This is a genomic window from Paenibacillus radicis (ex Xue et al. 2023), from assembly GCF_024722015.1.
Lineage (GTDB): Bacteria > Bacillota > Bacilli > Paenibacillales > NBRC-103111 > Paenibacillus_S.
The window spans coordinates 115343-173013 of record NZ_JANQBD010000003.1 but is presented as its reverse complement, the minus strand read 5'-3'; the positions used below and the strand labels follow the sequence as shown (position 1 = coordinate 173013).

Annotated in this window: 49 protein-coding genes and 1 pseudogene (2 of these 50 running past the window's edge); 43 read left to right on the top strand and 7 right to left on the bottom strand. The window is 43.7% G+C overall.

Annotated elements, in window-relative coordinates; all coding sequences use genetic code 11:
• The 22 genes from NV381_RS05585 to NV381_RS05480 all read left to right on the top strand — a co-directional run.
• Positions 1 to 578 carry the end of a response regulator transcription factor gene (locus tag NV381_RS05585; protein WP_258212283.1) on the top strand. Its footprint begins 973 nt before the window's first position, so only the last 578 of its 1551 coding nucleotides appear in the window; the start codon falls outside the window, past its left edge; it ends in the stop codon at positions 576 to 578.
• A 96-nt stretch (positions 579 to 674) separates the two neighbouring features.
• On the top strand, positions 675 to 2048 hold the full coding sequence (locus tag NV381_RS05580; protein WP_258212282.1) for an extracellular solute-binding protein: 1374 nt from the start codon (positions 675 to 677) through the stop codon (positions 2046 to 2048).
• Positions 2049 to 2146: 98 nt separating this feature from the next.
• Positions 2147 to 3013 carry a carbohydrate ABC transporter permease gene (locus NV381_RS05575; RefSeq protein WP_258212491.1) on the top strand — a complete coding sequence of 289 codons (867 nt, stop codon included), beginning with the start codon at positions 2147 to 2149 and terminating at the stop codon, positions 3011 to 3013.
• Entirely contained in the window at positions 3010 to 3843 is an 834-nt protein-coding gene (locus NV381_RS05570; RefSeq protein WP_258212281.1) for a carbohydrate ABC transporter permease, read from the top strand. The genes NV381_RS05575 and NV381_RS05570 overlap by 4 nt, the downstream gene beginning before the upstream one ends.
• Positions 3844 to 4031: 188 nt before the next feature.
• Positions 4032 to 4670 (top strand): adenylyl-sulfate kinase, encoded by a 639-nt coding sequence (gene cysC, locus NV381_RS05565; RefSeq protein WP_258212280.1) that lies wholly within the window; start codon positions 4032 to 4034, stop codon positions 4668 to 4670.
• The gene (locus tag NV381_RS05560; RefSeq protein WP_258212279.1) at positions 4670 to 6115 is read left to right on the top strand and encodes a sulfatase; all 1446 of its coding nucleotides are present in this window, start codon (positions 4670 to 4672) and stop codon (positions 6113 to 6115) included. The genes cysC and NV381_RS05560 overlap by 1 nt, the downstream gene beginning before the upstream one ends.
• 137 nt (positions 6116 to 6252) lie before the next feature.
• On the top strand, positions 6253 to 7356 hold the full coding sequence (locus NV381_RS05555) for a Gfo/Idh/MocA family protein (protein WP_258212278.1): 1104 nt from the start codon (positions 6253 to 6255) through the stop codon (positions 7354 to 7356).
• A 231-nt stretch (positions 7357 to 7587) separates the two neighbouring features.
• Positions 7588 to 8394 carry a sugar phosphate isomerase/epimerase family protein gene (locus tag NV381_RS05550; protein WP_258212277.1) on the top strand — a complete coding sequence of 269 codons (807 nt, stop codon included), beginning with the start codon at positions 7588 to 7590 and terminating at the stop codon, positions 8392 to 8394.
• A 56-nt stretch (positions 8395 to 8450) separates the two neighbouring features.
• The gene (locus NV381_RS05545) at positions 8451 to 9842 is read left to right on the top strand and encodes a sulfatase (protein WP_258212276.1); all 1392 of its coding nucleotides are present in this window, start codon (positions 8451 to 8453) and stop codon (positions 9840 to 9842) included.
• Between the two features lie 86 nt (positions 9843 to 9928).
• On the top strand, positions 9929 to 10933 hold the full coding sequence (locus tag NV381_RS05540) for a Gfo/Idh/MocA family protein (RefSeq protein WP_258212275.1): 1005 nt from the start codon (positions 9929 to 9931) through the stop codon (positions 10931 to 10933).
• Between the two features lie 92 nt (positions 10934 to 11025).
• The gene (locus NV381_RS05535; protein WP_258212274.1) at positions 11026 to 12417 is read left to right on the top strand and encodes a sulfatase-like hydrolase/transferase; all 1392 of its coding nucleotides are present in this window, start codon (positions 11026 to 11028) and stop codon (positions 12415 to 12417) included.
• Between the two features lie 644 nt (positions 12418 to 13061).
• On the top strand, positions 13062 to 14624 hold the full coding sequence (locus NV381_RS05530; protein WP_258212490.1) for an FAD-dependent oxidoreductase: 1563 nt from the start codon (positions 13062 to 13064) through the stop codon (positions 14622 to 14624).
• A 188-nt stretch (positions 14625 to 14812) separates the two neighbouring features.
• Positions 14813 to 15964, top strand: a complete 1152-nt coding sequence (locus tag NV381_RS05525) for a type III polyketide synthase (RefSeq protein ID WP_258212273.1) — start codon at positions 14813 to 14815, stop codon at positions 15962 to 15964.
• Entirely contained in the window at positions 15957 to 16670 is a 714-nt protein-coding gene (locus NV381_RS05520) for a methyltransferase domain-containing protein (protein ID WP_258212489.1), read from the top strand. The genes NV381_RS05525 and NV381_RS05520 overlap by 8 nt, the downstream gene beginning before the upstream one ends.
• Positions 16671 to 16693: 23 nt before the next feature.
• On the top strand, positions 16694 to 17839 hold the full coding sequence (locus tag NV381_RS05515) for an NAD(P)/FAD-dependent oxidoreductase (RefSeq protein WP_258212272.1): 1146 nt from the start codon (positions 16694 to 16696) through the stop codon (positions 17837 to 17839).
• A gap of 37 nt (positions 17840 to 17876) precedes the next feature.
• Positions 17877 to 20021: an MMPL family transporter gene (locus NV381_RS05510; protein ID WP_258212271.1), complete on the top strand. Its 2145-nt coding sequence runs from the start codon at positions 17877 to 17879 to the stop codon at positions 20019 to 20021.
• 248 nt (positions 20022 to 20269) lie between these two features.
• Positions 20270 to 20470, top strand: coding sequence for a cold-shock protein (locus NV381_RS05505; protein WP_171651489.1), 201 nt, complete (start codon positions 20270 to 20272; stop codon positions 20468 to 20470).
• 344 nt (positions 20471 to 20814) lie between these two features.
• Positions 20815 to 21318, top strand: a complete 504-nt coding sequence (locus NV381_RS05500) for a DUF6933 domain-containing protein (protein WP_258212270.1) — start codon at positions 20815 to 20817, stop codon at positions 21316 to 21318.
• Positions 21319 to 21340: 22 nt separating this feature from the next.
• Positions 21341 to 21799 (top strand): NUDIX domain-containing protein, encoded by a 459-nt coding sequence (locus NV381_RS05495; protein ID WP_258212269.1) that lies wholly within the window; start codon positions 21341 to 21343, stop codon positions 21797 to 21799.
• Between the two features lie 51 nt (positions 21800 to 21850).
• Positions 21851 to 22351 (top strand): NUDIX domain-containing protein, encoded by a 501-nt coding sequence (locus tag NV381_RS05490; RefSeq protein WP_258212268.1) that lies wholly within the window; start codon positions 21851 to 21853, stop codon positions 22349 to 22351.
• A 45-nt stretch (positions 22352 to 22396) separates the two neighbouring features.
• A complete protein-coding gene (locus NV381_RS05485; RefSeq protein WP_258212267.1) occupies positions 22397 to 23203 on the top strand; it encodes a VanW family protein in 807 nt (268 codons plus the stop codon).
• A gap of 158 nt (positions 23204 to 23361) precedes the next feature.
• A complete protein-coding gene (locus NV381_RS05480) occupies positions 23362 to 24276 on the top strand; it encodes a tyrosine-type recombinase/integrase (RefSeq protein WP_258212266.1) in 915 nt (304 codons plus the stop codon).
• Positions 24277 to 24489: 213 nt separating this feature from the next.
• On the opposite strand, the gene cydC is transcribed toward NV381_RS05480, so the two are convergent.
• The 5 genes from cydC to NV381_RS05455 all read right to left on the bottom strand — a co-directional run bounded on the left by cydC (position 24490) and on the right by NV381_RS05455 (position 31666).
• Positions 24490 to 26325 (bottom strand): thiol reductant ABC exporter subunit CydC, encoded by a 1836-nt coding sequence (gene cydC / locus NV381_RS05475; RefSeq protein WP_258212265.1) that lies wholly within the window; start codon positions 26323 to 26325, stop codon positions 24490 to 24492.
• Positions 26322 to 28061 (bottom strand): thiol reductant ABC exporter subunit CydD, encoded by a 1740-nt coding sequence (gene cydD / locus NV381_RS05470; RefSeq protein ID WP_258212264.1) that lies wholly within the window; start codon positions 28059 to 28061, stop codon positions 26322 to 26324. Before cydD ends, cydC begins: the two co-directional genes overlap by 4 nt.
• Entirely contained in the window at positions 28061 to 29077 is a 1017-nt protein-coding gene (gene cydB / locus NV381_RS05465; RefSeq protein WP_258212263.1) for a cytochrome d ubiquinol oxidase subunit II, read from the bottom strand. The genes cydD and cydB overlap by 1 nt, the downstream gene beginning before the upstream one ends.
• Positions 29064 to 30467, bottom strand: coding sequence for a cytochrome ubiquinol oxidase subunit I (locus tag NV381_RS05460; RefSeq protein WP_258212262.1), 1404 nt, complete (start codon positions 30465 to 30467; stop codon positions 29064 to 29066). Before NV381_RS05460 ends, cydB begins: the two co-directional genes overlap by 14 nt.
• Positions 30468 to 30847: 380 nt before the next feature.
• Positions 30848 to 31666: a class I SAM-dependent methyltransferase gene (locus tag NV381_RS05455; protein WP_258212261.1), complete on the bottom strand. Its 819-nt coding sequence runs from the start codon at positions 31664 to 31666 to the stop codon at positions 30848 to 30850.
• 168 nt (positions 31667 to 31834) lie between these two features.
• On the opposite strand from NV381_RS05455, the gene NV381_RS05450 reads away from it, so the two are divergent.
• From NV381_RS05450 to NV381_RS05425, 6 genes are all read left to right on the top strand, one after another.
• The gene (locus tag NV381_RS05450; RefSeq protein WP_258212260.1) at positions 31835 to 32455 is read left to right on the top strand and encodes an NUDIX hydrolase; all 621 of its coding nucleotides are present in this window, start codon (positions 31835 to 31837) and stop codon (positions 32453 to 32455) included.
• Between the two features lie 377 nt (positions 32456 to 32832).
• Positions 32833 to 35157: an AraC family transcriptional regulator gene (locus tag NV381_RS05445; protein ID WP_258212259.1), complete on the top strand. Its 2325-nt coding sequence runs from the start codon at positions 32833 to 32835 to the stop codon at positions 35155 to 35157.
• A gap of 145 nt (positions 35158 to 35302) precedes the next feature.
• Complete coding sequence (locus tag NV381_RS05440; protein WP_258212258.1) at positions 35303 to 36955, top strand: extracellular solute-binding protein; 1653 nt, start codon at positions 35303 to 35305, stop codon at positions 36953 to 36955.
• Between the two features lie 66 nt (positions 36956 to 37021).
• Positions 37022 to 37933 (top strand): ABC transporter permease, encoded by a 912-nt coding sequence (locus NV381_RS05435; RefSeq protein WP_258212257.1) that lies wholly within the window; start codon positions 37022 to 37024, stop codon positions 37931 to 37933.
• A 15-nt stretch (positions 37934 to 37948) separates the two neighbouring features.
• Positions 37949 to 38827: a carbohydrate ABC transporter permease gene (locus NV381_RS05430; RefSeq protein WP_258212256.1), complete on the top strand. Its 879-nt coding sequence runs from the start codon at positions 37949 to 37951 to the stop codon at positions 38825 to 38827.
• Positions 38828 to 38837: 10 nt separating this feature from the next.
• On the top strand, positions 38838 to 39545 hold the full coding sequence (locus tag NV381_RS05425) for a tyrosine-protein phosphatase (protein ID WP_258212255.1): 708 nt from the start codon (positions 38838 to 38840) through the stop codon (positions 39543 to 39545).
• Between the two features lie 447 nt (positions 39546 to 39992).
• On the opposite strand, the gene NV381_RS05420 is transcribed toward NV381_RS05425, so the two are convergent.
• Positions 39993 to 40298, bottom strand: a complete 306-nt coding sequence (locus NV381_RS05420) for a type II toxin-antitoxin system RelE/ParE family toxin (protein ID WP_258212254.1) — start codon at positions 40296 to 40298, stop codon at positions 39993 to 39995.
• On the bottom strand, positions 40282 to 40557 hold the full coding sequence (locus tag NV381_RS05415) for a type II toxin-antitoxin system Phd/YefM family antitoxin (protein WP_258212253.1): 276 nt from the start codon (positions 40555 to 40557) through the stop codon (positions 40282 to 40284). Before NV381_RS05415 ends, NV381_RS05420 begins: the two co-directional genes overlap by 17 nt.
• Before the next feature lie 317 nt (positions 40558 to 40874).
• Between NV381_RS05415 and NV381_RS05410 the strand changes: the two genes are divergently transcribed.
• The 15 genes and pseudogenes from NV381_RS05410 to NV381_RS05345 all read left to right on the top strand — a co-directional run.
• Positions 40875 to 41648 carry a DUF3891 family protein gene (locus NV381_RS05410; protein WP_258212252.1) on the top strand — a complete coding sequence of 258 codons (774 nt, stop codon included), beginning with the start codon at positions 40875 to 40877 and terminating at the stop codon, positions 41646 to 41648.
• Positions 41649 to 41842: 194 nt separating this feature from the next.
• Positions 41843 to 42271: a hypothetical protein gene (locus NV381_RS05405; protein WP_258212251.1), complete on the top strand. Its 429-nt coding sequence runs from the start codon at positions 41843 to 41845 to the stop codon at positions 42269 to 42271.
• Positions 42156 to 42443, top strand: a pseudogene (locus NV381_RS05400) (histidine phosphatase family protein); the annotation flags it as partial. The gene NV381_RS05405 and the pseudogene NV381_RS05400, both read left to right, overlap by 116 nt.
• A gap of 1707 nt (positions 42444 to 44150) precedes the next feature.
• Positions 44151 to 44756 carry an ADP-ribosylglycohydrolase family protein gene (locus tag NV381_RS05395; RefSeq protein WP_258212250.1) on the top strand — a complete coding sequence of 202 codons (606 nt, stop codon included), beginning with the start codon at positions 44151 to 44153 and terminating at the stop codon, positions 44754 to 44756.
• Positions 44731 to 44952, top strand: coding sequence for an ADP-ribosylglycohydrolase family protein (locus NV381_RS38395; RefSeq protein WP_419182248.1), 222 nt, complete (start codon positions 44731 to 44733; stop codon positions 44950 to 44952). The genes NV381_RS05395 and NV381_RS38395 overlap by 26 nt, the downstream gene beginning before the upstream one ends.
• A gap of 219 nt (positions 44953 to 45171) precedes the next feature.
• The gene (locus tag NV381_RS05390) at positions 45172 to 45858 is read left to right on the top strand and encodes a GntR family transcriptional regulator (RefSeq protein ID WP_258212249.1); all 687 of its coding nucleotides are present in this window, start codon (positions 45172 to 45174) and stop codon (positions 45856 to 45858) included.
• A gap of 168 nt (positions 45859 to 46026) precedes the next feature.
• A complete protein-coding gene (dapA, locus tag NV381_RS05385; RefSeq protein WP_258212248.1) occupies positions 46027 to 46956 on the top strand; it encodes a 4-hydroxy-tetrahydrodipicolinate synthase in 930 nt (309 codons plus the stop codon).
• A 28-nt stretch (positions 46957 to 46984) separates the two neighbouring features.
• A complete protein-coding gene (locus NV381_RS05380) occupies positions 46985 to 48136 on the top strand; it encodes a sialidase family protein (protein ID WP_258212488.1) in 1152 nt (383 codons plus the stop codon).
• Positions 48137 to 48229: 93 nt separating this feature from the next.
• Entirely contained in the window at positions 48230 to 49825 is a 1596-nt protein-coding gene (locus NV381_RS05375) for an extracellular solute-binding protein (RefSeq protein ID WP_258212247.1), read from the top strand.
• Positions 49826 to 49892: 67 nt separating this feature from the next.
• Positions 49893 to 50846, top strand: a complete 954-nt coding sequence (locus NV381_RS05370; RefSeq protein ID WP_258212246.1) for an ABC transporter permease — start codon at positions 49893 to 49895, stop codon at positions 50844 to 50846.
• A gap of 12 nt (positions 50847 to 50858) precedes the next feature.
• A complete protein-coding gene (locus tag NV381_RS05365) occupies positions 50859 to 51734 on the top strand; it encodes a carbohydrate ABC transporter permease (RefSeq protein WP_258212245.1) in 876 nt (291 codons plus the stop codon).
• Positions 51735 to 51796: 62 nt separating this feature from the next.
• Entirely contained in the window at positions 51797 to 52879 is a 1083-nt protein-coding gene (locus NV381_RS05360; RefSeq protein WP_258212244.1) for a sialidase family protein, read from the top strand.
• Between the two features lie 61 nt (positions 52880 to 52940).
• The gene (locus NV381_RS05355) at positions 52941 to 55112 is read left to right on the top strand and encodes an MGH1-like glycoside hydrolase domain-containing protein (protein WP_258212243.1); all 2172 of its coding nucleotides are present in this window, start codon (positions 52941 to 52943) and stop codon (positions 55110 to 55112) included.
• Positions 55113 to 55170: 58 nt separating this feature from the next.
• A complete protein-coding gene (locus NV381_RS05350) occupies positions 55171 to 56682 on the top strand; it encodes an extracellular solute-binding protein (protein WP_258212242.1) in 1512 nt (503 codons plus the stop codon).
• A gap of 29 nt (positions 56683 to 56711) precedes the next feature.
• A protein-coding gene (locus NV381_RS05345; protein ID WP_258212241.1) for a sialidase family protein crosses the window boundary here: on the top strand, positions 56712 to 57671 show its 5' portion. The gene runs 99 nt beyond the window's last position; only the first 960 of its 1059 coding nucleotides appear in the window; the start codon lies at positions 56712 to 56714; the stop codon falls past the right edge of the window.

The window sequence follows — 57671 nt, the reverse complement described above, 5'->3', positions numbered from 1 at the left end:
AGCAAATAACCAAGCGGCAGCTCAGGCTTTTCGTCCACGATATGCTATTTTCCTTGAAATACAATTTACTTGCTTCTGGGAAGGGGCCGGCAAGCATCAACGATTTGCAGGAAGACAACCGAATACTCAATCGCTTTGGTGATTACAATGAATTGTTCGAATGGCTCAACAAAACCATCGTAAGCCTCTATTGTGGATTGGCCGCGAAAGACCTTAGTCCGAAAGGACTTATTCCCGTGCTGCTCGAGTATATACATAAAAGCTATCAGGATAGCATTTCTTTACAGCAATTTGCAGCGGATCATCATGTCAGTCTCGGTTATTTGTCCCGCTTATTTAAAAGTCAGACAGGAACGACATTCTCTGATTATATGGCCGGTTACCGGATCCGAAAGGCTAAGGAGCTGCTGACTTCAGGAGTCGAGCGGCTGCAGGAGGTAAGCGAGCTTGTCGGTTATGAGGACTCCAAACATTTCAGTGCTTTGTTCAAGAAAATAGTCGGAGTAGCTCCGATCACCTATGCCAAGCGGCATGCAGTAAAACCAATCAGCAAAAATAGGAAAAATCCCCCCCGTTAACAAGTACAAATCGCAAGTGTTCAAAAAACAGGGCGGCACGTACAATTTATTTAAATCACGAGATTATGCTGTGAAAAATTTTAGGGGGATACCACTATGAATCGAGCCAGGTTCTTAACTGTATGTTCTTACGCAGCCCTGATATCAACCGTATTCACGGGATGCAGCACCTCATCCCAGCCGGCCGCAGGCACTGCTCCAGCACCTGCTGCAAGTTCTACGCCCGCAGCTCCAGCCGCGCCTGCACCTGCGCCAAGCAAGCCTGCAGAACCAGTGACGCTAACATTGCTGATTGGTTCTACAGGTACTCCTTACCCTGCTACACAAGCTGTGGCGGCGGAGGCTGAGAAAAAGCTGAATATCAAAATCAAGTTCGATATTAAACCGGACGGGACAGAGGGCGACAACTTGGTTAAAACTCGTTTGGCTACAGGTGAAATGGCAGATATTCTCTATTACAATTCAGGCTCACTACTAAAGGCGCTAAATCCTGAAGAGAACTTCGTTGATCTGACGAACGAACCGTTCATGGCTAATCCTTTGGATTCGTACAAAGAGACCGTAACATCCAATGGAAAGGTATTCGGAGTTCCCGGTGGTTCATCGAATGTCGGCGGGATTCTGTACAACAAGAAGGTGTATGCTGAGCTTGGTCTGACTGTACCGAAAACATGGGCAGAATTCATTGCCAACAGCGATAAAATTAAAGCCTCAGGCAAAACAGCGATCATTGGATCGTATAAGACAACATGGACCTCTCAGCTCTTCGTGCTAGGCAACCATTATAACGTTCAGGCTCAAGTACCGAACTTTGTTCAGGATTATACCGCGAATAAAGCTAAATATGCCACTACACCAGCAGCGATGCGCGGTTTTGAAATGATGAGTGAGGTGTTTAAAAAGAATTATTATAATAAAGATTTTCTCGCTACAACCTATGATACCGCTCTGAAGATGCTTGCTGAAGGAACTGGAGTTCAATACCCGATGCTGACTAGTGCGATCGATGCTTTGGCGCAGAACTATCCGGATAAAGTAAAAGATATAGGTGTATTCCCCACGCCTAGCGATAATGCTTCTATTAACGGATTTACGGTATGGATGCCTAACTCTTATTACATCAATAAGAAGAGTAAGAATATAGATGCTGCCAAGAAATTTATTGACTTCTTGCTGTCCCCGGAAGGCCAGAAGGCCTATATGTCCAAGAGCAAAGCTAACGGACCCTATGTAGTCAAAGGGATTAAGGTTCCTGATGATGCCTATGAGGGAGTTAAAGATATGCAGCCTTACTTCGATAATGGCAAAACAGCCCCTGCCCTTGAATTTGTTTCTCCTGTAAAGGGGCCGAACCTGGAGAGCATTTTAATTGAGGTAGGAACGGGTCAGAAATCTCCTGCGGATGGTGCCGCAGATTACGACAAGGACGTTAGGAAGCAGGCACAGCAGCTTAATCTGCCGGGTTGGTAAGCTTTTTTACTTATGAATATAATCACAGGCCCTGCAAGAACCTTGCAGGGCTGATTTTTTAAATTGAACAGGATCAGTTTGAACCGGAGGAGATCATGATGAGAGTAGCGCAAAAGCGAATGTACACGTATTTATTTTTGCTGCCCGCCGGCATTATTTATTTCGTATTTTATTTGCTTCCGACCATTATGTCGTTCTTTTTCAGTATGACCAGATGGACGCTTACGAAATGGCAATACATCGGATTTGACAACTACAGGATGTTTTTTGAGGAATCATCGTTAAAAATCGGTTTCAAAAATACAATTATATTTGCTGTGGTAACCTGCGCATTGAAGGTAGTCCTTGCACTTCTGATCGCCACACTCCTTACTTCTAAAATTTGGTTCAAGGATTATTTCCGTTCTATGGTGTTTTTTCCAACCTTATTGAGCACGATTGCCGTTGGGATTGCGTTCAGCACCATGATGCATCCTACTCAAGGTGTCATCAATACGGCCCTTGCTGCAATTGGCATTGAAGGACCGGATTGGCTCGGAAATACAAAATTGGCTTTGTTTTCTGTAGCCTTTGTTGATGTCTGGAAAGGAGTTGGAATCGCTACGGTCATCTATATTGCGGGAATCTTATCGATTCCCCAGCATTATTACGAAGCGTTGAAAATCGATGGAGGAAATGCGTTCAGGGCTTTTTGGCATATTACGCTTCCTCTCAGCAGGCCCGCTATGAACTCCGTCATTATTCTAGCATTCATTGGCGGTCTAAGAACCTTTGACCTGATTTGGGCTATGACCAGAGGGGGGCCAGGCTTCTCCACCGACCTCATCGCTTCGATAATCTATAAACAGTACCAAGCCGGTTTCTATGGTCTTGCCACAGCAGGTAATGTCATTTTATTCATTGCCATCTCGTTATTGGCATTTCCTTTATATATGTTTTTGAACAGAAGAGAGGTTGACCTATGAACAATAAGGTACAAAAATCAATAATCAGCTTGATTATGATCCTTTTTTCAACATTGATTTTCTGGGTGCCATTTTATTTTGTTATTGTGAATTCCTTCAAATCGAGTACAAAAGCGGCTGACATGAACATGTACTGGCCGGATACATTCCATATTATTGAAAATTATAAAACGGTACTGCTTGCTACGGACAATATGCTGATACGCGCCTTTTATAACAGTACATTGCTAACTGTGCTGTCGGTTACTGGATTGGTTATTGTGAGCTCTTTGGCTGGCTTTGTGCTGCAGCGAAGAGAGAGGGGAAGGGCCGCTTCGACACTCAATTTTCTGGTGCTTGCAGGCTTGATGATTCCTCCAGCTGTTGTACCGACTATATGGGTGCTCAATTCAGTAGGCTTGTTCAAAACTTTGACAGGGCTTACGTTGGTTGAAATTGCACTGCATTTCCCATTTTGCGCCATCCTGTACAAGGCTTTTACAGCAACTATTCCGCGTGATATCGATGAAAGCGCCTTTATGGATGGATGTGGAGGGTTTAAGCTGTATACCCATATAATTTTTCCGTTACTTAAACCTGTATCCTCGACTATCATCATCATTCAGGCAGTTAATATATTCAATGACTTTGTGAATCCGCTCTATTTCTTGCCAGGTTCTGAGAATGCCACGGTTCAGTTGACTCTGTATAATTTCATGAGCATGTATCTCACTTCATGGAATTTATTATTTGCTGATGTCGTGTTGATTTCGCTCCCGCCACTTATCCTGTTTATTTTCTTCAATAAGAAGATTGTAGCTGGAATGACGGCAGGCTCAGTGAAAGGATAGCGCAACCAAGCAATGAAGGCCGCATCGACCATATGAATGGCTGAATGGACAATGATAATCTGGCTGTTCGGCACTAATATAGAGATAAGAGGTGTTAAGCCATGGCAACCTTCAAAAGGGTCATTGCGAAACTCAGCTTATGAGTGTGAAGAAAGCTTTCTATTTGAAAGCTTATAGGGGGAAAGTACATGGAAAGCTCAAGCGGTAATGTACTTTGGTTTACCGGCCTCTCAGGTTCTGGTAAGACAACAACAGCTCAGCATATTTACAAGCAGCTGACAGAAGCAGGTCAACAGGTAGAATTGCTGGATGGGGATGAAATCCGCTCGGCTATTTGTAAAGGTCTTGGCTTCAGCCGAGAGGATCGTCTCGAAAATATTCGCCGAATTGCCTATGTTGCGAATTTGCTGTCCAAGCACGGCGTCCTTGTTCTAGTATCCGCCATTACACCTTACCGGGAGATGCGGGAGTATCTTCGGAATCACATTCTGGGGTATGTGGAAATTTATGTGAAATGTCCGCTTGATGTGTGCGAAGCGAGGGATGTAAAAGGATTATACGCCAAAGCGCGGCGTCAGGAAATCACTATGTTCACCGGAATTTCGGATGCTTATGAGGAACCGGAGCAAGCGGACATTGTGATTGATACGGATCGGCAATCCGTTCATGCTAATGCGCTTCAAATTGTGCAATGGATTACCCGGTATACTCATCACGTGGATGTTGGATCTGTGCAAAGCTGTGTGGCAGCAAGTCAGGAAATGGAGCGGGTAGCTGATCTAGCTGGTTTAACCAGTAAGAGAGGGCTATTGGAGGGAGATGGCTGATGAAAATCATCATGATTTCGCTCGATACGCTTCGGGCGGACCGGCTCGGCTGCTATGGCTATGGAAAACCGACGAGTCCGTATATCGACCGGATCGCCTCCGAAGGTGTGCTCATGGAACGCGCCTATGCGGCTGATATTCCAACAGAAGTTGCTCATTCGGCTATTTTTACCGGAAATATCGGTCTGACGACAGGGATTGTATCGCATGGCTCGGATCTAACCTACCTTGCCAAGTCGGTGGAATGGCTCCCGTCCATGTTTAAGGCTGCGGGCTTCACAACCGGTGCAGTTGACAACCTGTATAACATGAAGGAATGGTTTGCCCGAGGGTATCGCTATTATATGAACAGTTCCGGGAAGAAGCGGTGGATTGACGGCAGAACGGTTAATGATCTCGCACTGCCTTGGATTCGGGAGCATAAGGATGAAGACTTTTTCTTGTTTCTTCATTATTGGGATGCCCACACTCCCTACCTGCCGCCTGCCTCATATATTCCCCCATTTTATGGAGAAGGGAAAGATCCTTTTATTCCGGAAAATACAAGTATGAATCGGGCGTATGGACACCCGGCTTACCCTTTTTTTAAACATCACCACTATAATCAGCTAGGTCCTGTCACTGATGCGAATTATGTAAGCGCGCTTTATGATGCCGAAATTCGATATTTGGATGATTTAATTCATGAGCTTGATGATTATTTGACGAATATTGGCATTAAAGAGGAAACACTTTTAATCCTGTTTGGCGATCATGGAGAAAGCTTAACCGAGCATGATATTTATTGGGATCATTGCGGATTGTATGAGCAAACGGTACATGTTCCTGTAATAATGCGATGGCCTGGGCATATTCCGGCAGCAAAGAGAGTTAAAGGCTTCGTACAGCATGCGGACTTGATGCCTACTATTCTGGAAGCGGTTGCGGCGGAAGCACGAGATGGGATTGACCTGTCAGCGCTTAGGATACCGGACATACTGGATGGACAAAGCCTATGGCCTTGCATAAGTGGAGAAGCCGGAGGAACTCTGGACGAAGTGTTCTTGAGCGAATGTGCATGGCAGGCGGCAAGGGCCATCCGGACGGAGCGATACAAGCTTATAAGAAATTATGATTTAGGACCTTTTCAACGACCTGACCTAGAGCTGTATGATCTGCATCAGGATCCTGAGGAGCTAATCAATTTGGCGAAAAAGCTGCCTCAAATTGCTGAGGAATTGGAAGGAAAGCTTAATGCTTTCGTTTCCAGCAAATTGAATGGACGGCCGGATCCAATGATGATTCAAATCAATGAAGCACAGCTGCCGTTTCGTCGGCGCATCGAAATGATTCTGGGTAAGGTTGGCTTAACCTGGAAGTCATGGATTGCCGATCCGCAGCGTGAGAGGTATGACGCATTGGAAGGAGCGGGAGAGTACTCACAGCATGGGAAGTCGGTGCGTTGACCAGAGTGTCTGGAATGACAGCCTATCATTGTAAGCAGGTAAGCTGACCGAGAATGTTTCAGGGTAAAACAATAATGAAAGGTGGTGGAGTCCCGGCTTGTACTATTTTCTTAGGAAGCAAGCTAGAGGACGTGGAGATGGCATTGAAAATAGGGATTGTAGGTATGAATGGAATAGGCATGCGCCATGCAGAATGTTATTCACAGGATCCGCTCGCACAAGTTCTGGCAGTTTGTGATGTAGTGAAGGAAAGGGCGGATAAAGCAGCGGATAAATACGGAGTAAGAGCCTATTATAGCTTGAAGGATATGCTGCAGCATGAGCCAGATCTGGAAATCATAGATGTCACTACGGGCGGTATCGATAATGGGAGCTGGCACTTCGAGCCGGCGATGCAGGCGATTGAAGCTGGCAAGCATGTGTTAATCGAAAAACCATTGGCTAACGATATTCGGGAAGGTCGTGAGCTGGTTAGGTTCGCGGCTGAGAAAAATGTATATCTGGGCTGCAACCTGAATCATTATTTTACAGCTCCCGCAGAAAAAGCCAGACAGTACATGGATTCCGGCGATATCGGTGAAACCGTGTATTGTCTACATAAAATGGGCTTTAATGGCGGTGAAGATATGTACAATGCTCCGAAGTCACCCAAGGATAAAGGTCAGCCTTATTTCCACATGAAAGCATTTTTGACTCATCCATTCAGCGTTATGCGGTATTTCTGCGGGGATATAACCCACATTCAAACTTTCTCTAATCAGGCAGGCTTCCGAAAAAGCGCCAGTGACATTATGGTCTCCATAAATAGTATTCATGTTAAGTTCGCGAGTGGTGCTGCAGGCTATTTGCTGAGTCAACGCGGTGATGCTACCTATGGGTTAGGCGGCTGGTGGAGTATGGAGGTTGGAGGCACGAAAGGAACCTTTTGCATAGAGAATTGTGTGGAAAAGGTTTCGTATTGGAGAGCGCAAAAGGGGGTTCCTGTCATAGGAGCGCATCCACAACCGGAAGTAACGGAATCTGGGGTTACAGAATTTAATACGACATTTAACAATAGGCTGCATGCTTTCCTGGAGGATATTACAAATGGGGTTCCGAGAGAGCATATCCGGGCTTCCGGCAGGGATGCACTTGCTGTGCTGGAGTATACATTTGCGGTTATCGAATCGTACGAGCAAGGTGGAATTGTAGTCAGACCTCATCCGCTTCCAGCCTTCCACGGTGATCCATTGTCCATGTAATCGGAAGATGGATTTTTACAACGAGTTTTTGACAGGGAAGACTTGATTCATTGAGGATTTGAGATTAATTAATGAGATTAAATAAAATCTGAATAATGCCTGTGTGTGATTTGTTATATATTTAATGAGGTTAATTAAATTAGAGGACTTAGAGATTGTTAATGATATAAAATAAATGTCGGCATTAACATTAATTAATAGCTGACGTCCATAGGGAGAGTGTGTTTCATTATGATAAAACTCGGTGTCAATTCAGTTCTTTATAAGGAATTTGATTTCGCAACAGCCGTTCGTCACATTGCACTTAGTGGTTATGATGGGGTGGAAATTTCTGCGATTCAAGGCATGTGCGAGCATTTGGATCTTACCCGGTGGAAGGAGCAGGCTGCTGAGCTAAGGCATGTTGTTCAAGAGAATGGATTAAGCTTCCTCTCTATGGAATTCGGCAGCGTAAAAGACGAGCAGCGATTATTGAACGCTTTGGAGGCAGCTGCGGAGATTGGTATTCCCATTATCAACATTGGTCCGGGAGGCAAAACCGGTATTGAAGAGGATGTTAAGCAATCCATTGACCAGCTCCAAAGATTGTCGGAAAAAGCGGCAGCATTAGGGGTGATGCTATGTGTGAAAGCTCATATCGGGCAAGCGATTCATGATACACCGACAACCTTGCGTGCTATTTCAGAGGTTTCCTCAAGCGCTTTCGGCATCGATATGGATCCAAGTCACATATACCGCGCCAATGAGAATCCAGAGGTAGCGCTGCCAGCAGTCATAAGTCGCGTCAAGCATATCCACATTCGCGATTGCAAAGGACGGGAGCAGGGGCCTGGTGCCATAGAGATGCAAGCATGCGGGCGCGGTGACATCAATCTGTTTGCCTACTGCAAGGCGATGGTGGACAACAACTATGATGGGCCTGTAGTGCTCGAAGTCATAGGAGCGAAGCCGGAGCACACGCTTGCCCAAATCTCGATTATAGCCGCTGAAACATATGGTTATTTGAACGCTTGCTTGAAACAGCTTGGTGCTCGATAGTTGCGGTAGATGCATCGATTTTAATACATCATACTTACAAAAGGAGAATGAATGGAATGCCCTCAACATCCAAAAGAAAGCCAAATCTGATTCTCTTCGGGATTGATAGCTTGCGCCGGGATCGCATGAGTTCTTATGGATACGGCAAATTAACGACCCCACATCTGGATAAGCTGGCTGGCGAAGGCGTGTTATTCGAACAACACTTCAGTCCAAGTATTCCGACTACTCCGGCCTATGCAAGCATGCTTACGGGTAAAGATTGCTTCAGTACGGATGTGGTTGCGCTGCGGCATAAAGGTGCAGTTGGAGCCCAGACGCTAGCGGAGGTACTGAGCGACATTGGATATAACACGACATGCGTAGGATTCACTGGAAATCCGTCCTCGCGAGGTTTTGACAACTACTTAGAGTATGAAGCTTGGATGCCCAATGAACAAGGCAAATGTCCCAAAGCGGAAAACTTGAACGATGTAACCATACCCGAGCTTCACAGGCTGGCTGATGATGACAAACCCTTCTTCCTGTTCCTGCGGCATATGGATCCGCATTCGCCTTACTTACCGCCAAAGCCGTATGAGCGCATCTTCTATGGAGGGGATGAGCATGATTCCGCCAACCATTCCATGGATCCAGTCTACAACTTCAAGCCTTTTGCCGATTTTCTGAAATCGTGGATTCCCGAAGGTGTAACCGATCAAGAGTATGTGAGTGCTCAATATGATGGTGCAGTCGCCTATATGGACTCATGTATTCAAAATCTGCTGCAAACCGTCCATACTTTGGGACTAGCTGAGGATACATTAATTATAGTGACATCGGACCACGGAGAAACACTTTATGAGCATGATTGCTATTTTGATCATCACGGTCTTTATGATTGTACGCTTGTCGTGCCGTTAATTATAAAGTTTCCTGGTAAAGTCCCTGCCGGAAAACGGATCTCAGATGTGACAGTTATTAGCGATATTATGCCGACAATTTTGGAATTGATGGAGCTCGATGTGCAGCTAGACGCGGATGGTCAAAGCCTTGTTCCGATGATTAATGATAACCCGGAACGTCGGGTTAGCGAATTCTATATCACTGAATGCACCTGGATGCGCAAGCATGGCTGGCGAACCCCACATTGGAAGCTGATCCGTTCCCTGGAGCCTGACTTCCATTTCAAACCTGAGGTGGAGCTTTATAATCTGATCGAGGATCCGCAAGAAAATAACAATGTGGCAGAAATAGAGACCGAGATTGTAGAGCTGCTTACTTCGAGGATGGATGCGTATATACGTAAACGGGAGGAGCAAACCGGGCGAACCAATCCCATGTATACGAATCTTGGTTGGCATGGTAAAGGCGATGAGCCGTTTACTTCATCCCAACAAGCTTACGATACCTTGCATATCGGCAGCTCACTCACTGCAAGGTCCCTACAGGCTAAACAGCTTAAATAATAAAAAACGGATGCAATTGCGCCGCACCTGCTTAATGTGGTGCGGTTAGATTTTGTGTAGATTTAATTGTTCGAGGAGGGATTTGAATGATTCGGGTAGCCGTTGTCGGAGTCAATAACATAGGCAAAATTCATTGCCGCTATTACAGCCAGCATCCAGACACTGAATTAGTAGCCGTCTGCGATTTGATGGAGGAACGTGTCAGGGAAGCTTCCCTGATCTATGGGGTAAAGGCTTATACGGATCTCAGAAGTTTATTGGATCAAGAGGAAATAGATATGGTTTGTGTTGCTACTGGAGGAGTAGAAAAAGGCAGTCACCACTATGAGCCGGTCATGCTCGCCATCGAAGCCGGTAAGGATGTGCTTGTGGAGAAGCCGATTTCTAACAGCATCGAAGAAGCCAGAATAATGGTGAAAGCTGCAAAGGCAAAAGGTGTACGTTTTGGTTGTAATTTGAACCACCGATTTACCCCGGCCGCAGAGAAGGGCAAAGAATGGATCAATCGGAATTTACTGGGCAAGCCGTTGTTTATCAATATGAGACTTACGATAGATAACAAAGCTGATTTCACCGAGTGGTTTCATATGAGAGCGCTTCATCCTCATTCGATCGATGTGATGCGTTATTTTTTTGGTGATGTGGCGCGGGTGCAGGCCTTTATGAATAAAGCTCCTGGTCGCAAGACATGGTCTACAGCCAGTGTTAATTTGGAATTTGCCAATGGAGCCGTCGGACATCTGACAGGCAGTTATGACATGTCCATGCTGCATCCGATCGAGTGGTGCGAGGCAGCTGGTACGGAAGGACGTTTCGTGATAGAGAACGTGTATGAAGGCATCACCTTATATCCTCATAAAAGCAGCGAAACGATGGTTATGCGCAACTCAATAATGCGAGGCATGCAGGGCTTCAACGATACGTTTCGCAATCGGATCGAACGGTTCATTGAGCAGCTCAAGCAGAATGTCCCTCCCTCAGAGATTGAAGGCTCAGGGGCGGAGGCATTAGCTGCGCAGGAAGTAATCGAAGCTGCTATACGATCCCATCAGTCCGGTGGGAATGTGGTTGATGTGCATGGTGACAGTTAATTGTGACAACAATTGTGGCATCGAGGCTTCCCGAGTCTTGGGTTTGCACGATTTGTATTTTGCGACAGCGTTGAAGGAAAAGAGGGGTTAGGTTGAATAAACCAAACATTTTGTTTATCATGCTTGATCAACTCCGTTATGATTGTGTTGGTGCGGGGAAGCAATATCCTGTATACACACCCAATATTGATCGTTTAGCCTCGGAGGGTGTTTGGTTTTCGAATGCTTATACTCCAATCCCGATTTGTTGTCCTTCCAGGCAGGCATTGATAAATGGACGGCGCCCTGAAGCCTTTGGAGCCCTATGGAATTATACCAGTGGGTTGAGCATTCCAGCTTTGGAGCCTACGGAATATGCTTGGCCAAGGGATTTGAATAATCACTCCTATAGAAAGGTTTTCCTCGGTAAATGGGATGTACATCCAACGCTGCCTCCTACAGAGTACGGATATGATACCTATATTGGATATGATGGATATAAGGAACTGATAGCGCGATCCTATCCTAATGTCCGATACGATGCGGGTTACTTCGGTGAACGTGATCCCATTCCAGTAGAGCATTCCAAAACCCGTTGGCTCGCTGATCAGGCAAGTGCTTCTATTCGGGAGTTGGTTAAATCTGAAGATCCCTGGTATGTGCAGCTTCATTTTACCGAGCCCCATCTTCCCTGCAGACCCTCAGGGAAATTCGCAGACATGTACAGTCCTGAGGATATCCCGCAATGGGGAGGATTTAACGAAACCTTCAACAATAAACCATATATCCAGCGGCAGCAGCTGTATAATTGGCAAATTCAAGATTTTACTTGGGAGGATTGGGCTCCGATTGTTGCCCGGTACTATAGTATGATCAGTCAAGTAGACGATGCAATAGGAAAGGTGCTGCAAGCTCTTGAACAAACTAAAGCATTGGAGAATACAATAGTCATCCTCACTTCCGATCATGGCGATATGTGCGGTTCACACCGGATGTTGGATAAACATTATATTTTATATGATGATGTAGTAAAAGTTCCGCTTATTATTAAATACCCGGGAGTAGCAAAGAGGGGACATCGATGCGACCAGTTCGTCTATAATATGTTGGATATCCCGCCAACCTTATTGGAAGTTCTGGAACTGCCGGCGCCGTCATTCTTTCATGGCAGATCATTGCTTCCTCTCCTCAAGGAAGATGAGTCCGTTGCTGATTGGAGGACGGAAGTGGTTTCGACCTATAACGGTCAACAATTTGGCTTGTTCACCCAAAGAATGCTGCGTACGGAGAAGTGGAAATATATTTGGAACACAACGGATGTCGATGAATTATACAATTTGATCCAAGATCCATACGAACTTACCAACCTTATTTATGATGAAAGTTGTACGGAATTAATTAAGGAGTACAGGGGATTGCTGTTTCATCAGCTTTACAAGGAAGGCGATGGATTGGTGCGTAATGAATGGATAAGGAACCAGCTGCTGCAAAGTAATAAGTTGTAAGATTTGAGTTAGGCAGCCAAATCCGATGCATATAATCTTCCTTCTACAACTGGGAAAAGTGGGAAGTGCGAGTTTTGTAGGGAATCCTGTTCGGGGAGGATCGAATCTCGCAATTATGTTAACATAAATAATGTTATGTAAACTAATTAAGCAAGTCTTAGGAGATGAAGTTTTTTACCATTTTATGTAAGGTGAATCTTGTGGAGAAAAATTCATTTTACATAAAATGGGAGTGAGAATTGGCGAGCCTCACCACACTTACTTGCCAAGAGCCCAAGATCATAGATCTTCAAGAGACTGCATGATCTTGTGGGGATTTTATACGGACAGCGGCGAAGCTAATAGGCCCAGATGGATTTGAACGGAACAAAATTTCCGTTATTTCGTCTTCCACCTCCAAATTGGGGTGATAGCGGAAGCAGGAATTCCGTTATGTTGATCCAATAGGAGCATTATGCACAAAAACAGAGAGATAACGGAAAAGCTGGTTCCGTTATTTCTCTGTTTTTTGAGCTTTTCAGGTAGTAGAGGAACAAACACTTCCGCTATCCTTCACTTCCGGGATACAGCAGTTATGGCTGTGGTCGGTCTGCTATGCATCCATTCGTATATAAAAAACAAGGAATGGATATATTATGAAAAAAATGGCAGAAGGGGATCATACTACGATGGCTGAACAATCCATACCTCAACTAAACCTTCCACAGTTTCCAGAATCTTATTGGCTCGCTTCTACTAATGTCCCAAACTTCCCTAAGCTTACACAGGATATCAAAGTGGATGTTGCGATTGTTGGTGCGGGAATTTCCGGTATTACAACTGCTTACCTTCTTTCCAAACAGGGACTCAAAGTGGCGTTAATTGAAGCGGGACAACTGCTTACAGGAACCACGGGGCATACTACGGCCAAAATCACTGCACAGCATGATCTGATCTATGATGAATTCATCTCTCACTTCGGCAAGGAACAAACCAAACATTATTACGAAGCCAATGCAGAGGCCTTGCAATTTATTAAGAAGACCATACAAGAGCATCAAATCTCATGTGATTTTACAGAGGAAGATGCTTATGTTTACACAAATTCAGATGAACAGGTGAACAAAATAACCGCTGAATTCGAAGCTTACGAGGCATTGGGAATACCTGGTTCTTACGTAGATCAAACGCCGCTTCCTTTTCAAACCAAAGCCGCCGTTGTCATGCCCAATCAAGCCAGATTTAACCCGGTTGCCTATTTAACTTTTTTAGTCAATCAAATTATCAAACAAGGCGGACAAATTTATGAATATACAGAAGCCATTAATGTTGAGAAAGGGAACCTGGCAGCTGTCATAACAAGCAATGGATACAAAATCACATGCGGTCATGTCGTTTCATGCTCCCATTTTCCTTTTATAGATGGATGGAGTTTCTACTTTGCCAGGATGTATGCTGAGAGATCGTATGTACTAGGGGTTAGAACAAACAAAGACTATCCTGGAGGCATGTATATAAGTGCGGAAGATCCCAAACGATCCCTCAGATCTGCAACGGTCAATGGAGAACAATTCATATTAATAGGAGGCGAGAATCATAAAACGGGGCAAGGAATCTGCACGATTAAGCATTATGAAGCTTTGAAACTTTTTGGAGAAGAGCATTTTGGTTTAAAAGAAATTGCTTACCGGTGGTCAGCTCAAGATTTGACTACATTGGACAAGCTGCCGTACATAGGGCGAACCTCAGCAGATACTCCTAATATTCTGGTTGCCACGGGATATAAGAAATGGGGAATGACTACAGGTACAGCGGCGGCTTTATTAATAGAAAAAATGGTTACACGAAAAGAAAGTCCCTACGAAGAACTGTTCGACCCAGGCAGATTTCATGCAGATCCAAGTATAAAAACGTTCATCGTGCAAAATGCAGATGTAGCCAAACATTTCATAACCGGGAAGCTTGAAATGATTCACAAATTGCCTGAGGACTTAGGAAACGATGAAGGGTCCGTGGTTAAAGTAAATGGAAACAGAGCGGGGGCTTACCGGGATCAGCAAGGTCAATTACATATGGTGGACACCACATGCACTCATATGGGATGCGAAGTTGAGTGGAATCATGGAGAACGTACATGGGATTGCCCATGCCATGGTTCAAGATTTTCATACAAGGGTGAAGTGCTGGAAGGACCAGCTAAAAGGCCTTTAAAAATAATTGAAGCTTAGAGGTTTATTTGTATTCAATCATAGGGCAGTTCCATACAATGGGGCTGCCTTTTGATATTTATTTCTTATAAATAACGACTAACGTCTTAACGTCATATTGAAAAGAATAAACGAATATATATGTTTAATAACATGTCCGACTGTTAATTGGATAGTAGGAAATTGTGCGAGGGGATGGATACAACCAAATGGAGCATTCTGATCCAATCATTGCGCTGCTGGGAATGGGTACGGCTGTACCGGCTAATCGGATCGATCAAGCTGATACAGCACAAAGACTGGCGGAAGCCTTAAAGGAAACGCCTGATTCTGCACGCTGGGCGAAGAGAATATTCAAGCAGTGCGGTGTGGAGACACGCTACACTTGTGAACCTAACTTACTTCAATCGGCCTCAGATTGCCGTTATTTTCCGCGTAACTCACTAGATGACGTTCCTACAACCGCAGATCGAATGGAAATCTATAAAAGAGAGTCTGTACCGTTGGGGTTGGAGGCTGCGAAAAAAGCTTTATTGGATGGAGATGTCGACGTTTCTGCAATTACTCATTTGATTACGGTCAGCTGCACCGGGCAATTTCTTCCTGGTATGGATACAGTCTTGGTCACACAGTTAGGACTAGCCGCTACAGTGAACAGGCTTCCGCTTAACTTTATCGGCTGTGCTGCCGGGCTGAAGGCCATTTGCCTGTCGAAGCAGATTGTGTCGGGGAATTCATCCGCCAAAGTTTTAATTGTTTGTGTAGAGTTATGCACACTTCACATTCAACCCTCCAGTGTACGGGAATCCTTGTTCGCGACTTCGTTCTTTGGTGATGGTGCTTCAGCTTGTATTGTAGGCACCCCGGGACCTAATCATAAAGCCATTTTTCAATTAGGCAGAGAACATACCGTTCTTCTGCCGGATTCTGCCAATGAAATGATATGGGAATTAGGTGATTACGGCTTTGATCTTTATTTGTCCCCGAGCATTCCTAAACTGATAGGCAAGATGATTCCCGTCGAAGTGGAACGAATGTTCGGTGAAGAGGGAAATCCAGACCTATGGGCTATTCATCCGGGAGGCAGAGGGATTGTGGATATACTGCAGGAAAGGTTTGAGCTCACGGATGAGCAAGTCCGACCGAGCCTTAACGTTCTTCGCAATTACGGAAATGTATCCTCTGCCACCATTCTGTTCGTGCTTCATGAGATAAGACAAGAGCTGACACGAGTCGGATCCAGACCGACGAGTGGAATAGCTCTGGCATTTGGACCTGGGCTTACGGCAGAGATGATCAAGATTAATTATCTTCCTTCCGCCATCATTCACAAGGAGCTTCTAAGTGGCGCAATTGTTTAGATGGCTGCGACACCGGGCGATTGAATTGGAATTGATGGATGACTTTTCAATAGGAGGGCCGGAGCTTCGGGAAGCGTTGCAGCATCTTCGACGGCTTAATCGAATCTTCGGTGCTGCCAAGCCAACATTGTATGGTGTCCGGCAATTATGGGCGGAGGCAGGCAAGCCATCACGATTATCCATTCTGGATATCGGATCAGGGTCCGGGGATGTAAATCGTTATCTCTTGCAGTGGGCCGATGTGAATCGGATTGATTTAAAGATTACATTAGTCGACATAACTGAGGAGGCTTGTGAAGAGGCTAAGCAGCTCTTTCTTAACGAACCTCGGATTCACGTGATGCAGCATGATTTGTTTGCTCTGCCGGATGCTTATGCGGATGTGATAACGGGAACGCAGTTTGTTCATCATTTTGCAGCCGAGGAGCTTCCGGCAGTAGTAGATAAAATGTTAAAGACGTCTCAACTCGGTGTTGTAATCAATGACATTCATCGCCATTGGATTGCTTGGGCAGCGGTGTGGATTACTGCACGCTTGATTTCGAATAACCGGTATATTTTACATGATGGACCTCTGTCTGTGGCCAAAGGATTTCGATCGGCAGACTGGAAGCGGCTCGGGAAAGCATTGGGCCTGACGCGAATGTGTTATGCCTGGAGACCGTTATTTCGATATGTAGTCATCATTCGGAAAAATAAGGAATAATTCAATTAATGGAGTTGAAAAGGATGAGTCGCATCCCGGATGTAGCGGTTCTTGGCGCAGGTATCGCCGGCAGCAGCTTGGCCAAAGCTTTAGCAGACAGGGGATGGGATACTGTATTAATCGATCGTCAGCGATTCCCCCGCCACAAGGTTTGTGGAGAATTTCTTTCCCCAGAATCCCAAAAAACATTGAATACTCTTGGTTTGCTGGAATCTGTTGAATCACTGAATCCAAGTTATATCAATCGGATACGATTAATTTTTAGCCACGGAGATGTTGTAGAAATTCCTTTAACCGGATTGGCTTTGGGCGTGAGCCGATACTCACTTGACCCAGCTCTTCACAAAGCAGCGCTAAGCTCAGGCGTGCATATACAGACGTCAACAACGGTCACCGCCGTGTATCCCAAAGACAATGGCTACATGATTGAGACCAAACAAGAGGGGACCCTAAATAAAGTTAAAGTAAGGGCTGTTATTGCAGCATGGGGCTCCAACCATCGTACAGGACTTCCAGGGTATAGGCCTGTTGGTGCGGCGAAAAATACATATATGGGAGTCAAATCCCATTATATGGGCATTGAAATGGAGCCGGTTGTAGAGCTCTATTTTTTTTCCGGAGGTTATATGGGCATTTCCCCGATAGAAGGCGGTCTCGTCAATGTTGCCGCACTACTGACACAGAATGCTTTTCGAGACAGTGAAAAAACGATTTTGGGGCTGATTGACGCTGCCGCTCGAAGGAACTCCAAGCTTTATCAAAAGCTGGGGCAAGCCACTCCGATCGATGGCACTCAGGCAGCCGTTGCTCCTGTTGGGCTAAGCCGCAAGCCTAATCCATGGGATATGATCCCCCTAATAGGGGATGCAGCACTTATGATACCGCCGCTTTGCGGAGATGGAATGTCGATGGCGCTGCGATCCGCCCGCCTAAGCCTACCTCTAGCGGATAGCTATTTGCGCGGGGAGCTGTCCCTTGCCATGTGGCAGCATCGATACGCTTTGTCTATTCAACGAGAGTTCAAAAGTCCCTTACGGTGGGGACGTTTTCTTCAATGGCTGCTAGGTTTACCCGTTATGCCCCGATTTCTTCCGGGATTAGCGAATCTCGTTCCGGGCTTGGCCTCAGGCATGGTTCAAGCGACCAGGATCAAAGAAATTGAGTATTAGATTGACGGCAAATCTGTTATTAGAGGAGCTCTTACTCATGGGATATCATAAGCTTGCAAGCCTCTCCCTTCGATATCCGAAATCAATCATCCTCATTTGGGTTTTGTTCTTCACTTTTTTCGGAGCCTATGCCTCTAAGCTGCCTGATGTCCTAAAGGATCATGGTTTAACACCGGACGGGGCCTTTATCAAAGTTCAACATATGTTGTCTTCAGACTTTCATATTCTAGAAAATCCTATTATTCTAGTGTTTGAAAACAAAGGACATCTGTCTTCCGAGCCATTCCATCAGTTCATTCAGCAAAGCTTGCTTCAGCTGCAAGGGATGGAAGGGTTAAGCAAAGTAACTTCTCCGATGGAAAATAAGGGGATGTTCAGCGGGGACTTGGCCTATGCCGTTCTTGAATTTGAACATAAGCCCTATGAAATGAAGCCAGTGCTTGAAGAAGTTCGCAGGCGATTGCCAGAAAATAAAGATTTTGTGGTGAAAATGACTGGAAAACCTGTGATTCAGGCGGATGTTAACCAGGCTAGCCAGAATGATTTGAAAAAAGCCGAAATGATAGGAATACCGGCGGCCTTCGTCATTCTCTGGTTTGCATTTGGAGGCATTGTTTCCGCTATGCTTCCCATTATTATTGGAGTGACCGGTGTTATTGGCACCATGGGAATGATGTATTGGATGGGTGCCGTAGTCGACCTATCTAACTTTGTGTTAAATGTTATTCCTATGGTAGGGCTGGCTCTTAGCATCGACTTTGCGTTAATGATAGTCAGTCGGTTTCGTGAGGAATTAGAGAAAAATGCTGCTGATCAAGCATTAATCATAACCATGAAGACCGCTGGCAGGGCTGTCTTAGTTTCAGCGGTTACTCTGTTTCTAGGCTTGCTTGGTCTCCTGCTTATTCCACTTCCTATGTTTACTACAGTTGCTATGGGGGCTATGACAGTACTATTCGTGTCGGTATTGTTAACCCTTACTTTGCTCCCAGCGCTATTATTTATATTGTGGCCAGCTATTCAAGCGGAAAGTAAGTCTGTGCCGAATTTTCGTAAAACAAATATTTGGTATTCTATAGCACTGTTTGTAATGAAAAGACCTGTTCGAATGTGCCTCTTGGCTTCATTATTGTTGATTAGCTGCTTGCTGCCGTTAAACAAGATGAAATTAGCTATTCCGGATGCTTCATCCTTGCCACTTGGCTACGATTCCCGAATGGCTGCTGAAAGCTATCAAACCCATTTTGTAACTCCTTCAACTTCACAGGTTTATATGGTAATTCAAGGGAAGGCGATCAGCTTCACTAAAGATGACTGGTTAAAAGCCTACGCTATCATAAGAAAATTAGAAAGCGATTCGAGTGTTCAGCGGATAGATTCGGTTTTTTCCAGCATGAAGATGTTGCCTGAGCAGGGATATGCACTTTCCCAAAATCCAATTATGAAAAAGAAATATGAACCCGCGCTGCAACCATTTATAAAAGGAAACCGAATGCTCGTGCATGTGACTTTGCAGGGTACGTCTACATCCAAGGATACGATGGATTGGGTCCGGCATTGGGAACGGGAAGGGGAATCTTCAGACATTAAATTCCTGTTGGGTGGAGAAGTAAAGTACCAACAAGAAGTATTTGATGAAATATTTATCAACCTTAAGTATGTGTGCCTCTTTATTTTAGTTTCCAATTTTATCGTATTGTTTGCAGCTTTTAGATCCGTTCTTATTGCATTTAAAACTATTTTTATGAATCTTCTTAGTCTGGGTGCATCGTTCGGTTTTCTGGTGTGGGTTTTTGTGGAAGGCAACTTGGGAATGGAGCCGGTTAGTATCGCAATAATGATTCCCGTATTTATTTTCGGATTAGCGTTTGGCGTCAGCATGGATTATGGTGTGTTTCTTGTGTCAAGAATCTACGAGGTATACAGGCAGACAGGAGATAATGACCGTGCGGTGCTTGTAGGAGTGATTTCAACCAGCAGAATCATAACCTCAGCAGCTGCAATTATGGTTGCTGTTACTGGACCTTTTGCTTTCGGAGAAGTTATTGGAGTGCAACAGCTGGGGGTTGGCATAGCAGCAGCGATCTTGATTGATGCTACAGTGATCCGAATGGTTTTGGTTCCATCTTTAATGAGATTAATGGGCAGATGGAATTGGTGGGCGCCGAGATGGTTACAATAAAATAATATTCATAATATATATAGCTCAAATTCTGTATCTTTGTGGGTTTTCAGCCAGAGTAGAAAAATTTTTCGAAATAAGGTTGCATTGGGTTTGTCCTTATGATATGATGTCCATACAAACAAAGTTAAACCTTAAATTCACATATTGAAAAAGGTTATCATTTGTCTAATGGTACTTTTTCCAATGTGTGATTTTTGTTTGTTTAGAAAAATACATGTTAAATAAAATTTTGGAGGTCATTTAAAATGGAAACAGGAACAGTGAAATGGTTTAATGCAGAAAAAGGATTTGGCTTTATCGAAGTAGAAGGTGGAAATGACGTATTCGTACATTTCTCCGCAATTCAAGGCGACGGCTTCAAATCACTTGACGAAGGTCAACGTGTAGAATTCAACGTAGTTCAAGGCCAACGCGGACCGCAAGCTGAGAACGTTGTAAAATTGTAATTAAACCGAAACCTGCCCTTAGCGGCAGGTTTTTTATTTATTCTAAGGCATAGTATAAGAAAAGCTTCTGATCGAAGTTCTTTCGAGGAAGAGACATTCGTGTCTAAGCTGTATCTTTTCTTGCAATATCAAACTTCTTCAGCTCCGCTGAAAACTTATAAAGTATGATATTATAATAAAAGTCCGCGCCCAGCGCGGATTTTTTTTAGTTATATAGTAACTATTGTCCCAGTAAGTCCTGACAAATGAGCTCGTGCTTCATAATACCTGTATATGGTACAATGAGTGATGTGCTGATTTGATAGCTAGTCATTACAAAGAATTGAAATGAGGTAACAAGTTACATGATTATAAGACCTACCAAAGCATTGATGAAAGAAATGAACACTAATGTAGATGCCTTGCCAAATATTGAACAGGATGAAATGTACAGCTGGCATGCCAATAATTTTATTATGAATAGAAAAAAATACATTATATTTGTGAACGATAAGTCTCGGTTAAGTGTTACCATATCGAAAATTAGAGGTAATCAGGGCAAAGATATAAAAAATATATTTTCAAGTGCACTTAAGGACTATTTGCTCGTTGAAGGCTTTAAGGAAAAATGGATGGATTCGTATATTGGAGAGATATCGGATATAAAAATATCTAATACGAATAATCGTAGTGTACTCGGGACTATGGTCGAGGCGGTTAAGTTAATGGACAGCATATACTCGCGAGGGGCTATCCCTGACTTTCATGAACTAAACAAGGAAAACAATAGAATCATATATAAACCGATAGACTATTTGAAACCCATAGATGTATTTAATGAATTAATAAAGGAATATCATGGTTCTTAATAGCTGAGAGGACTATTCAAAAATGCGAACTTTAGTTACAGGTGGAGCCATCATCCGGGATAAGCAGGGCAGAATTTTACTTCAAAAAAGATCGGACTATGGCAACTGGGGACTTCCTGGAGGGGCAATGGAGGCTGGTGAATCCATTGAAGAGACTATGAGACGTGAGGTGCTCGAAGAAACTGGTTTAGTGGTAAGTGAACATGAACTTTATACGGTTTATAGTGGATCGAGGATGAAATATCGCTATCCGGATGGCAATGAAGTTGTTTTTGTTATGTTTATTTTTAATGCCAAGGCTGATTTAGAAGGTAGAGTGGCCGAAGACGATATAACGTTAATATTTAATGATACTAATAAAGAATCGCTAAAATTACAATTTATGAACATAGAAGAAGTTGAAATTGACAATATAAGCATAGTACAAAGACCAGTATTTGAAGATTTAAAAAAGAATATTACAACACTTTTAAGGACCTAATTTCGTAATCTACATACTGCAAATAATTAAGAGAAGCAGAGGAAGATAGTTATGGAAGTAAGACAGATGGCTACCGCATTTTTAAGTAATCAAAGCAAAGTATTGATGATGAAAAAAGCTAGAAGCAAGCTGTTTCATTTTGAATTTTGGGGCGGTATTGGGGGACATCTTGACTATGAAGAGCTAAATTCTCCGATGAAGGCCAGCTTTAGAGAAATTGAAGAAGAAACAGGATTTATACAGAGTGATATTGAGAATTTTAGACTTAAATATATACTGATAGAGAGTAACAGTGGAGAAATTAGACAGCAGTATGTATATTTTGGGGATACCAAGCATATGAACTATATTGCTTCTGACGAAGGAGAATTATTCTGGATAGATAAGAATGATCTATTAAGCTTACATACGTCCAAGATTATTAAATTTACTATCGAACATTATTTAGAGAATCCGCAAACAGATGATATTTTTGTTGGAACTGTGACTGTTGATAGTGACTTAAATCCGCAAATACAATGGGCTGCCATAAAAGAAACTGTGACTTTCTAGCAGAACGAAGAGTTTGGAAGGATGTTAATTTAGGGGGGAGATCCTTTGAAGCCTATAAAAAGATCAAAGCTAAGACTAACCTTAGGCACAATCTATTATAGCTGTAAGAGATATCTGGAATGGTATTTTGGGAAAATTCATTTCGCAAAAGGGTTTCAGGCAAATCCCTTACCCTTCACGATAATGAAGCATCAGACCCCATTACTCAGACAGTTGAAAGAAGTAGATATGTGGCTTCAGCATAATAAGATCATAAACCTCAAAATAGCTGCACAAAAAATCAATGGAATAGTTATTAATCCAGGTGAAACTTTCTCCTATTGGAAACTAATTGGTCGTCCAACGAGTAAAAAGGGATATGTGAACGGAATGGTCCTATTTTACGGTGGGTTTAAGCATGGAGTGGGAGGGGGATTATGTCAATTATCTAATCTGATCTATTGGATGACTTTGCATACGCCCTTGGAAATTTCAGAAAGACATCGTCATAGTTATGATGCTTTCCCCGATTCCAATAGAAGTCAGCCATTCGGCAGCGGAGCAACCTGTGCCTATAATTATTTGGATTTAAGAATATATAATTCTACCCAACAGCCCTATCAATTACAAATTTATTTAACAGAGGATCAATTAGTGGGTGAATGGAAGACGGTTGCTCAGCCGCGGAATAGTTATGAGATCTACGAAAGAGATCATAAAATTACACAAGAATATTGGGGCGGTTATATGAGACATAATCTTATTTATCGACGAGTGTTTAATGAAAATAAGGAATTGGTTGACGATCAATATATTACCGAAAATCACGCTCTAATGATGTATCAACCATTTTTAGAAGCGGGAGTTAAATAACGAGAAAAATAAGGGCTTATAGCAAGAAATTAATCATTTTTTTTCGAATAAAAATTACGCTAAACCATTGTTTCACGTAATTTCGTTTTATATCTATTTTTTAAAGTATAAATGACCACTAAGTTTACTTAATTGCAAAGAAAAGGTGACCCAAAATTATGGATCAAGACTACTTGGATGATGAACTGATACAATTTTTCGATATATGGATGAAGGATCAGGGATTTACGTCTCAAACGCAAAAAGCCTATCTGGGGGATACGCGGCAGTTTTTAGAAGCAATTGCCCCCAAATCGATAACAGAGATAGAATCCATCGACATTATGCGCTTCCTTACCCAAGTAAGACAAAGGGGGGCAGGAGACTCTACAAGAAATCGTTATTTATCATCTGTTCGCACCTTTTTTAATGCGTTGGTTGAGCACAAGTATGTTTCAATCAATCCCTCATTACTTATAAAAAAATCAAAGGTTGAAAAACAACAGATCCCGTCCTATTTAGAGGAAACGCAGTTATCTAATTTCATTGAATCCATTGTTGGAAAATACCAGATACGAAATGTAGCTATGTTTCTTCTAATGAGCTATGCCGGGCTGCGCGTCAGTGAGCTGAGCAAATTGAACCTGACCGATTTCAATCAATCGACCCATGATTTGAAGGTCAATGGCAAAGGGAGGAAATGGAGGACAATCCCACTTCCGGAGCAATTGGTTTATATACTAAATTTGGCGTTGGATGAACGTATTCAACCGAAAAAGGATACGGAGCAAGCCTTTTTCATCTCTCAGTTTGGTCGGCGCATTACAATTCGAATGATACAGAAGATTGCTGAAACGAACTTTTCAGAGTTTAAAAAGAAATATAGAGAAGTTCAAGGCAAATCACTTAGCAGTCATAAGCTGAGACATACTTTTGCAACTCTACAAGTGATCGCGGGGACAGATATAAGAACGCTGCAAGAATTGCTGGGGCATTCAAGTATACAAACAACTCAAATCTACACCCATGTCGGTGATAAGCAGAAACAAGAGGCTATGAGTCGAGTTGTCCCCTATGTACCCCAATTTCGTTGATTATTTGGAATCCAAAAGGAAGAGATAAGCTTTAGTCCACCTGAGAAGGTGGGCTTTCCTAATGGCGAAAAAAATTCAAGTAACGGTGTGGAATGAATTTTGGCATGAACAGTTACCGAAAATGAGATAAAAGAGTTTTTGAAAGGAAAATATTTGTATTCCTGAATGAATGAGAAAGAGGGCAGATCGAATGGATGCATTCGACTTGCCCTCTTATTTTAGTGTATGAATTTGATTATGCGGGTCAATGAATGCGGGCTCAGCCTTAGCTTGTGACGAGCTCCGACTCAGTTTCAGATTTTCAAGAAATGGTTTATCGAGAGCATAGAGCTTTCTGTATCTGGAGCTTTGCTCATAAAGCTGCTGATGGGTGCCGCGCATCACAACTTCCCCATCATCTATAAAAATAATTTCGTCCATACGTTCAATCCCTACCAGATGATGTGTTACCCAAATAAGTGACTTGCCCTCTAACGTTTGAAATACGGTGGACAGCAGCTTCCTTTCAGTTACAGGATCAAGCCCCAGAGTCGGCTCATCCAGCAATACTACAGGACATTGTTGCAATAATATGCGTGCCAGTGCTACACGCTGACGCTCGCCTCCGGAAAAGCGGCTGCCTGCTTCATGCATCATTGTCTGTTCGCCAAGAGGCAGTTCTTGTAGAAGGCGGGTAAGCCTGGCCTGTGCAATTGCTTCTTGCAGCTCGTGTTCATCAGTGGATTTGTTACTGAGTCGAATATTATTGGCTACGGTTGTATCGAATAAATAGGGCTTTTGATTGAGAACGGCGATATGCCGCCCCAGCAACTGGTGCAAACTGTTTATTTCTTGACCGTTGATGGTTAAGCTTCCTTTACTTGGCAGTAATGCCCCGCACAGGAGCTTGAACAAGGTCGATTTGCCTGCTCCGCTGCGTCCGATTATAGCTATTTTTTTACCTTGTGGAATGTCAAGGCTCAGATTTTTCACAACCCATGAATCGGTCTGATCATATTTGAAAAACACGTTGTTCAATTGGATATGAATGCTTTCCAAATTAACCTGAGATGGATCATCTAGCGGCGCTGCGCCATGATCTTCTTCAGAAGAGGGAGCCCTCAATCGATCGATAGCTTGAAGACGGGAAAGCGAGCGTTTATATTGAGGTAACTTATCCGCTGCTGAAAGTACAGACAGGAAAATATCCGTAACAGGAAATACAACCAGCACCAAAGCAGCCAGCCATGTGACGGGAACTAGTTGGCCTTTAACCTGGCTGTATGCCCAAAAGAGGACGGATAGCAGGGTAAGTCCAGCGATACATTGTCCTATAAAAGCTCTCCATCGCTCCCACCGCTTAATGGCTTGTTCATTTTCTTCAATGATTTGTTGATCCGCTTCATAGCTTTTAACAAAATCCAATTGTCTGCCGCTTCCTGTCCAATCGGCCATTCCAAGAATGGCATCCGTTAATTTGTGATACAGCAATCCTCGGAAATGCTGGATTTTGTTCTGTCGTTGTCTCATGATCAGCAGCGATACTCCGGGCAGTATAAATACAATAAGCCCTAAATAGATAGCTATTAGCAAGGCAAAGCTTACATCCATCGTACCAAGTGCAGCAATGATTGCCCCATATAGAATGAGCGCTGCCGCACTTGGGAACAAAGTGCGCAGGTACAGATGCTGAAGCTGCTCTATATCATCGGCTAATATTCCGAGAAGATCCCCGGTGCGGAATTTGGAGAAGAAATTCAATGCATGCGGCTCAAGTATCCGAAACAGCCTTACCCGCATTAATGATAAGATGCGCAATACGGCAGAATGGCCTGCCAATCGCTCGACATAGTGTAGCACAGCTTTACTGATGCCGAAGGTGCGGACAGCAACAATTGGGACATAAACCATTAATATATTTTCAGGACGGAGAGCCGCTTTCGATATAAGATAACCTGAAGTAAAGGTTAGAGCAGCCGACGCTGCCAGCGTTACTACGCCTAATCCGATAATGATTAGAAATGAGCCCAAATAGGAGCGTAAGTAGGGGAGAAGCCATCGTTCTTTCATAGTACCTCCTCAAGCTGCGAGAGCATCATTCGATAGTACAAGCCCTGCCGGGCAAGCAATTGTTCGTGAGTACCAGCTTCTGCAAGCTTTCCATGTTCCAGGACGTAGATTTGATCCATATCGGGCATCCAGTGCAGCCTATGGGTAGCGAGCAGCACGAGCTTGTTTTCAAATATAGGGAGCATCGCTTCTTTAAGCTCATACTCCGTTTCTATGTCCAGATGTGCAGTCGGTTCATCCAATAATAGGACGGGTCTTTGACTTAGAATAGCTCTGGCGAGCGCGATGCGATGCGCTTGCCCGCCGCTTAACGGCCTACCCCCTCCACCAATCAGCTCTTCCAAGCCATTTGGGAGGCTATCGATGCATCCAGTCAAGCCTGTTTTGAACACGGCCTGCTTTACTTCTTCCACCGTAGCTTCGGGTCGGTAAAATCTAATATTGTCCAATAGAGTGCCGCTGAACAAATAAGGATGCTGCGGCATATAGACGGTTTCCTTTCGCCAAGCCTCATTCCTGAACTTATCGGTTAACTTGCAGCCATCCCATGTTAATTGTCCTGATGAAGGCTCCAATAAACCGCCAATTACTTCAAGCAAGGTTGATTTACCCGCACCGGTCTCGCCGATTATGGCAATTTTTCCATAGCCGCTTAATTTCAGGGTAATCGCATCGAGAGAATAGGGCGCTGCCTCATCATGCTTCACTCCAACTGACGATAGTGTCAGATGACTGGCTTCATTCCATGTGCCATAGGAGGCCTCCTTTTTTCCATCGATGGGAGGCAAAGGCTGAGATGGCAGTTGAAGGATCGCCATCATGGCAGCTCCTTTTTCTTTGCCATCCAGTGTAGCATGATAGTCTGAGCCCAGCATGCGAATAGGAAGAAAGTATTCGGGTGCAAGTATTAGTACCGTTAGGGCAGGGGCTAACCATATAGTCCCATTCACGAGTCGCAACCCAAGGCTTACCGCTACCGATGCTACAGAGAGCATCGCAATGAAGTCAAGGGCGAAGGAGGACAAGAAAGCCGTTTTGAGCGTCCGCATTGTTGCCGATTTAAACCGGTCACTAACTTTCTCAATAGTTGCGGCATGATTGCGGGTTTGTCCGAGAAATTTCAATGTCTCGATTCCCCGAAGGGAATCTACGAAATGGTTAGACAGCTGCCGGTAGGAGTCATGCTGCTTTTCCACCTGACTTTTCGCTGCAAGCCCGATCAAGATCATAAATACGATCAAGATAGGCATTGTTATAGTAAGAATCAAGCCAACAAGAGTGTCCTGCAAACATATATAAATAAGAAGCACGGCAGGAACAACCGCTGTTCCGATCATTCGTGGAATGACTAGCTCCACATAGCTGCGAAATTGGGTTACGCCTTCAAGCACAAGTGTTGTGAGGCTTCCTGTACCTTGAGCACCTGTGAATCTTGGTCCGAGCTGAAACAGCTTATCCATCAGACGGCGTCTCATAGTTTCGCTTGTTATCGCTGCAAATCGATGCGAAGTCCGCTGCTGAAGCAGCGTCATCGTATGGCGGACTACAAACGCCAAGGCGAATAAGAGCAGCTTGCTTGTCTGGGTTTCAATAGCAGCTCCAGCGAAGCATTCAGAGATAATGTCGGCCAAAGCTTGGGCAGCTACTATCATGCTGCAGCATTGAATCAGTGTGAATACCGTTACGATGCTCAAGACAGCCCTTATTCCCTTGAACATCAGGAGTGTACGATCCATCAGTATTCCAGATGATCCTTTTCATGGACGCGCTTATGGAACACGAAGTAACTCCATATTTGATAGCCTAGTACAAAGGGCAGAAGGGACAAGGAAACAATGGCCATAATTTTGAGTGAATAAGCTCCAGATGCGGCATTATATATCGTTAAGCTGAACATGCTGTCGATGGAGCTAATCATGACTCGCGGGAAAAGACCGATAAAAACGGATGCGACTGATAAGCCTATTACAGCACCAGTCATGCCGAATGCCCATCCATCCTTCTTGCGGTTTATAAAAAAGCTGGCAAGTAGATAGGCTACTGAGGCTAGCGCAGCAGTTAAAGTTAACAATGCACTATGCTGCTCAAAGAGATCGGTCATCCAGTAAGTCATAAATGCAAACATAATGAGCAAGAAGGCGGTTGGGAGCAGCAGTCTTTTTGCCAGCATACGTGACCGTATTTGCAGCTCATCCGTAGTGCGCAGGGTAATGAACATAAGCCCGTGCAACAGACAAAGAGCAACGACACAAATCCCGCCAAGCAGAGTGTAGCCATTCACAATATCCAAAAAACCTGCATTCATTTCCATATCGCTGCCGATGGGCAGCCCCTTTATCATACCGGAAAAGGCAACGCCAAGGAGCAGGGGAGGCAGAAGGCTGCCGAGAAAAATGACGACATCCCAAGTTTTCCTCCACTGGGTATTTTCCAGCTTATTTCTGAATTCGAATGCAACTCCACGTCCAATTAAGGCGAGAAGCACCAGAACCAGAGGTGTATAATAGCCACTGAACATCGTGGCATACCAGTGAGGAAAAGCGGCGAACATCGCTCCACCTGCAGTAATCAGCCATACCTCATTGCCGTCCCAAAAAGGCCCGATAGAGTTAATAAGCACTCGGCGTTCACCGTCGGTGCGGGCAAGCAAGGAGGTGGACATGCCGACTCCGAAGTCAAACCCTTCCAGGAAAAAGAAGCCTATGAATAATACGGCAACCAGAACAAACCAAAGTTCGTTAAGAGATAGCATGATACCCCTCCTTATCGTATGGATCGCTTGATTCATGAGTTGACTTGGTCGACTCGTAAGGTCCCTTTTTAATGATACGAATAAATAACATCACCATTATAACGGCAAGCACTGAGTATATGGCTGTAAACGATAGCAGGGAAAAGAGCACCTGACCAGCGGATACGCTTGGCGAGATCCCGTCTTCCGTCCGCATGAGTCCAAAGACCGTCCATGGTTGACGTCCGATCTCGGTCATAATCCACCCAGCGGTATTGGCAATGAACGGCAGTGATATGCTAGCGACCATTATTCGCATGAACCAGTTAGCAGGCTTCGTCATTTTGTGGCGTACCCACAAATAGATGGCATACATCCCCACTAGTATCATAATCGACCCTGCAGCCACCATAATTCGGAAGCTCCAAAATGTTGTGCGGACAGGTGGAATATAGTTGCCTGGCCCATATTGTTCGGTGTATTGGGCCTGCAGCTCAAGCATTCCTTTTACCTCACCGGAAAATTGGCTATGTGACAAATAGCTCAGCAAATAAGGGATTTTGATTTCACCGCTGTTTTTCTGCTTGATTGGATCAATGCTTGCTATTACGGTCCAAGGAGCGGGATCACCGCTTTTTCCCCATAAGCCTTCGCTAGCTGCCATTTTCATCGGTTGGGTTTTGACTAAATATTGAGCTTGCTGATGACCGAACAAGGCAACACCAACGGAAGCGATCAACCCTACAAGTGCAGCGATCTGAAAAGATTTGCGGAAGAAGGACATCTCTTGGCCTTTTAGCAGCTTCCACGCGCTGATTCCTGTGACAAGGAAGGCGCCGGTTGCAAAAGCTCCAAGCAAGGTGTGAGGAAACTCGACCCACAGCTGTCCGTTCCCTAATAGTGCAAAAATGTCATTCATCTCGGCACGTCCATTGGCTATCGTAAAGCCGACCGGGCGCTGCATAAATGAATTGGCAGCCAGAATCCAGAATGCTGACATGGAAGTGCCGAGCGTAACCAACCAGATACAAAGTAAATGAAGCTTAGGCGAGAGGCGCTCCCAGCCAAAAATCCATAGTCCTATGAAGGTGGACTCCATAAAGAAGGCAAGCAGCGCTTCAATTGCGAGTGGAGCTCCAAATACATCACCCACAAAGCGGGAATAATTGGACCAGTTCATACCGAATTGGAATTCTTGCAAAATGCCAGTGACAATCCCGATGGCAAAGTTGATCAGAAAAAGCTTTCCCCAGAATTGTGCCATTTGCTTGTATTCTTCCCGTCCTTTGACCACATAGATCGTTTCCATGATAGCAATCAGGAGGGCGAGGCCAATTGAAACTGGGACAAAGAAAAAATGAAAAATGGTCGTTGAAGCGAATTGCGTGCGTGCAAGCATAATTAAATCCATAATGATAGATCCTCACTTTCTTCAAATGATTGGGGGACAACGAGCTTCGTTCTCATGCTCTTATCTTGGCAGATTAAGCTAAGAGATTATGTGATTTTAATCACATAGTGAGCTATGAATAGCGTTGAAAATACGACCATTTTGTGAAGGCAGAATAAGTAAAGCCAATAGTCTTATAACAACAACGGCAGCCTAGAACATAAACTAATGTTCAAGACTGCCGTTGGTTTATCTTTTGGGAAGATATAACTGATAGGATAGCGTACTGATTCATATACTTTGAAGCCGGTTTGTGGGAGGCTTCCTTTCAGAATTCTCCTTCACAGTCTGTGGATTAGTTCTTTTCTAAATCCGCTCTCGGTGGCTGCCCGTTACGTAAGTTACACTATGCCTAGACGCATTCTGTAGCCAAATAAAATGGGCCTTTCTTCTCCGGCAAATACTTGAGCCACCAGTTCACGAAATGCAGCGACTTCCGCATGCAGTTCGTCTGCGCCAAGCTTCAATGCAGTTTGCAGTCCACCTTGGCTTAATGCGATATTCACATAACGCGCTGCATTGCACATTTCCCATTGATGAAAGACGATTTCTCTGGTATATCGGAATAAGCCAGAGCTGCGAATGTTCTGGAGATGTTCATCCTTGTTCCATTTGAATGCCCGCTGCTCATCTTGTGCCAGCTCCGCCGCACGTGCATCACCCAATTCATTGATTCTCCGGTAATTCTCTTCAATTGTCCAGTCGAGCGCTGGCGGCCAGTCACAATCGTAAGCTGCGAATACACCGCCTGGACGAAGGACACGGGCAAACTCGCGAAGCGTACTTTGAGGCTCCATCCAATGAAACGATTGAGAGCAGGTGACGATGTCCACAGTTGCTGACGGTACTTCCAATTGATGAGAAAGGCCTTTGACAAATTGCAGCTTGTCCGGCTTATTCATCGCCTCCCATTTGGCTAAGGCAACCGAACGCATATCGTCGCTCGGCTCAACGCCTATGATGCTCTCCGCTTCATCCAACCATAGAAAGGAAGAAAGGCCGGTGCCGCAGCCCACATCAACTACCGTTTGCGGCTTGCGATTCAAGTATGTCGTTAATAGCTTGACCACCTCTTGTGGGGCAGTAGGCCGATTTTCATCGTAAAGCGCCCCGAATCCGGCAAAACGCTGGACATTGTTCATGCGAATGTGTTCAATCATAGTTTCCAATCACTCCTTATTCAGCATGTTCGAACGGCGATCGCCGCCACACTGACGACGTACTTGTCCGTGAAAGCGGCGGACCCTGTATCTAACTATATATTTATTATAGTGTATATTCAATGAGCTGATTAAAATGAGGCTACTCTTAAAAGGTGGAAGGCAAGTGTGCCGTTTTTATCCTTTTTAATTTCCAATATTTACAATGGTTGTTATAATAGAAATAAAGAACTGCATTTTCACAAGCGATCCTGGGTCGGTAAGAAAACTGAAATGATGTGCGAAGAGGGGATTGATCCTATGTTTTTTGTTAACTCTAGAGCGATAATTGAAAGAGATTTTAATAATGAAAGACAAATCGTAATTCAAACAAGAAATAAACCCAATGAACCATTAAAGATTGAATTGCCTGGAGGAAGAATCGAACCATTTGAATCGTTAGTACAAGCGTTAAGAAGAGAGGTAAAAGAGGAGACCGGATTGGAAGTAACTGAAGTTGAAGGAGAAGACACAAGAATTGATACAACCGGAATAAATCCGGAATTTGAAGTTGAATGCATTAAACCATTTGGCGCATATCAAACATTAAAGGGACCCATTGATTCAGTAGGGTATTATTTTAGATGCAGAGCTGAAGGTGAGATTCTGAAGTTCGGAGACGAAACAACGGATATTAAATGGGTTAACATAAAGGAACTATCAGAATTAATTAGCAGCAATCCTTTACAATTTTCAAACGTTGATCGAGCGGGGATCCTTTATTATTTAAAGCAACTGGAAAAAGAGTAGATGGGCAGCCAAGAAAGCCGCATGACATCAGCTAGCAGCGTATGCGCACTATGGCCTAACGACCTTGTTCTATCAAAGGTATTCTTGGTAATTATTGCGAGAAAAGTGTAATCGTTTACATGAAATTGTGCAACTATACGGAAAGGATATTTTTAAAAGTTTTTCAATGTAATCCTTTAACTCTGCATCAAATTCGAGTATGTTATAGTCACGGTAGGTTAATCATTCGAGTTGTAAGTCCTTGTCAAGGCTTCACAGTTGTTTGGAATTGTATCAATTTTTAAAAAATTTGCAGGTAAAAATGTAAACGTTTTCCGATCGTAATTCTATGCTATTTCGTGCGCATCCGTCTATACAAGAAGAGGGGGTTCGGAAGTATGCCAGTGATAAAAAATAAATTGTTCCGAAAAATTCTCATGTACTTCCTCTCTTTGTTAATCCCCATAATAATCATCGGTCTGATCTCTTATCTGAATGAGGAACAGATCGTCAAGAAAGACGTGTCCCAAAAGCTTGGCACCAATTTGAAGTCTTCCTCCCGAACTGTTGACATTTATTTGGAGATGGCTCAATCCACGAACAATAATTTATTTCTGAGCGATATCATTGAACAGTATTTAAAGCCTTACCCTCAACTGACCGATCAGGAGAAAGTCAACTTGCCGATGATTATCAAAGCCATTGTTCAAAATCGTAACACAATCAGTTCGTTCATCGATAAAATTTTCCTATACATCGATACAAAACGTGTGTACTCCACCGAAGGGCTCTTCAGCTTTGAAACGTTTTTTGAACAATTTTATCATTTAGACGACTATGATCAGGAGTTTTGGAAAAAAAAGCTCGAGACAAGCAGCTTATTCGAGCTGCTTCCCCCGACCCGAGTGGGGCCGTCCAACGGTCCGCATACTCAGGAGGTTATACCGAGCGTCTCCACACAATATGTAAATGGCAAACTGGCGACATTAGTGACCAGCCTGTCTGTTCCTGCGATCGCTTCTTCACTCAACAACAATTCGCTCTACTCCTCAACGACATATCTGATTCTGAACAGCGGCGGACAGGTGATTCTAAACAGCGGTAATTGGGATGGGGATACGGTTCGGCAAATTGATGCGCAGTTCCCTGAGAATAAGGACTTCCTTTTTACGAAGTTGAACGGTTCCGAAGTCTTGATTGCACATTCGCCTTCTGGCTCTTTCGGCTGGAACTATTACTCCATAACCCCAGTATCATCATTTGGCAGCGAATCATCCGGCATTTTGAACGTCGTATTCTGGATTTGCGTTAGTCTCGTAATCATTGGCATCCTTTTTTCATTTGTGTTCAGTGTCAATCTTTATAATCCTATCAAAAATATTAAGGAAATTCTGATCCGCGAGGAGAAGGAAATCGAGGTTCACAATGAACTCCGAAGCAGTGACGAATTAAAAATGATCCGAAGCCGGATTCATCAATTGGTCGAACAGAATCGAAATGCGGCTCTCACATTGAATCAATATTCGAGCGAGCTGCATGACCAATTTTTCATCAATTTGATCAAGGGGCAAGCCTGGGTGCAGCAGGAAATTCCGACCCGGATTTTAAATAAGCTTGGTTTTGAAGGCTCCTATTACTCGTGCTGCTGTTTTATGTTTGATTACAAGGGTCGATTTTATCACGAGCTTCTGGAAACCGACCGGCTGCTAATTCAGGAAAAGATGAAAAATCTATTATGGGGACTCATGCAGCGTCATGTTAATTGCTATGTGCTGGAATTAGATCCAAACCTGTATGTATGCATCATGAATTTGAAGCGAGAAGAAGACCGGCTTTTGCTTGATCTGGCATTGGAAAATATGAAGAGCACCTTCGAATACGATATGATCTATTGCGAGCTGACAATCGGATTGGGAAAAATCTACTCCAAGGTAGGAGATATTGCCAAATCCTACAGCGATGCTATCACGGCAATCGTTCATGGAAAAGGGCATTCTGAAGTCACGATCGCTGATGCCGCTAATTTCACAATTGAACAAACACATTTTTATTCCTTTCTGGACGAAAGTAAAATTGCGAACGGTTTCAAATCAGGCAATATCGAAACCTTGCGTACGGAAGTGGAAGGTCTGGTCCAGTCAAATATGAACCGCGGCGTTTCTTATGCTTATCTTGGCACGCTGCTTGCTGAACTGTTGAATACCGGCATCCGATATATTCATGAGCGACAGCTTAATCTTCACTTGCTGCTTACGGAAGATGAGTACGCCATTCTGGCGGGCAGGAATATGTCGCCAAATGAGTTCGATGAACGTATTGAACGGCTATTGGATTTCTACGGGCGCATTATCGCCGAAACAACTGTCAAGGGCGAGCCGAAAGCAGGGACGGTTATTACGCTCATTACGAGCTACATAGAAAACAATTACCGTAATAACATTTATTTGGAAAATATAGCTGACGAAATCGGCTTGTCCCCCAAATATGTGTCCCGACTGTTCAAAGAAACGACAGGGACTAGCATTACGGATTATATAAGCTTGGTTCGGATGGCCAAAGCCAAGGAGCTGCTTGCTCAGACGGATCTGAAAATCAGTGAAGTGTCTGAACAAATCGGCATTTTGAGTCGCACTACATTTTTGCGAATATTCAAGAAGCACGAAGGGATTACTCCAGTAGATTACCGTAACGCCATCTGTCGAAAGCAGGATGAAGCCAAGTAGACTTTTTAGTTCATGGTGGAAATGTGAATCATCGGTTTCAATACGGAATTTCGGAGCATAATGCTCCCTATTGGTTATATACGTATAAAATGGAAGTCGGTAGAGTGAATGGTGCGGGATAATTTATGATTTGGGGAGGTTCTATATGTACAAAAAAACAAGTTTAAAGACGAGGGTCATCATGACTGGGTGCGCTATATTGTTGCCTGCCGGATTGATAGCAGGCTGCAGCGGAGGAGCGCAGCCTGCGAATAATGCCAACTCCAAGCCGACAGCAACGCCGCCGGCAGCTTCAGGAGGAGCGACAACACCGGCCCCTGCACCTGCCGCACCGCTGGAAATATCTTGGATGAGGTACGAGCATCCTTCACAGGCGATTCTTAACGATTCGCTCGCAGTCAAGGAATTCCAGAAGAGACAAAACGTCAAGCTAAATTTGCAAAGCGTCCCGCAAAGCAATTATGACGATAAGAAGAAGACGCTAATTGCTACGAACACAACACCGGATATTATGCTGGTGAAGCAGGACGATATCCAGAACTATGCGGATACTGGAATTTTCCTCGATCTGACCCCATACCTTGACAAGATGCCGAATTTAAAGAAAGTTATTGAACAACAACCGGATATTAACAAGAATCGGATTGACAATAAGTTATATGGTTTCCCGCTTGCTGCCAGTTACGCCGGCGCGGGTGGACAGTTATCCATGATTCGCGTAGATATCCTTGATAAGATCGGAGCCAAAGCACCCACTAGCTATGACGAGCTGTATGAGGTATTTAAAAAGATGAAAGCGGCATACCCGGATTCCTATCCGTTTACGGCTCGGGCGGCTAATGGGCTAACCGGAACTGAAAACTTGATAAATCCTATTGCATTCGCCTTTGGAAGCGGTTACACAACATTCAACGGTTCCAAAATGTATTACGAACCCAAAGAGAAAAAATATAAATTTGGTCCGAATTCTCCTGAATTCAAGGATGCCATCGGATGGTTGTTCAAACTGCATAAGGAGAAGCTGCTTGATCCTGATTATGCAACAGCCACTTCTCAAATCTGGCAGGAGAAGCTAAGCTCCGTGAAATCATTCTATTTCCAAGATAATAACGGCTTCGCGAACCAATTCAATATTGCGCTGCAAAAAGTAGATCCGAAATCGAAATTCGACATGCTTCCAACGCTGACTTCGCCTAACGGCACAAAGCGGAATCTGATCTACGCAAAAGGCCATCTGTCCGAATCGTACGTAATTAATCCCAAGGTGAAAAATCCGGAAAAAGTGGTTGCGTTCATGGATTGGCTCTATTCCGATGAGGGCTCGAATCTGACCAGCTTCGGTCTCCAAGGTGAGCATTATTCACTAGCGAATGGCGAGTACAAAATGGCCGATGCTTTATTCAATAAGTACAAGGATGACAAAACACCAGGCTATACGATTTCCTCTTTATTTGGTTTAGGCTATCTCGGCTTTGCCGTATTGGAAGATACACGCTTGGGTCAGCCTTTCCAAACTCCACAATCCAGAGAATGGGATGATAGAACGGTTAAAATGGAAAAAGACGGGGAAAGTATCCGTTTTGTAAGCGATCCTCCGTTTACTAAGGACGAGCGCGAGAAGCTGAAGCAGCTGCGTTCTCAGCTTGATTCCTACCTCACTCGCAACATGGATAAATTTATTATGGTGGATGGCGCACTCAGCAAGGATTGGGATGGTTTCGTGGCTGAGCTGAAGAAGCTCGGATCCGACCAGCTTGAAAAAATTTATAACGATGCTTTAGCGCGTGTAGTCAAGTAAACAGCTGAAAGAGGGGAACCGGTCGTGCTCTAAGTTCCCCTTTTTTTAAGAAAGGAAGGTCTTGATATGATATCGGCTGCAGGTGTCAGAAGAAAATTCGTTAGAAGTATACCGCTGTATGTGATTTTTGCGCTTCCTCTTATTTATTTTTTAGTTTTCCATTATGCTCCAATGATCGGGAATTTAATGGCCTTTCAGGATTACTCTATTGTAAGAGGATTTTTTGACAGCCCCTGGGTAGGATTTAAATATTTCAAGCAATTTTTGACGGATTCCTATTTTTGGCAGGTCGTCAGCAATACGCTGCTCATTAATTTTTATTCGTTATTATTCTTTTTCCCATCTTCAATTATTTTTGCTCTCTTGTTGAATGAGCTTCGCCTTCAGGTGTTCAAACGTTTCATTCAGACAGTGACGTACATCCCGCATTTCTTGTCCACAGTTGTAGTAGCTGGAATGCTGGTCAATTTCTTGTCGACGGACGGTCTGATCAATAATTTGATCAAGTGGCTGGGCAGTGAGCCAAGGACGTTCATGGCCTTGCCCCAATGGTTCCGTACCATCTTCGTCGGCTCAGAAATATGGCAAAATATGGGTTGGAATTCCATCATCTTTTTAGCCGCGCTCACCTCCATCGATCCTCAGTTATATGAAGCCGCTACGATGGATGGAGCTAATCGCTGGAATAAGATGATTCATATTACATTGCCCGGTATTTCTACCGTGGTCACGATTATGCTTCTCCTTATGCTCGGAAAAATGATGTCGGTCGGCTTTGAGAAAATTATATTGCTGTACAGCGGCCCCACTTATGATACGGCAGACGTCATTCAGACGTTCATTTATCGCCGAGGCTTGATCGATAGCGATTTCAGCTTCGCTGCTGCAGTCGGAATTTTCCAATCCATAATTGCTTTCGGCATGGTCATCTCTGCCAATATGATATCGAAGAAAATTAGCGGAACAAGGCTGTTCTAAAAAGGGGGGAACATCATGCACGGACGCATAATCAATAGCGGTCGCATATTCGATATCTGCAATGTACTGTTCATGCTGTTTCTGATCGTAATTACTTTGTACCCTCTGTATTATATGGGTATCGTATCGATCAGTGCCGGCGATGCCGTTAACCGTGGGGAAGTTTATTTTCTTCCCAAAGGCTTGAATTTGCAAGCTTATGATGTCATTATGGCTGATGCATCTATTTTACGCGCTTATGCCAATACATTGTTTTATACGACTGCCGGGGTCGTTATCAATCTGATCATGACCGCTTTGTGCGCCTACCCGTTATCCAGGGGATATTTATTTGGAAGAGCGGTGCTATCGCTATTTGTCATCTTTACCATGTTTTTCGACAGCGGTTTGATTCCCCGTTACATGGTGATTCACTCGCTCGGAATGGTGAATACGGTATGGGCTATTCTAATTCCGACAGCTATTAATGTATTTAATATGATCTTGATGCGAACATTCTTCGAAAATATTCCGGATTCGCTGCACGAATCAGCGACGGTAGACGGAGCCGGTGAATTCCGAATTCTCCTTCAGGTGGTACTGCCACTTTCCATGCCGGTGATGGCCACGATGTTCCTATTCTATGCAGTAGCCCACTGGAACAGCTTCTTCCCGGCGCTTATTTATTTGAACGAGAAGAACTTGTATCCGCTGCAGATTATTCTGCGCAACATAGTTATCGCAGGGGATATGGCCTCGCAAACTGCGAGTACGGGAGCGGAAGAACTGGCTGTCATGAGCCTGAATATCAAATATGCCACGGTGTACGTCGCCATTCTCCCCGTGCTCTTCTTGTACCCGTTCGTGCAAAAATATTTCGTCCAAGGCGCCATGCTCGGATCTGTGAAAGGATGATGAATAGCATATGATCGATATTCATTGCCATATTCTTCCCGGGATCGACGATGGTCCCCCGGACATTAGGGAATCAATTGAAATGGCTCAAATCGCTTATGATGATGGAATTCGCCATATCATTGCTACACCCCATTTTTCTGCGGACCATTATACACATCGCCAACGGGTTCGGGATAAGGTGGACGAACTTCAGAATCAGCTGCATCTTCACAACATCGACGTCACGATCTACGCTGGACATGAGGTTAGATTGGAAAATGCTGATTTTATCAAAGAACATACGCTAAGCGAAAATTTTTTCTATCTGGGAGCCGCTTGTAAATTCATCCTGCTCGAACAAGTGTGGGAGGGGTACTGCAAGGAAACTCCGGAAATCGTCGAATCGTTCTTGAAACGAGGAATCAGGCCGATTATTCCCCATCCGGAGAGGCATTTTTTCTTCCGTGATCATCCACAGCTTCTCGTCAACCTTATCGATCAAGGCTGCCTTACTCAGGTGTCGGTTGACAGCTTGCTGGGGAAAAACTCCGAAGAAGCAAGGAGCTTCAGCCATTGGCTCATAGAGAATGATTATATGCATGTTATTGCTACAGATGCCCATAATGTGCGCAGAAAACCTAATTTATCGGAAGGATTTCGTATTGTGACAGAAATCGCCGGAGAAGAAAGGGCAGATGAAATTCGTTGGCGTTTGGAGCAAATTATTATGAGTTAGAACATTATTTTCTATGATCAAAAGAGAGTGAGTGGTCCGTACCAACGACATAATAATTGTATTTCTGAGCTTAAATAGTGCTGTAAGTATCGGGGGTTGCAAAGTCTAATAGGGACTTTGTGAGCCTCTTTTTTGAATTTCCAATATTTACATTGACTGGTATAATGAGAGGGTGGGTTTTGAGGGGTGATTTTATCAAAGATCGATTTCCACTCAAGGACAAGGAGGCATTGGTATCTCGAACTACCTTCAAACGCTATTCAGATGCATGGATAAAAGATCTCAGTCTTATGGAAATCCTTTTGAATTGATTTTTCCAATTCCTACACAAAATCATCGCTAATCGTGATATTCCTGAAGTTCATAAATACAACTAAAATAAGATTATTTTACGAAGTTCGCAAATAAGACGTTATGGGAAATCAGGGCAAACCAAGTTGATGAAAGTTAAAGCAAGAAGTCATATTTTCTTTTACCGTGGAGTATTCTTCGAATTTCCACGAACTCATTGTTAAACACATAGAACACAATATATTTTTCAACAATTAACATTCTGTATTTCAGGGATTGAAGTCTAATATCATTAGGAATAGAACCGCTATGGGGAAACAACTCTAAGACAGATATTGCTTCATCGAATATGTTTGCCATTGAAATTGCAGCAGTTGGATTATCAAGCATTATATACTGAATGATATCGATGATATCTTGTTCAGCAATTGGCAAATACTCGATATTATATCTCTTTTCCACGAATTAGACTCCTTAGATTATTCATGACATCCGCATGACTTTTTCTATCAACTCCAGCATTACTTTGACTTTCAGCAACTGCCAATTTTTGGTACAATTCAATAAGGGCTTGTTGCTTTTCGTATAATGCATGGCTCATAACTACAAGATCATTTTGACCATTTTTTGTTATAAATACAGGTTCACCATCATGATGGGCAATATCTGAAATTGCATTAAAGTTATTTCGTAAGTCAGATATTGGACGAATAGTAGGCATATTTTCCACCTCGATTATCAATTTGTTAGCACTTATTTTATCATAATAATGATATTTAATACATAAATAATTTGACATAAGTAGTTGTAAGTAACTCGAAGAGGGCCCTGACATCCTATAACACCGTGTTCCCACTGCGGGGCTGGCACCCCTTGGTATGCAGAGGCATTTCGAGGAAGCGGAATCAGCAGACACACCTGCACCGACTAACCGCATCGCGGCCAGCCCTTCAGGCTTTAAGTCGGTGAGGCGTCGGGAACACACAAACGTTAGGGGAAGTTGCTGCAAAGATATTTAAGTAAAGGAACCGAAGGAAAATGATTATTCGTGAAACCGAACATGAGATTACAATGGTTAGGCAACATGATCATGCCCAATTATCAGGGGATGTTGCGAGAAATTTTAAGAACTATTTTATTAATGATCCTTTCTTTGATGATTTGATATTTGCTGTTTATCAGCATGACTTAGGATGGATTAGACTTGACGCGACTCCGATATGGAATGATCGTAATTCTGTGCCTTTTTCATTTATTGATTATCCACTATTGCCCAAACTAACACACTATACATATGGATTGGATCAAATAGAGCGAATGAATAAGTACGCTGGATTACTATGTAGCTTACATTATTCATCCTTTGGGATTTTTCAGAATAGCACTATAGAGGAATGCAGTGATTTTTCAAATAATGAATTACAAAGACAGCAAAGAATAATAACTGAGTTAGACTTAACAAATCATAATGACATTTTCAAGCAGTTTAAATTGCTTCAACTGTGCGATGTAATTTCTCTATATGTTTGTTTAAACTGTCCCGGAGTTAGTAAAGAACAAGAGCATCCTAGATATAGAACTGGATTTGAGGATTCAGAATTATTCAATAATCAAAGTAATGGTCGATTAGTAGCCGAGTGGATGAATAACAAGGAAATTAAGATAACTCCAAACCCATTTGATAAGGGGTTTAGTACGAACTTATTACAGAAAAATCTGTCAAAAAAACTAATTAAAGAACATGGAATAGAAAAGGCATATAAAAACTCAGAATGGGTAAATCAAGAAATAATTTTTGTTGGTCGTTCATAGAAGGCAGTAACATCCCATAACATCGTATCCACGCTGCGGTCGCTAACGCTCCCTCGGTCTGCCCGAGGCATTTCAAGGAAGTGTAATCAGGCAGACAACCCTGCATCACCTAACCGCATCGCGGCCGGGACTTCGTCCCTTAAGGTGGTGAGGGTTCGTGGATACAAGACGTTATACGCAATTCGACATCAAAGATGTCGAGAACAATTATTGAACAAATTATTATAGAAATTGTAGATGAACTGATAATTCGTGAACCCCAAAATGGACCAGTGTTATTTAGTTTTTTAAAGGACTTACGAAGCGGTAAGTATCTACAGGACCTGGTTAATGCTATTTTTCAAAAACCTAAGCAATTTGATATCGATGTTTATGATGCATATTGTTTTCTTCACGTTTGGTCATGGCTCTTTTCAGGGAAGATAGCCAGAGCAAAAATTTGGGTAGGAAACAAACCGAATAAAGATGTAGATATTTTAAGCAATAACGAAATACTTTCTAAATTAATTCACCCATTTAAAGCAGAGTTTTTGCCCAGACTTTTCCTTGCCAGGAGGGGAATCTATTACAAATTGTCAGAATCGATCTATAACTACATTGAAAAAAATTCTAGAGAAGTATAAAGGACAGAAAGTTGTAATAGGAACTCATGGAATTGTTATGACACTAATGTTGGGATACTTTGACAGTCAGTACGATCTGGAATTTTTATTACAGACTTCAAAACCGGATGTATACAGGATGGAATTCAATGAGGAAGTATTTATGGGAGTAAAAAGATTATGGAAGGGTTAGTTTTGAATATAATTCGATGATTCAGCGTTAGATGAAATCGACGAAAATAATAAATAGAAACTTGTAGTGGAAGTGAATCATGAAAGCTAATATTTAGTATCAGCCATTGCATTAATAGCTACAGTGCTTTTTTTTGCAGGAATTAAGCAATATCAGCATTATTTAAAACCGTATAATTTAATTGTTTTTAGCAATGAGATTGAAAATGAACAAAAGTTAATAAAAACTTTGAATACAAATAGAGTAAAGATTATTTCATACCCAGGAACGTATTCGGTTGAATATCAAGAACATCAATTGAAATACGTTTTAACTGAAAATAGAAAAAATTTAGATAGATACAACCCGAATGCAAAGAATTATAAAGTAATCTTGAAAACTGATAGTTTTGTTGAGTTACGAGAGTTTTTAAAGGAACCGCATTAAGATTTTCAAAAGAAGTGACGATTCCATAAAACTCCATTTTATGGTAAAAATAAGTTATAATTATACTGAACTATAAAGAGAGTGATAAACATGAAGATACTTTTAATGTTGAAACCCTTAACCATTACATTAATTTACATTATGCTGGCTGCATTACCAATAGGAAGTGCAATCTTATTTAAGCAAGACCTATTTATGTATTCTTCAATTTCGATTATATGCGTAAGTTATTTTACTGTATTTTACTTATTGACTTTAGAGTTTTACCTTAGACAAATGGGGGTAAAATTGAATATTAATCTGACTAGTACCTATTATATTTTGACGTATTTATGTCTTCTTTTTGTGTTGTTTTATATTCCCGTGTTTTGTTTGGGTAGGTTAAAACCACTATTACTTATACCTTTACATTTAATAGCGATGGGGTGTATGGGCTTTTCATTGTTCTATATTTATAGATTGTTTATGTCTGTTGAACAAAGATCGTTACTTACAATTAAAGAAACTTTTAATAAACTCAAGGGGTTATATAAAAGCAAGAAATCAACTAATAAAATGTATGTAGGAGACGTACAGAAAAGGGTGAATAAGCTTTTTGAAGGCGTCTCATGAGAGCAGTAAACTATGAGGGTTGGGGAATAGACAAATGTTATACAACATAGCTTTAAGGGCGGAAGAAACATTCGTCTGAAATCGGAATAACTGTATAATCAACGAATCCTAAAGTAAGGAAGATTTTTTTTACAATACTACTATACATTTCAGCTGATACTGAGGATTTTGGAGATTCTGCAATCGCAGCGTCTAAGTAATGAAAATGAATAAAAAACAATTGGATACTAAAGAAAAGCATCGAATATTATGAATCAGAAGATTAATTGATTGTAATAAATGGAGGCGGCTACATCTAGGTGTTGAGAAGAGAGTGAAACCATGAATTATTGGATAGAAACTTTTATTAATGTACTTATATTTTTGGTAATAATTTCAATAAATATCCTGGCAAGTAAAAGATTGAACCTATTAGTTTCTATTATCGTGGGAATTCTTTCAATATTATTTATAGCATGGTTCTATGATCACTCTCGTGATTTGATAAAGGCCTTTGTATGGATTTTAAAGATATTTTCTTATTTTAAGTAAATAACAGGTGTTTTTTTAGTAAATCAAGGTAACATCAACGCTGTAACACAGTCACCCGATCACTACACGACTTTTATCCTTGTTTGTTCACATATACATGAAAGTTTATCTTAGTAAAACCTTTCGGAGGAGTGAAGTATGCTAGGAGCCATCATCGGAGATGTAATCGGTTCTGTATTTGAATGGCATAACAACAAATCTACTGAATTCGAATTATTCAGCAGATTCACAAGATTTACAGATGATACTGTATTAACAGTAGCCATTGCGGATGCTGTTCTAAAAAGGAAAAAACATAGCAATATATGGGTTGATTATTATGTGAGCAAGAAGCTGTATGCGAATCTTTTACGACAGTATGCTCAGTGGTATCCTAATGTTGGGTATGGTCAGAAGTTCGAAGAATGGGCCCATAACAGGGAAGCCAAACCATATAAGAGCTACGGGAATGGATCAGCAATGAGAGTAAGTCCAATAGGAATTGCATGCAGTACCATAGAAGAAGTGCTGATTGAGTCTAAGAGATCGGCAATAGTAACTCATAATCACAGACATGGTATAATGGCGGCGCAAGCCACTGCTTGTGCGGTATTTTTAGCAAAAAATAACAAGTCAAAACAACAGATAAAAGATTTTATTCAAAGAAAGTTCAAGTACAATTTAAATCAACGATTAGATGAAATAAGACCCAACTTGTCAGGGATCAGTTCCACAGGCAATAATTGCTTTCCTGGAATCCACTGATTTTGAGGATGCAATTAGGAAGGCTATTTCAATTGGTGGCGATAGTGACACGATAGCTTGTATAACCGGTGGGATTGCACAAGCCTATTATAAGGAAATACCTAAGGATATCGTTTCTGAAGTGATGATAAGATTAGATCCAAAACAAAGAGAAATCATAGGATTATTTAACGATAGATATGAGATAAGAGGGTAGCAATATTAAGAAAGGCAAGCCAGCATATACTATCTTTTGTCCACTGTGCCCCTAATTCATGCTATAAAATGCAAAGAAACTGGGGTGAATGAGCGCTTTAGTTTGTGGACAAAATATTTTGTAGTTATTTTTTCCATAAAGTTATTGACTTATAAATATTAACCGTCTAATATATGTTATATGTTGTATACAACAAAGAGAATTAAAGGTGGCATGCCAATGAGTTTACCGAAAATCGATACATCCAATTTATGGGATAAAACCTATACACTTTTAAAAGAACGCATTATACGCCGAAAATTTGATCCAAACCATAAGCTTTCTATTCCAGAGTTATCTGACCAGTTAGGTGTGAGCCGAACTCCGGTGAGGGATGCACTAAATCGCCTTGAAATGGAAGGTTTAGTTAAAACGATTTCCAAGGTCGGTACATTCGTTGTTGCAATAAATGAGCAGGATGTACTGAATATTATGGATACGCGGCTTATGCTGGAATTTTGGGTAGTCGAGAAACTTAATGATGTTAATAAGGATACTCTCAAGTATAGGCTATCTAGAATGGAGGAAATTTTAAGATTATCCGCCGAAAAGGTTGAATCCAATCGTATTGACGATTATTTGAAGGCTGATTTTAATCTGGAGTTTCATTTGGAATTTATGGAGCTTGGACAAAATAAAAACAATATTGATATTTACTTAAGAACGATGAATTATCGGTATATTACAATGAAATCATCTATTGTTACCGATGAAATGGTCAAAGTAGCACAAGATCAGCACCAACAGATTGTAGACGCGCTAAAAGGCGGACAAATCAGCGATATGAAGCAGGTTATTCAATTGCATCTGGAAGACTCTAAAGAGAGACTCTTAAGAGGGATACGAGAAAATGGTGGAACGATTTAATACCAGATTGTGGATTTGTGAGGTCATAGTTGTACGGTTTAAAGTCCGAAACGGACAGGAAGGAAAGCTATTTTAGCCACAGAAATAGTTTTTTTTTACTAAATGATGTATACAACATACAACATGGAACAATGAACGATTCGATATAAAATGGAGGTGAACAGCTGGATGTTTAAAGCCGAAGGCATTATACCAGCGATGATTACGCCGTTTAATGAACAACAGGAAATCAACGAAGAAGCTTTGCGCATGCTTGTTAAGCGCTTCATCAAAGCGGGTGTTCACGGATTATTTTGTTTAGGTACAAACGGCGAGTTCTTCTCGTTAAGCTATGAAGAAAAGAAGAGAATCGCGACCATCATCGTGGAAGAGACAAGGGGGCAAATTCCCGTTTATGTAGGTGCAGGCTGTATCAGCACAGCGGAGACGATTCGCCTTGCCCGCGAGATGGAAAGTATCGGTGTAGATGCATTGTCTGTTATTACGCCTTATTTCCTTGCTTTCAGTCAGAAGGAACTGGCTGATTATTATCGGGCATTGGCAAATGAAACTTCTCTTCCGATTCTTTTATATAACATTCCTGGACGAACGGGCAATGCGCTGCATCCCAAGACGGTTGGCGAGCTGGCACGAATCCCTAACATTGTAGGTATTAAGGATAGCAGCGGCAGCTTTGATACTATTTTGAACTATTTGATGGAGAGCGATGAAGGTTTCTCTGTACTGGCCGGCACGGATTCGTTAATTTTATCTACACTTATGTCGGGCGGGAAAGGCGCAATTGCAGCTACAGCCAATCTTTTTCCGGAATTGGTCGTTGCGATATATGATCTTTGGAAGCAAGGGAAGATTGAGGAAGCGGAAGCTATGCAGCGGGGATTGAGAGAAATCCGCAGTGCATTTCAATGGGGTACACTTCCTTCGGTTTTAAAGGAGGCAATGAATTGGGCGGGACTTCCTGCGGGTCCCTGCCGCTTACCGGTTAGTCCGTTAACCGCGGAGAAGCAAGTTGAGCTTACTCATTTAATGGATAGCTACCAAAAGCAAGGATTACTGATTTCTAATGCTGCCACCATTCCATTAAAGAAAGTAACTTAAATACAAATGAGGAGGAGCACTCGTGACAATGAGAATGATGCTTGTGAATCAAGGGGTGGACAAAGACGGTACACTCCGATCCCGTTATAACGGCGGGGCTGAGGCTTACATTCCTACACCCTACCGTGTCAATCATGCGCCCAGCATGGCGGAACTCGGTAATGGGGATCTGCTTGTGGTATGGTTTGCCGGGCATACGGAGGAAGGACGAAGCGACATAGAAATCGTCATGTCCAGGCTGAAAGCAGGAGAAACTCAATGGAGTGAACCGGTTAAAGTATCCGATGATGATACCAAATCGGAGCAAAATCCGGTGCTGTTCTTGGCGCCCGATGGCAAGCTGCTGCTCAAGTATACGGCACAAGAAGCAGCTTCGATGAGTCGTGAAGAGTTCAAGAAGCTATATCCGAATCGGACTTTTACACGCCAGGAAACAGCAGTTATCCGCTGCCGCGAATCATTGGACGGGGGCTGGACTTGGGGAGCGGCTAAGACAATGTTTGAATCCGAAGGCTCGTTTTGCAGGGCCCCCATTCATGTTGCCAAAGATGGAAGCTGGCTATTCCCCATGTGGTACAGCCGTGCAGACGGTGAAACCGAATATGGCAGTGATTACAGTGTCATTCAACGGTCCATGGACCAAGGAAAGACTTGGAAGGAAATTCCGGTGCCTAACAGCCGGGGGCGTGTTCACGCTTCGCTGCTATCCGGGGAGGGTGCCAACATGCTGGCCTTGTTCCGAAGCCGTGCAGCCGATCGGATTTACATTAGCAAATCCTCCGATTTCGGCTGCACATGGACCGAGCCCGAGCGCACCGTGTTACCGAACAATAATGCTTCCATTCGAGCTTTTCGTCTACAGAGCAATCGATTAGCCGTTATTTACAATCATGCAAGCGCTAATGATGATCCGCATCTCACGGTCTGGCCCAAAGTCAGATACCCTGTCACGGTTGCACTCTCTGAAGATGAAGGACTAACATGGCCTTACCGACGAATTATAGAAACGGGTGATGGTTTCAGCGGAGAACACAATGAATCATTGAATCGTAAATATGAATATCCATGGATTTTACAAACCAACGATGGGTTGCTACACGCTGCTTTCGCTTATGGTGGACGTGAGGGTATAAAGCATGTAGTTTTTACGGAAGCATGGGTTAAAGGAACGGATATATAACGTATTTTTTGCGGAGATGAAAGCGTTTCCTGTTCGAGCGGCTTGACACGATAATGTTAGTTAATTTGAAAATATTGGAGGGGGAATACACAAATGCGTTTGAATAACAATTGGAAAAGCGGTTCTCATAAGATCATGTATGTTGCGATTACTGGGGCATTGATAAGTGTTACGGGCTGCAGCTCGGACGTAAATAAGCCGGGAGAAACGAAGGATTCAAGCAAACCAGCAGTGGATCAAGTGGCACAGGCTAAATTTACATACACGCTTCCTGGAAAATTCGTGAATTGGATGAAGGATATGAACCATATTCCAGTATTGTTAAAGGAAACGGGTGCCAATATTGAATTTATAAATGGCGGAGATGGTGACCCCTATTATAAAAACATTGACCTTAAAGTGGGGTCGGGTGATTTTTCCGATGCGGGAATTATGCAGCTCAGCCAAGCCGAAGTTTACGGCTCCAAAGGAGCATTTGTGGATCTGCGCCCGCTGATCGATCAATATGGCCCTAACATCAAAAAATTCATGGATGCACATCCAGATTATACGAAGCTCGTTACTAGCAGCAATGGCAAAATGTATGCATTTATTCCCCAATATCCAAAAATCTCTAACACTACCTTTTATCGTGACGATATGTTCAAAAAAGCGGGAATTACTACGGATCCGAAAACAATTCAGGAGTTTACCGAAGTTCTTCGCAAATTGAAAGATACGTACAAGGACAATAAAAATTTTTATCCGTTCGGCGGCCGCGAAGATTTCGTGAAATTTCAGTCTGCATTCGGTGCTAACGATTTGATTGACGGTCAAGGCAAGGTCCATGGTGTATACAATGGTGGGCAAGGTTACGATCTTAAAGCGGCTGGCTTCAAGAAAATGATAGATTGGTACATCGAAATATACAAAGATAAATTGATCGATCCGGAATGGGTCAGCGGTTTGTCCACGGAGGAAGCATGGCAGACTAAAGTGCTCAACGGCAACGTCGCAATCGGCCACGACTTTTACACCCGACCGTCTTGGTTTTTGATAAATGGCGGAGCCAAAACCGATCCCAACTTCTCGATGAAAGTGATGCCGCCGTTCCTTAACGATGCTGGTGGACAGTCCAAATTCCCTACCGTTCCCGAGTTTCGCGTAGACCGCGCTTTCGTCATAAACGCCAAATCTGCAGATAAGGCTCCGAGCATTATTAAATTTCTTGATTACCTATATTCTGACAAGGGACAAACACTGGTTGGATGGGGTGTAGAAGGTACGACGTTCAAGAAAAATCCGAATGGGAAAAATGAATTTACGATCAAATTCGAGGAAGAATCGACTAAACCGCTCGGTACTCCGGCGTGGACCTTCTTCCAGGATCGACTGACGTTCCCGATTCCGGTCAATAATGAAGCCTTCTACGAATTTAATCACAGCTTAACCAAATCCTATGCTAACGACTATTTCAATAAATATGCCGAAACCTTCCCGATCATCAAATACTCCACCGATGAGTTGAAAGAGAGAAGCAATTTGGTGGCCAAGGTGAATGAAGCGTTAAAAGCGAATTTGGTTAAATTTGTAACTGGAAAACGGCCTATCGCGGAATGGGATGCGTTCTTGAAAGAAATGGATACTCTCGGTTATTCAAAAATTGTAGAAATCGACCAAAAAGCTTATGACACTATGATAAAGAAATAGTATCGTCATCAGAAGATGAAAACGCTCTTATCTTTTTGGAAAATTATAATAATCAGAGGTAATTTCTATGGAGATTAAACGTACCCAAACTGTTGTTTATACAGCTCGTCAGCGCCGGTTTAGGCAGCTATGGAATACCAAGCTACTTTATCTGCTGCTGCTGCCTGGCTTGCTGCACCTTCTTATCTTTAAGCTGGCACCGCTGTTTGGGCTGGTTATTGCGTTCCAGGACTACAACACGTTTCAGGGGATCAGGGGAAGCTCATGGGTTGGACTGGAAAACTTCAAGGTGTTTATCCAGGATCCTTACTTTTTGGTGCTGCTGAAAAACACACTGTTGTTAGCCATATACAACCTTGTTTTCGGATTCCCTGTTCCTATTGTTTTTGCATTGTTTTTAAATGAGGTACGCAGCGCGATGGTCAAACGGTTCACGCAGTCGCTCAGCTTTTTCCCTTATTTCATTTCCTCGGCCGTTACTGTCAGTATTGTGTATACGTTTTTGTCTCCACAGACAGGTCTCGTAAACCGGCTGTTGGATGGGATAGGGATAGAGCCGGTGTTTTTTATGGCGGAAGCGGGGTGGTTTCGGAGTTTATATGTCAGCTTGAACGTATGGCATTCATTTGGCTACGGATCGATTATTTATTTGGCGGCCATTGCGGGCATTGATCCCCATCAATACGAGGCAGCAGAGATCGATGGGGCAACGCGATGGCAAAAGATGTTTTTTATCACACTTCCATCGCTGTCGAATATTATCGTAACCATGTTTATCCTTAATATCGGTTCCTTCCTGTCGGTTGATCTGGATAAGGTGCTGCTGATGTACAATCCGAGTGTCTATGAAACGGCCGATGTGATTCAAAGCTTCGTTTACCGTCAAGCCTTCGCATCACAGGGCTTTCCGAATTACAGTTTCGGAGCGGCGGTGGGCCTGTTTCAGTCCATTGTGGCGATGCTGCTCGTCGTAAGCGCGAATAAAATTTCCAAAAAATATTCCGAATCGAGATTGTTTTAGGAGGGTACATCTTTGCGGAAACGAAAAATAGATATGTTTGAAGCAACGAATAATAGTTTGCTGATTTTGCTGGCGATCATTTGCGTGTATCCCTTCTTGAACATATTGGCGGTATCGGTAAGCGATGGACTGGCGGTTATAACAGGCAAAGTTTATTTTTGGCCAATCGGGTTCAATGTAGAGACTTACAAGTATGTTCTCGGTAACTCCAGATTAGGCATTTCCCTCGGTTTGTTTAATTCGATCTTTTATACGGGTTCAGGAACGTTGGTGGCTGTGCTGCTGACGTTCGTCACCGCGTATGCTTTATCTCGTAAAAGGCTGAAGGGCCGATACTTCATTATGCTACTTTTTCTATTTACCTGGATTTTCGAAGCAGGCTTAATTCCGAGCTATCTTGTAAATAACACGCTAGGTTTGGTCAACTCCAGATGGATTATGATTTTGCCCGGGGCCATCAGCACCTTTTTATTAATTATTACCCGCTCGTTCCTGGACGCTATTCCCGGTGAATTGGAGGAATCCGCCTTTATTGATGGAGCTAATGAGCTTCAGATGCTGACACGGATATTTTTTCCGCTCTCCACACCGGTTCTAGCGACTATCGGAGTTTTTTATGCCGTACATATATGGAACGCTTTTATGATACCGTTGATTTATTTGCAGGACCGTACGCTGCATCCGATTCAGTTGATATTGTACAGATTGATTATCAAGCCTGATGGAGGCACCTCATTTGAAAATTTAACGGTTAATGGACATCAAATTTTGCCTGATAATATTGAGGCGGCCACGATTTTTTTAGCTATTTTCCCTATATTGTTCGTGTATCCGTTTGCCCAAAAATATTTTACCAAAGGGATGCTTTTAGGCTCATTGAAGGGGTAAGATTCTAAGGGAAGTATTCAAAAACAACGGGAAAACATTATGAAAAATGAGGAGAGAGACGAATGAATAGACAAAATTGGATAACGCCTAAGGATATGGAACATGTTGTGTTATATAGAAATGATAACGAATTCAGCTCATGGCCTTTTAATGCGGGAATGTGGAAAATTTCAGAGAACAATATCCTTGTCGGTTTTATGAATATGCCGTGCGATTATACGAATACCAAGCACTTGATGCACCGCCGTGTAGAATTTTTCGGACGAATTGCTGCAGTACGATCGACAGATGGAGGCCGAACCTGGGGAGTGGCAGAGACCGTAGCCGACAATTTGGAGGTAAACGAACAGCTTCAGTTCGGTAAAGAGCCAACTATCGAGCCCCACGATTTCAGCGATCCGAATACGCTGCTCTGCTGCTGGACGACGCCGAACTCCGGTGCCCCTGACGCGAAGGCTTGGGTGAAGCTGTCGAAGGATGCCGGACAAACCTGGGGGCCTGCTGTGCTGCTGCCTTTTTGCAATATTCCAAGATTCCAGGGCAGATCCTCTTATTTGGTCCGCCCTGACGGAGTAATCCTGCTGTTTCTGACCGCTAAGCCGCAGCATAATAATTATGACCGTCCGGTTGTATACGGATCATTCGACGGTGGTGTCCGTTGGACACTGCTCTCCTATATGCCCGATAGCAACGAATATCGCGTCATTTGCCCTTCGCCGATCATGCTGAAGGATGGGACCATTGTTGTCGGCGTACGGTGCAAATCTTCGATGGAAGCGGCTTGGGGCGAAGTGTATGCTTCCGAGGATGGCGGCTTGACGTGGCAGCTGCGCTCGCGCATCAACGAGCATGGAGACACGGTGCATCTGACGCTGCTGGAGGATGGGCGCATATTCGCCGTCTACGGCTACCGCATTCCGGCCTATGGTATCCGTGCGAAAATTAGCGAGGACGGCGGCCGTACCTGGGGGCCTGAGCTTATGCTGCGTGATGATGGCGGCAATCGGGATCTCGGTTACCCTCGCGCCACAGAAGTGGGTAAAGGTGAGATTCTGGCCACCTACTACTTCAACAGCAAGGATGATCCGATTCAAATGAACGGCGGGGGTGTCCGTCATATAGCAGGGACGATTCTGAAGGTTTAACCTGCGCATAGTGCAAGGCCTATCTGAAACATTGCGATCTTGAGAAGGGAGGCGTGACCTGATGAGGCAAATCAAATATGGCCCAAGCACACAGTTCAATATCGATCAAGCTCTGGGAGGGGGGAAGCGCAGCCTGCGAACGCTGCCCAAATCCTGCTTGCTAGGCTCTACAGGAGCCAGGCTGTGGGCCGACTTCCTGTGGCCGCAGCCTGGCTTTAGCGGGGCCATCGATTTTATACATAAGCTAAACATTCCTTCCCTATTTACGGTTGAATGTGATGCAGTGACAAGCTATGAACCGTCCAAGATAAACTGGTATCCAAGCTATTTATCGATGGAGTATGCCACAAGTCGAGTAGAACTCAAAGAATACAAATATATAACATGGGAGGATTGCGCGGTCTCCTGCCAAACCTGGACAAACACAGGCGGTCAAGCCATAGTGCTTCGGCTGATTGCGGAGCCGGTGCTGTTCAGGTGCGAACCGATGGGCACCGGCTTGAACGGAAGCCTGAGCGTCCCGCACTATGGCTTCACTCTGCAGGCGGCGCTTCGCACCAACCGGCCTGAGCTGTTCACGGGCCTGACGCTGCAGCCGGGCGAATCCGCGGAGCTGATTACGGCTGTTGCGCTCGGATTGCTCGAGACGGAAACACAGGCCGAGCTGGAGCAGCGGCTCGACTCGGTTCTAAACCCGGATCAGAGCGGCGCAGCGCTGCTCGCCGGGCAGCAGCAGGCCTACCAGCGCTGGTTCGAGCATGCGCCAGTTTTTGCGAGCAGTGAACCTCTGCTGGATACGACCTGGCTGTATCGATGGTTCGTGATGCGCCACACTCTGGCTAATCCACGGTATGGTAATCTACAGCATCCCTTATTTTACGAGGGACGTTCACATAAAATGAGCAAACTGCCGCTTGATCCGAAGGGGTGGGAATTTAGCAAAATGATTCCTCTCACCGTTCCTATGCATTTACTCGAAGCTCGCTGGTACAACGATCCCGTTTACTCGCAAGGCGCTATGCGGAGCATGAAGGCGAGCCAGGATGAGGAAGGCTTTTATAAATGCTTGTTTGTCAACAGAACGCTTCATTCCTACGCCAATTTTATGGGCTGGGCGGCTTATCAAGATTATTTGGTGCACCGTGATCCAGAACTGCTCAAGGAGATGCTGCCATCTCTCAAAGATCAAGTCCGGGGAGAATCGGCCAAGCTGGGTAGCGCAGCTGACAGCTTGCTGATCGAATACACGCATAATCGAACAGGGAAGGAATATCAGCCAAGCTACTGGTACTTTCATAATTTCCCTAAGGATTGCAAAGACCCGGCGACATTTACTCCACTGAAAAGAGTGGACCGATCCGTCTATCATTATTTGAACTGTCTCGGCGTGGCACGGTTGTGCCGGGCGGCAAATGACACAGAAGCGGAAGAGTTCGATAAGCAGGCGGATACAATCCGACAGGATATCCTTCATAAAATGTGGGATGGGGGAACGCAGTTTTTTTATGATTTGCATCATTTAACGGATGAGAAGGCATGGGTTAAGAACGTAGTCGGATTTTATCCTTATTGGGCACAGCTGACGGATGTAGAGCATGCCGATGGGCTGCTGCACGCACTCAATGAAGAGGAGTTCGGGACACCGAGCCCATTTCCTTCAGTATCCGCGGATTGCCCTGTCTACCAATCGGAGGGCAGCTGGCAAGGTAATTATTTCAAAGGACGCAACGGATGCGTTTGGGATGGGCCAACATGGCCTTATACAAACAGTATCGTGCTGGATGCAATGGCTTTGGAGAGCAAACGGAACGGACATAAGTGGGACCGTGATTTCGGCCATCTGTTCCGTGAATATTCCCTGCTTCATTACCGCAATCGGGATTTGTCTGCTCCCTATCTGGTGGAGCATTACAGCAGCCAGAGCGGAGAGCCTTTGAGCGATGAGGTTGACTACAACCATTCCTATTATATCGACCTGATTGTCAAGCATATTGCAGGTCTGAATGTTGAAGAAAGCCGATTTGTATTGGACCCGATTGATATCGGATTGTCTCATTTCCGGTTGGAAGGCATTCGTGCGGCTGGATATGAGCTGACAATTACCTATAACAGGGGCGATGACCCGAATATAGATCTAGTGGCAGGCTATCGGATTTATGTGGATGGACAACTGGCTTTGGAAAGCGATACTCTGACCAGAATGGTTTACAGCTTTGAGAAAGTAACAAAGTAAAGTAACAACGGGTAAAAATACTTTTTAAATTACTATAACAATTAGGGGGATCTTACAGATGAATAAACAGAAGGTATGGGCTTCCTATAGTGCGGTATTGGTGCTGACGGGGGCATTGGCCGGGTGTGGGGGAGAGGCCTCCAAACCTCCAGCCGCTTCAGACAGTAATGTGGACTCCAGCAAACCTGCCGATATTTCCATAGTTCTTTCCCAGGTAGGGGAGGTCCCGGCCAAGGGCAATGATGTGGAAACGGCCATGGAGAAGTACACCAATTCCAAAATTACGATACAATGGATTCCAGGCTCCGCCTATGATGACAAAATCAATGTAATGATAGCCGCAGGAGAGCTTCCGAAGTTAGTCAGGGTCAAATATGTACCGACAATCATCAGCACAATCCAATCCGGCGTTTTTTGGGAAATTGGCCCGTATTTGAAGGATTATAAAAATTTGTCGGCTCAAAACAAACAGCACTATGACAATATAGCGGTTGATGGAAAAGTGTACGGGATTCCCCTGTTCCGCGACTTGGGACGCGCTGTCATTCATTACCGCAAGGACTGGACGGATGCACTAGGGCTCCAGCTTCCCAAAACGATGGATGACTGGTACAAATTGGCCCAAGCCTTTACACTGAATGATCCGGATAAAAACGGCAAGAACGATACCTACGGCATGATTTTCGATAAAAAATATAATGATGGAGCTGAATCCACGCTGACCCGCTTTTCTGTCAGTATCGGTGGACCGAACAAATGGAAGGTTGAAAACGGCAGCTTTACACCAGAATTCATGACTCCTCAATTTTTGGAAGCTATGAAGCTGATGAAAAGGATGTATGCCGATAAGCTGATTAATCAGGACTTTACCGTGCTCGATCCTACGGAAACCGAGAAAATATACAATGCAGGACGCGCTGGAATTAAATTTTCCGGAGGGAACGCTCAGAACTGGCAGGATCTGCTTGTGAAAAATGTTCCTGACGCTGTGGTCGATGCAGCCTCTGTACAAGGACCAAATGGCATTCGTGTACCGGGAGAAAGCGGTAATAACGGATTTCTGGCTTTTTCGAAATCATCGATTAAATCGGAAGCCGAGCTGAAGCAGGTGCTTTCCTTTGTAGACAAGCTGATGGACCCGCCTATGGCGACGCTATTGATGCGTGGTATTGAAGGGCGGCATTTCGTGGATAAAGGTGAGTATACGGAGCCCTTAGATCGCGAGGCCAATCAGAAGGAGGTCAAGCCTTACCGAGACAATCTGCCTTATCGCGAAGGTTATAATGTGAAGCCGACAAAGGATGCCCCGTTAAGCGTCAAAAACCAGCAGGTATCCAGGGAAAATGAAAAATATGTGGTGGCTAACCCTGCGCTAACCTTGCTGTCATCTACTTACAACGAACGCGGCAAGGAGCTGGAGCTGCAAATTATGGATGCTCAGACCAAATTCATTATGGGCAAGATCGATGAAGCGGGATGGCAAGCAGAGGTAGACAAGTGGAAGAAAAACGGTGGAGACAAAATGATGGAAGAATATAAAGCAGCGTACACCAAAGCAGGGCAAAAATAATCGGAGCATTCAGGAAAGAGGCGACCGCAATGGATAGGTTTAACGGCAAAATTACCACAATAGCCCCTGGTAGGGAGGATGCATTTCTCCCCAATCTCTATGAAACGAGCCACGCCGCCAATTTACTGGAGCTCGATAACGGCGATCTGCTGTGTGTCTGGTTTTCCGGCAGCGGAGAAGGGAATCCGGACACCAATATCGTGCTGTCCAAGCTGCCACTTGGCGGTTCGGAGTGGAGCAGGCCAGATGAGCTGTCCAGCGACCTGGAGCGCTCGGAGCAGAATCCAGTTCTATTCCAGGCACCTAACGGTCAAGTGTGGTTGATGCATACATCAAATGAACCGCATAATCAGCAAACCTCGCGGGTCGTGCGGCGCATTTCCGAAGACAGAGGAAATACATGGAGTGAGCCTGAAATCTGGTTTGACGAACAAGGGATTTTTCTAAGACATCCGATCGTAATAACAAGCTCAGGGGTTTGGGTGCTTCCGATTTATTACTGCAAGGACGATGGGGAGTACAGCGCAGTTAAGGTGTCGATCGATGAAGGTAGCAGCTGGAGCGATCATACAGTTCCATCCAGTGAAAAAGGGGTACAGATGAACATTATTGAGAGGAGAGATAGCAGTTTGTTTACGATGTTCCGCAGCCGATTGGCAGACCGGATTTATACGAGTGTCTCCAAGAACGATGGCCGCACTTGGACGGAACCGCAGCCAAGCGAGCTGCCGAACAACAACTCATCGACCCAGGTCGTGAAGCTGGCGAACGGACACCTTGCACTGATTTACAATGACGCCAGCCTTGAAAGAGGCCAGTACCGTATGGTCGTCAAAGACGGTCAAGAAAGGCGCAAGGCTGTACGCACACCACTCACCTTGTCTATTTCAGAGGATGAGGGAGTGACATGGCCCTATTCGGTTAACCTGCAGGAAGCCGATGACGAATACAAAGAGAATGAAATCGGCTACTCTTATCCTTCCATCATC

Bases quoted from the DNA above. Each gene is read 5' to 3' on its own strand.
- NV381_RS05580 (WP_258212282.1), top strand. From the start codon at position 675: ATGAATCGAGCCAGGTTCTTAACTGTATGTTCTTACGCAGCCCTGATA.
- NV381_RS05575 (WP_258212491.1), top strand. From the start codon at position 2,147: ATGAGAGTAGCGCAAAAGCGAATGTACACGTATTTATTTTTGCTGCCC.
- NV381_RS05570 (WP_258212281.1), top strand. From the start codon at position 3,010: ATGAACAATAAGGTACAAAAATCAATAATCAGCTTGATTATGATCCTT.
- cysC (WP_258212280.1), top strand. From the start codon at position 4,032: ATGGAAAGCTCAAGCGGTAATGTACTTTGGTTTACCGGCCTCTCAGGT.
- NV381_RS05560 (WP_258212279.1), top strand. From the start codon at position 4,670: ATGAAAATCATCATGATTTCGCTCGATACGCTTCGGGCGGACCGGCTC.
- NV381_RS05555 (WP_258212278.1), top strand. From the start codon at position 6,253: ATGGCATTGAAAATAGGGATTGTAGGTATGAATGGAATAGGCATGCGC.
- NV381_RS05550 (WP_258212277.1), top strand. From the start codon at position 7,588: ATGATAAAACTCGGTGTCAATTCAGTTCTTTATAAGGAATTTGATTTC.
- NV381_RS05545 (WP_258212276.1), top strand. From the start codon at position 8,451: ATGCCCTCAACATCCAAAAGAAAGCCAAATCTGATTCTCTTCGGGATT.
- NV381_RS05540 (WP_258212275.1), top strand. From the start codon at position 9,929: ATGATTCGGGTAGCCGTTGTCGGAGTCAATAACATAGGCAAAATTCAT.
- NV381_RS05530 (WP_258212490.1), top strand. From the start codon at position 13,062: ATGGCAGAAGGGGATCATACTACGATGGCTGAACAATCCATACCTCAA.
- NV381_RS05525 (WP_258212273.1), top strand. From the start codon at position 14,813: ATGGAGCATTCTGATCCAATCATTGCGCTGCTGGGAATGGGTACGGCT.
- NV381_RS05515 (WP_258212272.1), top strand. From the start codon at position 16,694: ATGAGTCGCATCCCGGATGTAGCGGTTCTTGGCGCAGGTATCGCCGGC.
- NV381_RS05510 (WP_258212271.1), top strand. From the start codon at position 17,877: ATGGGATATCATAAGCTTGCAAGCCTCTCCCTTCGATATCCGAAATCA.
- NV381_RS05505 (WP_171651489.1), top strand. From the start codon at position 20,270: ATGGAAACAGGAACAGTGAAATGGTTTAATGCAGAAAAAGGATTTGGC.
- NV381_RS05500 (WP_258212270.1), top strand. From the start codon at position 20,815: ATGATTATAAGACCTACCAAAGCATTGATGAAAGAAATGAACACTAAT.
- NV381_RS05495 (WP_258212269.1), top strand. From the start codon at position 21,341: ATGCGAACTTTAGTTACAGGTGGAGCCATCATCCGGGATAAGCAGGGC.
- NV381_RS05490 (WP_258212268.1), top strand. From the start codon at position 21,851: ATGGAAGTAAGACAGATGGCTACCGCATTTTTAAGTAATCAAAGCAAA.
- NV381_RS05480 (WP_258212266.1), top strand. From the start codon at position 23,362: ATGGATCAAGACTACTTGGATGATGAACTGATACAATTTTTCGATATA.
- cydC (WP_258212265.1), bottom strand. From the start codon at position 26,325: ATGAAAGAACGATGGCTTCTCCCCTACTTACGCTCCTATTTGGGCTCA.
- cydD (WP_258212264.1), bottom strand. From the start codon at position 28,061: ATGGATCGTACACTCCTGATGTTCAAGGGAATAAGGGCTGTCTTGAGC.
- cydB (WP_258212263.1), bottom strand. From the start codon at position 29,077: ATGCTATCTCTTAACGAACTTTGGTTTGTTCTGGTTGCCGTATTATTC.
- NV381_RS05460 (WP_258212262.1), bottom strand. From the start codon at position 30,467: ATGGATTTAATTATGCTTGCACGCACGCAATTCGCTTCAACGACCATT.
- NV381_RS05455 (WP_258212261.1), bottom strand. From the start codon at position 31,666: ATGATTGAACACATTCGCATGAACAATGTCCAGCGTTTTGCCGGATTC.
- NV381_RS05445 (WP_258212259.1), top strand. From the start codon at position 32,833: ATGCCAGTGATAAAAAATAAATTGTTCCGAAAAATTCTCATGTACTTC.
- NV381_RS05440 (WP_258212258.1), top strand. From the start codon at position 35,303: ATGTACAAAAAAACAAGTTTAAAGACGAGGGTCATCATGACTGGGTGC.
- NV381_RS05435 (WP_258212257.1), top strand. From the start codon at position 37,022: ATGATATCGGCTGCAGGTGTCAGAAGAAAATTCGTTAGAAGTATACCG.
- NV381_RS05430 (WP_258212256.1), top strand. From the start codon at position 37,949: ATGCACGGACGCATAATCAATAGCGGTCGCATATTCGATATCTGCAAT.
- NV381_RS05425 (WP_258212255.1), top strand. From the start codon at position 38,838: ATGATCGATATTCATTGCCATATTCTTCCCGGGATCGACGATGGTCCC.
- NV381_RS05415 (WP_258212253.1), bottom strand. From the start codon at position 40,557: ATGCCTACTATTCGTCCAATATCTGACTTACGAAATAACTTTAATGCA.
- NV381_RS05410 (WP_258212252.1), top strand. From the start codon at position 40,875: ATGATTATTCGTGAAACCGAACATGAGATTACAATGGTTAGGCAACAT.
- NV381_RS05405 (WP_258212251.1), top strand. From the start codon at position 41,843: ATGTCGAGAACAATTATTGAACAAATTATTATAGAAATTGTAGATGAA.
- NV381_RS05395 (WP_258212250.1), top strand. From the start codon at position 44,151: ATGCTAGGAGCCATCATCGGAGATGTAATCGGTTCTGTATTTGAATGG.
- NV381_RS05390 (WP_258212249.1), top strand. From the start codon at position 45,172: ATGAGTTTACCGAAAATCGATACATCCAATTTATGGGATAAAACCTAT.
- dapA (WP_258212248.1), top strand. From the start codon at position 46,027: ATGTTTAAAGCCGAAGGCATTATACCAGCGATGATTACGCCGTTTAAT.
- NV381_RS05380 (WP_258212488.1), top strand. From the start codon at position 46,985: ATGAGAATGATGCTTGTGAATCAAGGGGTGGACAAAGACGGTACACTC.
- NV381_RS05375 (WP_258212247.1), top strand. From the start codon at position 48,230: ATGCGTTTGAATAACAATTGGAAAAGCGGTTCTCATAAGATCATGTAT.
- NV381_RS05370 (WP_258212246.1), top strand. From the start codon at position 49,893: ATGGAGATTAAACGTACCCAAACTGTTGTTTATACAGCTCGTCAGCGC.
- NV381_RS05360 (WP_258212244.1), top strand. From the start codon at position 51,797: ATGAATAGACAAAATTGGATAACGCCTAAGGATATGGAACATGTTGTG.
- NV381_RS05355 (WP_258212243.1), top strand. From the start codon at position 52,941: ATGAGGCAAATCAAATATGGCCCAAGCACACAGTTCAATATCGATCAA.
- NV381_RS05350 (WP_258212242.1), top strand. From the start codon at position 55,171: ATGAATAAACAGAAGGTATGGGCTTCCTATAGTGCGGTATTGGTGCTG.